The organism is Elusimicrobiota bacterium (assembly GCA_041660185.1).
Taxonomy (GTDB): domain Bacteria; phylum Elusimicrobiota; class Elusimicrobia; order 2-01-FULL-59-12; family 2-01-FULL-59-12; genus JBAZWU01.
Genome location: JBAZWU010000004.1, coordinates 1 through 57,671, shown reverse-complemented (window position 1 = coordinate 57,671; position 57,671 = coordinate 1). Strand labels below are relative to the sequence as shown.

At 56.3% G+C, this 57,671-nt stretch carries 53 protein-coding genes and 1 tRNA gene (1 of these 54 running past the window's edge); 25 read left to right on the top strand and 29 right to left on the bottom strand.

The features are described 5' to 3' along the window. A protein-coding gene (gene hemG / locus WC859_04680) for a protoporphyrinogen oxidase (protein ID MFA5975443.1) crosses the window boundary here: on the top strand, positions 1-814 show its 3' portion. The gene continues 623 nt to the left of window position 1, outside the view; the window shows 814 of its 1,437 coding nt (coding positions 624-1,437); the start codon falls outside the window, past its left edge; it ends in the stop codon at positions 812-814. Here hemG and WC859_04675 read toward each other — a convergent pair. The 5 genes from WC859_04675 to gltX all read right to left on the bottom strand — a co-directional run bounded on the left by WC859_04675 (position 811) and on the right by gltX (position 5,506). After that, positions 811-2,511 carry a thioredoxin family protein gene (locus WC859_04675; GenBank protein ID MFA5975442.1) on the bottom strand — a complete coding sequence of 567 codons (1,701 nt, stop codon included), beginning with the start codon at positions 2,509-2,511 and terminating at the stop codon, positions 811-813. The genes hemG and WC859_04675 overlap by 4 nt on opposite strands. 11 nt (positions 2,512-2,522) lie before the next feature. Beyond that, on the bottom strand, positions 2,523-3,422 hold the full coding sequence (locus tag WC859_04670; GenBank protein ID MFA5975441.1) for a cation diffusion facilitator family transporter: 900 nt from the start codon (positions 3,420-3,422) through the stop codon (positions 2,523-2,525). A gap of 20 nt (positions 3,423-3,442) precedes the next feature. After that, a tRNA-Gln gene (locus WC859_04665) sits at positions 3,443-3,513 on the bottom strand. Between the two features lie 9 nt (positions 3,514-3,522). Then, positions 3,523-3,882 carry a DUF1844 domain-containing protein gene (locus tag WC859_04660; protein MFA5975440.1) on the bottom strand — a complete coding sequence of 120 codons (360 nt, stop codon included), beginning with the start codon at positions 3,880-3,882 and terminating at the stop codon, positions 3,523-3,525. A 118-nt stretch (positions 3,883-4,000) separates the two neighbouring features. Further along, the gene (gene gltX / locus WC859_04655) at positions 4,001-5,506 is read right to left on the bottom strand and encodes a glutamate--tRNA ligase (GenBank protein ID MFA5975439.1); all 1,506 of its coding nucleotides are present in this window, start codon (positions 5,504-5,506) and stop codon (positions 4,001-4,003) included. A gap of 300 nt (positions 5,507-5,806) precedes the next feature. On the opposite strand from gltX, the gene WC859_04650 reads away from it, so the two are divergent. Continuing rightward, on the top strand, positions 5,807-6,307 hold the full coding sequence (locus WC859_04650; protein ID MFA5975438.1) for an ORF6N domain-containing protein: 501 nt from the start codon (positions 5,807-5,809) through the stop codon (positions 6,305-6,307). A 758-nt stretch (positions 6,308-7,065) separates the two neighbouring features. Here the strand turns inward: WC859_04650 and WC859_04645 are convergent. Further along, on the bottom strand, positions 7,066-7,782 hold the full coding sequence (locus WC859_04645; protein ID MFA5975437.1) for a DUF1571 domain-containing protein: 717 nt from the start codon (positions 7,780-7,782) through the stop codon (positions 7,066-7,068). 308 nt (positions 7,783-8,090) lie between these two features. Between WC859_04645 and WC859_04640 the strand changes: the two genes are divergently transcribed. Next, positions 8,091-8,594 carry a hypothetical protein gene (locus tag WC859_04640; GenBank protein MFA5975436.1) on the top strand — a complete coding sequence of 168 codons (504 nt, stop codon included), beginning with the start codon at positions 8,091-8,093 and terminating at the stop codon, positions 8,592-8,594. A gap of 373 nt (positions 8,595-8,967) precedes the next feature. Here the strand turns inward: WC859_04640 and WC859_04635 are convergent, their stop codons facing one another. Beyond that, positions 8,968-10,305: a phosphoribosylglycinamide synthetase C domain-containing protein gene (locus tag WC859_04635; protein ID MFA5975435.1), complete on the bottom strand. Its 1,338-nt coding sequence runs from the start codon at positions 10,303-10,305 to the stop codon at positions 8,968-8,970. A 231-nt stretch (positions 10,306-10,536) separates the two neighbouring features. On the opposite strand from WC859_04635, the gene WC859_04630 reads away from it, so the two are divergent. From WC859_04630 to WC859_04620, 3 genes are read left to right on the top strand one after another with little or no spacing between them, the layout of a single operon-like run. Continuing rightward, entirely contained in the window at positions 10,537-11,205 is a 669-nt protein-coding gene (locus WC859_04630) for a protein-L-isoaspartate(D-aspartate) O-methyltransferase (protein MFA5975434.1), read from the top strand. A 42-nt stretch (positions 11,206-11,247) separates the two neighbouring features. Beyond that, positions 11,248-14,778 (top strand): methionine synthase, encoded by a 3,531-nt coding sequence (metH, locus tag WC859_04625; protein MFA5975433.1) that lies wholly within the window; start codon positions 11,248-11,250, stop codon positions 14,776-14,778. Positions 14,779-14,786: 8 nt separating this feature from the next. Next, positions 14,787-16,193, top strand: coding sequence for an FAD-binding oxidoreductase (locus WC859_04620; GenBank protein MFA5975432.1), 1,407 nt, complete (start codon positions 14,787-14,789; stop codon positions 16,191-16,193). Positions 16,194-16,492: 299 nt separating this feature from the next. Here the strand turns inward: WC859_04620 and WC859_04615 are convergent, their stop codons facing one another. The 8 genes from WC859_04615 to hemL all read right to left on the bottom strand — a co-directional run bounded on the left by WC859_04615 (position 16,493) and on the right by hemL (position 26,934). After that, the gene (locus WC859_04615; protein ID MFA5975431.1) at positions 16,493-17,623 is read right to left on the bottom strand and encodes a hypothetical protein; all 1,131 of its coding nucleotides are present in this window, start codon (positions 17,621-17,623) and stop codon (positions 16,493-16,495) included. Between the two features lie 293 nt (positions 17,624-17,916). Next, positions 17,917-19,449 carry an AsmA-like C-terminal region-containing protein gene (locus WC859_04610; GenBank protein ID MFA5975430.1) on the bottom strand — a complete coding sequence of 511 codons (1,533 nt, stop codon included), beginning with the start codon at positions 19,447-19,449 and terminating at the stop codon, positions 17,917-17,919. Positions 19,450-19,557: 108 nt separating this feature from the next. Next, positions 19,558-20,439 carry an ATP phosphoribosyltransferase gene (gene hisG, locus WC859_04605; protein MFA5975429.1) on the bottom strand — a complete coding sequence of 294 codons (882 nt, stop codon included), beginning with the start codon at positions 20,437-20,439 and terminating at the stop codon, positions 19,558-19,560. Positions 20,440-20,579: 140 nt separating this feature from the next. Further along, positions 20,580-21,533, bottom strand: coding sequence for an aminotransferase class IV (locus tag WC859_04600; GenBank protein ID MFA5975428.1), 954 nt, complete (start codon positions 21,531-21,533; stop codon positions 20,580-20,582). A gap of 20 nt (positions 21,534-21,553) precedes the next feature. Next, positions 21,554-22,846: a hypothetical protein gene (locus WC859_04595; GenBank protein ID MFA5975427.1), complete on the bottom strand. Its 1,293-nt coding sequence runs from the start codon at positions 22,844-22,846 to the stop codon at positions 21,554-21,556. Beyond that, positions 22,843-24,387 (bottom strand): anthranilate synthase component I family protein, encoded by a 1,545-nt coding sequence (locus WC859_04590; protein ID MFA5975426.1) that lies wholly within the window; start codon positions 24,385-24,387, stop codon positions 22,843-22,845. Before WC859_04590 ends, WC859_04595 begins: the two co-directional genes overlap by 4 nt. Next, positions 24,387-25,610, bottom strand: coding sequence for a DUF1015 domain-containing protein (locus WC859_04585; GenBank protein MFA5975425.1), 1,224 nt, complete (start codon positions 25,608-25,610; stop codon positions 24,387-24,389). Before WC859_04585 ends, WC859_04590 begins: the two co-directional genes overlap by 1 nt. 31 nt (positions 25,611-25,641) lie before the next feature. Further along, a complete protein-coding gene (gene hemL, locus WC859_04580; GenBank protein MFA5975424.1) occupies positions 25,642-26,934 on the bottom strand; it encodes a glutamate-1-semialdehyde 2,1-aminomutase in 1,293 nt (430 codons plus the stop codon). A gap of 198 nt (positions 26,935-27,132) precedes the next feature. On the opposite strand from hemL, the gene WC859_04575 reads away from it, so the two are divergent. The 5 genes from WC859_04575 to WC859_04555 all read left to right on the top strand — a co-directional run bounded on the left by WC859_04575 (position 27,133) and on the right by WC859_04555 (position 31,914). Further along, positions 27,133-27,834, top strand: a complete 702-nt coding sequence (locus tag WC859_04575; protein MFA5975423.1) for an HAD family hydrolase — start codon at positions 27,133-27,135, stop codon at positions 27,832-27,834. Beyond that, positions 27,780-28,544, top strand: coding sequence for an NDP-sugar synthase (locus tag WC859_04570; GenBank protein MFA5975422.1), 765 nt, complete (start codon positions 27,780-27,782; stop codon positions 28,542-28,544). Before WC859_04575 ends, WC859_04570 begins: the two co-directional genes overlap by 55 nt. Continuing rightward, positions 28,541-29,386, top strand: coding sequence for a hypothetical protein (locus tag WC859_04565; protein MFA5975421.1), 846 nt, complete (start codon positions 28,541-28,543; stop codon positions 29,384-29,386). The genes WC859_04570 and WC859_04565 overlap by 4 nt, the downstream gene beginning before the upstream one ends. Continuing rightward, entirely contained in the window at positions 29,346-30,707 is a 1,362-nt protein-coding gene (locus WC859_04560; GenBank protein ID MFA5975420.1) for an aspartate aminotransferase family protein, read from the top strand. Before WC859_04565 ends, WC859_04560 begins: the two co-directional genes overlap by 41 nt. Positions 30,708-30,834: 127 nt before the next feature. Then, positions 30,835-31,914, top strand: coding sequence for a Gfo/Idh/MocA family oxidoreductase (locus tag WC859_04555; GenBank protein MFA5975419.1), 1,080 nt, complete (start codon positions 30,835-30,837; stop codon positions 31,912-31,914). Positions 31,915-32,045: 131 nt separating this feature from the next. Here the strand turns inward: WC859_04555 and WC859_04550 are convergent, their stop codons facing one another. The 4 genes from WC859_04550 to WC859_04535 all read right to left on the bottom strand — a co-directional run bounded on the left by WC859_04550 (position 32,046) and on the right by WC859_04535 (position 34,686). Beyond that, entirely contained in the window at positions 32,046-32,999 is a 954-nt protein-coding gene (locus WC859_04550; GenBank protein ID MFA5975418.1) for a lysylphosphatidylglycerol synthase domain-containing protein, read from the bottom strand. Beyond that, positions 32,996-33,715 (bottom strand): CDP-alcohol phosphatidyltransferase family protein, encoded by a 720-nt coding sequence (locus WC859_04545; GenBank protein ID MFA5975417.1) that lies wholly within the window; start codon positions 33,713-33,715, stop codon positions 32,996-32,998. Before WC859_04545 ends, WC859_04550 begins: the two co-directional genes overlap by 4 nt. Before the next feature lie 210 nt (positions 33,716-33,925). Then, positions 33,926-34,147 carry a hypothetical protein gene (locus tag WC859_04540; GenBank protein ID MFA5975416.1) on the bottom strand — a complete coding sequence of 74 codons (222 nt, stop codon included), beginning with the start codon at positions 34,145-34,147 and terminating at the stop codon, positions 33,926-33,928. 158 nt (positions 34,148-34,305) lie between these two features. After that, positions 34,306-34,686 carry a hypothetical protein gene (locus WC859_04535; protein ID MFA5975415.1) on the bottom strand — a complete coding sequence of 127 codons (381 nt, stop codon included), beginning with the start codon at positions 34,684-34,686 and terminating at the stop codon, positions 34,306-34,308. A gap of 53 nt (positions 34,687-34,739) precedes the next feature. On the opposite strand from WC859_04535, the gene WC859_04530 reads away from it, so the two are divergent. Further along, on the top strand, positions 34,740-35,426 hold the full coding sequence (locus WC859_04530) for a methyltransferase domain-containing protein (GenBank protein ID MFA5975414.1): 687 nt from the start codon (positions 34,740-34,742) through the stop codon (positions 35,424-35,426). Positions 35,427-35,546: 120 nt separating this feature from the next. Here WC859_04530 and WC859_04525 read toward each other — a convergent pair whose 3' ends face one another. The 3 genes from WC859_04525 to WC859_04515 form a co-directional block, all read right to left on the bottom strand. Next, positions 35,547-35,708 (bottom strand): hypothetical protein, encoded by a 162-nt coding sequence (locus WC859_04525; GenBank protein ID MFA5975413.1) that lies wholly within the window; start codon positions 35,706-35,708, stop codon positions 35,547-35,549. A gap of 80 nt (positions 35,709-35,788) precedes the next feature. Then, positions 35,789-37,399 carry a peptide chain release factor 3 gene (locus tag WC859_04520; GenBank protein MFA5975412.1) on the bottom strand — a complete coding sequence of 537 codons (1,611 nt, stop codon included), beginning with the start codon at positions 37,397-37,399 and terminating at the stop codon, positions 35,789-35,791. A gap of 160 nt (positions 37,400-37,559) precedes the next feature. Continuing rightward, positions 37,560-37,859 carry a hypothetical protein gene (locus WC859_04515; GenBank protein MFA5975411.1) on the bottom strand — a complete coding sequence of 100 codons (300 nt, stop codon included), beginning with the start codon at positions 37,857-37,859 and terminating at the stop codon, positions 37,560-37,562. Positions 37,860-37,927: 68 nt separating this feature from the next. Here WC859_04515 and WC859_04510 point away from each other — a divergent pair, with 68 nt between their 5' ends. The 5 genes from WC859_04510 (at position 37,928) to WC859_04490 (ending at position 41,465) form a co-directional block, all read left to right on the top strand. Continuing rightward, positions 37,928-38,578: a SprT family zinc-dependent metalloprotease gene (locus tag WC859_04510; GenBank protein MFA5975410.1), complete on the top strand. Its 651-nt coding sequence runs from the start codon at positions 37,928-37,930 to the stop codon at positions 38,576-38,578. 63 nt (positions 38,579-38,641) lie between these two features. Then, positions 38,642-39,481 carry a DUF3108 domain-containing protein gene (locus WC859_04505; protein ID MFA5975409.1) on the top strand — a complete coding sequence of 280 codons (840 nt, stop codon included), beginning with the start codon at positions 38,642-38,644 and terminating at the stop codon, positions 39,479-39,481. After that, on the top strand, positions 39,471-40,319 hold the full coding sequence (locus WC859_04500; GenBank protein ID MFA5975408.1) for a DUF1207 domain-containing protein: 849 nt from the start codon (positions 39,471-39,473) through the stop codon (positions 40,317-40,319). The genes WC859_04505 and WC859_04500 overlap by 11 nt, the downstream gene beginning before the upstream one ends. Beyond that, positions 40,319-41,224 (top strand): HEAT repeat domain-containing protein, encoded by a 906-nt coding sequence (locus WC859_04495; protein ID MFA5975407.1) that lies wholly within the window; start codon positions 40,319-40,321, stop codon positions 41,222-41,224. The genes WC859_04500 and WC859_04495 overlap by 1 nt, the downstream gene beginning before the upstream one ends. Positions 41,225-41,339: 115 nt before the next feature. Then, positions 41,340-41,465, top strand: coding sequence for a hypothetical protein (locus WC859_04490; protein MFA5975406.1), 126 nt, complete (start codon positions 41,340-41,342; stop codon positions 41,463-41,465). 56 nt (positions 41,466-41,521) lie between these two features. Here WC859_04490 and WC859_04485 read toward each other — a convergent pair whose 3' ends face one another. Together WC859_04485 and WC859_04480 are read right to left on the bottom strand one after the other, a co-directional pair. Next, entirely contained in the window at positions 41,522-41,683 is a 162-nt protein-coding gene (locus WC859_04485; GenBank protein MFA5975405.1) for a hypothetical protein, read from the bottom strand. A 21-nt stretch (positions 41,684-41,704) separates the two neighbouring features. After that, entirely contained in the window at positions 41,705-42,382 is a 678-nt protein-coding gene (locus WC859_04480) for an RNA-binding protein (GenBank protein ID MFA5975404.1), read from the bottom strand. 93 nt (positions 42,383-42,475) lie between these two features. Between WC859_04480 and rimO the strand changes: the two genes are divergently transcribed. Beyond that, positions 42,476-43,795, top strand: a complete 1,320-nt coding sequence (gene rimO, locus WC859_04475; GenBank protein MFA5975403.1) for a 30S ribosomal protein S12 methylthiotransferase RimO — start codon at positions 42,476-42,478, stop codon at positions 43,793-43,795. Here the strand turns inward: rimO and WC859_04470 are convergent. From WC859_04470 to WC859_04460, 3 genes are all read right to left on the bottom strand, one after another. Further along, positions 43,792-45,984: an ATP-binding protein gene (locus WC859_04470; GenBank protein MFA5975402.1), complete on the bottom strand. Its 2,193-nt coding sequence runs from the start codon at positions 45,982-45,984 to the stop codon at positions 43,792-43,794. The genes rimO and WC859_04470 overlap by 4 nt on opposite strands. A 114-nt stretch (positions 45,985-46,098) precedes the next feature. Next, a complete protein-coding gene (locus tag WC859_04465; GenBank protein MFA5975401.1) occupies positions 46,099-47,391 on the bottom strand; it encodes a PAS domain-containing protein in 1,293 nt (430 codons plus the stop codon). 30 nt (positions 47,392-47,421) lie between these two features. Further along, entirely contained in the window at positions 47,422-48,081 is a 660-nt protein-coding gene (locus tag WC859_04460) for a hypothetical protein (GenBank protein ID MFA5975400.1), read from the bottom strand. A 206-nt stretch (positions 48,082-48,287) separates the two neighbouring features. On the opposite strand from WC859_04460, the gene WC859_04455 reads away from it, so the two are divergent. The 7 genes from WC859_04455 (at position 48,288) to WC859_04425 (ending at position 54,819) form a co-directional block, all read left to right on the top strand. Next, a complete protein-coding gene (locus WC859_04455) occupies positions 48,288-48,551 on the top strand; it encodes a hypothetical protein (GenBank protein MFA5975399.1) in 264 nt (87 codons plus the stop codon). A 91-nt stretch (positions 48,552-48,642) separates the two neighbouring features. Continuing rightward, entirely contained in the window at positions 48,643-48,939 is a 297-nt protein-coding gene (locus WC859_04450; protein MFA5975398.1) for a PilZ domain-containing protein, read from the top strand. Next, positions 48,936-50,969 carry a ribonuclease R gene (gene rnr / locus WC859_04445; GenBank protein ID MFA5975397.1) on the top strand — a complete coding sequence of 678 codons (2,034 nt, stop codon included), beginning with the start codon at positions 48,936-48,938 and terminating at the stop codon, positions 50,967-50,969. Before WC859_04450 ends, rnr begins: the two co-directional genes overlap by 4 nt. Before the next feature lie 120 nt (positions 50,970-51,089). Continuing rightward, positions 51,090-51,848 carry a DUF3108 domain-containing protein gene (locus WC859_04440; GenBank protein ID MFA5975396.1) on the top strand — a complete coding sequence of 253 codons (759 nt, stop codon included), beginning with the start codon at positions 51,090-51,092 and terminating at the stop codon, positions 51,846-51,848. A gap of 9 nt (positions 51,849-51,857) precedes the next feature. After that, on the top strand, positions 51,858-52,961 hold the full coding sequence (locus tag WC859_04435; GenBank protein MFA5975395.1) for a PorV/PorQ family protein: 1,104 nt from the start codon (positions 51,858-51,860) through the stop codon (positions 52,959-52,961). Continuing rightward, entirely contained in the window at positions 52,958-54,469 is a 1,512-nt protein-coding gene (locus tag WC859_04430) for a S8 family serine peptidase (GenBank protein ID MFA5975394.1), read from the top strand. Before WC859_04435 ends, WC859_04430 begins: the two co-directional genes overlap by 4 nt. A 176-nt stretch (positions 54,470-54,645) precedes the next feature. Further along, a complete protein-coding gene (locus WC859_04425; GenBank protein ID MFA5975393.1) occupies positions 54,646-54,819 on the top strand; it encodes a hypothetical protein in 174 nt (57 codons plus the stop codon). Positions 54,820-55,075: 256 nt separating this feature from the next. On the opposite strand, the gene fumC is transcribed toward WC859_04425, so the two are convergent. Beyond that, positions 55,076-56,473 carry a class II fumarate hydratase gene (gene fumC / locus WC859_04420; protein MFA5975392.1) on the bottom strand — a complete coding sequence of 466 codons (1,398 nt, stop codon included), beginning with the start codon at positions 56,471-56,473 and terminating at the stop codon, positions 55,076-55,078. Between the two features lie 7 nt (positions 56,474-56,480). Further along, a complete protein-coding gene (locus WC859_04415) occupies positions 56,481-57,191 on the bottom strand; it encodes a cytidylate kinase-like family protein (protein ID MFA5975391.1) in 711 nt (236 codons plus the stop codon). Positions 57,192-57,671 lie beyond the last annotated feature (480 nt).

Genomic DNA, 57,671 nt, shown 5'->3' with positions numbered 1-57,671 from the left:
GCAGCAGCCCTCCACCGCCACCCGTCAGGCCAGCGGCGCGCGCTACAGTCTTTTTGTCACGCTGCGGGACGGGCTTCAAACGCTGACCGACGCACTGGAAAACGCGCTGCCCCCCGAGAGTCTTCACCGCGGCACCACGCTTCGACGGCTGGTTTTTTCACCCGACACCCAGGAAAACATTTGGCACGCGGAAACCGACCAGGGCTTTTTAATGGTGGATGCGGTGGTGTTAGCGCTTCCGGCCTACGCATCCGCCCAGGTCCTGTCTGAGCTGGGTCCGGCTCTCGCGGAGTCGCTCGCCTCGATTCCTTACGGCAGCGTAGCGACCTTGAACCTGGCGTACCGGTCGGCAGACGTCGGGCACGCGCTGGATGGATTCGGCTACGTAGCCCCGGCACGGGAAGGACGGCCGGTGATGGCCTGCACGTTTGTCCACCGGAAATTCGCCGGGCGCGTTCCGGAGGGATACGTCCTGCTGCGCGCGTTCCTGGGTGGAGCTTCGCAAGAATCCCTGCTCGCGAACTCCGATGCTGAACTGACTCGATTGGCGTTATCGGATCTGTCTTCTCTCCTGAACATTAAATGGAAACCGTTATGGACGTCGCTTCAGCGCTGGCCTCGCTCCATGCCGCAGTACACGGTAGGGCATCTGGATCGTCTGGAGGCGATTGAGCGGGGACAAACACAATGGCCCGGACTGGCGCTGGCCGGCAACTGGCGGCACGGTGTCGGTGTTCCCGACTGCCTTGAATCCGGAGGACAAGCCGCTGAAAAGGTATGGGAGTGGCGCGAAACTCTTGGCAAGAACGTCTAGGACCGGAGGGCGTTCAGAACTTTTTGCGGAGTAAGAAATTCGGAAAGGATCACCGGCGGCCGGTCCGGGCGATAGAGAACGTAAAAAGGAATACCCGCGCGGCCAAATTTCGCCATATAGCGGCTGATCTCCGGGTCCTGACGGGTCCAGTCCGCGCGCATCATGACGACCCCTTCCATGGCGCGCAACACTTGAGGATTTTCCAGCGCCACCTTTTCATTAACCTTGCAGGTCAGGCACCACTCCGCGGTGACATCGACAAATACCCACTGCCCAGCAGCTACCAAACGATCAATCTTCTGCTCATTAAACGGAATCCAATTATAAAGGGGTCTGACCCAACGGAGCAACGAGGTGCTTCTTTGGGTCAGACCCCTTGTAAAGGAGGGAGCGATCTGCCATGACAAAATAAAGGCAAGCCATAAGACGGTGGCGGCCAGAAAAAACCCCAGTACTTTTCGCAGCTGCAGCATCCACGAACCGGGCCTCGGTAAAAAATGGAGAGCCGCCGGAAAAGCGGCCAGGACAAAATAGGGCAGCGCCAAACCGGCGCCGGCCAAAAGGAAAATGAGAAAAATAAACCCCGCGCTCTGCGTCAACGCGAATCCTATCGCGGTCCCCAGGAAAGGGGCGGAACAAGGCGTAGCCATTAGTGTTGTAAAAAGCCCCCCGGAAAAATGCTCTAAAAGGCTCTGTCCCAATGGAGCAACCTGGTGCTCCTTAGTGTCAGACCCCAATTGCAATTGCAATCGAGAAAATAACAGCGGCAGCCGGATTTCAAAAAATCCCCAGAGATTAAGGGCGAACAACGTCAGAATGACGATGAGGAAAACAATAAAGAGCGGCTCCTGGAATTGAATTCCCCACCCGACGGCTTTCCCGGCCGCCTTGGCGATAACCGCGGCCCCAGCCAGGGCCAGAAACGAAACTAGAATTCCGGCGGCAGACGCCAGCGCATCACGCGCGATTCGGAAGCGCGACTGGCCACCCTGCTGCAGCAATCCCAGCAGTTTGATCGAAAGCACCGGCAGCACGCACGGCATGACGTTCAGCAGAATCCCTCCAACGAAGGCCAGAAGCAGAATGCCCCACAACCCCACATGACGGTCATCCCCGAGTGCCCCTGTCGGGGATCCATCATGCCGTCCGACGGTCTGTCTGGATTCCCCGCCAGCAACCGCGGGGAATGACGACATGAGCGCAATTATCTCAGGGTCCTTCTGTGCGGTTGGGCCTGACGGCACATCCAACATAAACGTGTACGTATATGGAACGCACGTCTCTCCGCACGTCAGGTAAGACACCTTCGCGACCGCGTGCACAGGCCCGGATGTCCGTTCCGCCCGAATCGGATAAACCACTTCCTTTTCGTAGCCGATCATCAGGACGTTTCCCGGCAACCGGGTTCGGATAGGCTCCGGGAAAAGAAGCTCGGGGTTTTTGAATCCGCGCGAGCCTTCCCAGATGATCTTCGGCGGATAGCCGGCATCCCCTGGGTCTTTGTAGTAGGTGTGCCACCCTGGTTTCATCTTGAAATGAAGCCCGAAAAGCAACGGCCCGCTGGAAGGCGCTACGTCATAAGAGGAGATCAGCCGGAGTTGCCCCTGCGGATTGATTTGCCACGACGTGGTGACAGCTGAAGCCAGTGGCGGGAGAGGTACGGCGAAAACAAGGAAGAGGAAGAGAATTCTTTTCATCTCAGGCGTTGTTATCTGTCGAGACCCACGTCCTGCCACGACAGCGGGTCATCGTTCGGTTCCAGATGGGTCATGACCGTACTATCGGTGAAGAGACCCCGCAAATTCTGCTCGATCTCTTCGACGATGTCATGACCCTGCTGAACCGATAGCTTTCCCGAAACCAGAACATGGACGGAAATAAACCGGCGCGCCCCGGCCTGATGGGTGCGAAGCGCATGAAACTGGACTCCCTGAGCCTTGTATTTTTCAAGGACCGTATTGATCCGGTCTCTTTCGCATTTGGGGAGTGCGGAATCCATAAGTCCATAAACAGACCGTTTTACCAATTGATAGCCCGACCACAAAATATTGGCGGCGGCAAACAGCGCCACGAGAGAGTCCAGGGGTTGCCAGCTTGTCAGAGCCACCGCGCCCACGCCCGCAATAACGGCTGCCGACGTCCACACGTCTGTCAGCAGATGTTTGGCGTCGGCCTCCAACGTGATGGAATTATATTCCCGCCCCTTTTTGAGCAGAATCCACGCCACAACCCCATTGACCACAGAAGCCAGCGCGCAGATCATCAACCCAAGGCCCATCTGCTCAAGGGCTTGAGGAACCATCAACCGCCGGACGGCGGCATACGTAATGCTGAGGGCCGCCGCGAAGATCAGTGTTCCTTCGACACCTCCTGCAAAATACTCCGCCTTCCCATGACCGTAAGGATGGTCATCGTCGGGGGGACGGGCCGCGATCGTTAAAATGACGAGAGCAAATATCGCCGCCGCCAGGTTGACAAGGGATTCGACCGCATCGGAAAGGAGCCCGACCGATCCCGTGATCCAATAGGCAAAGCTTTTCAGAGCGATGGTCACAAGGGCCGCCGCGACAGAAAGCCAAGCGTAATTTTTGAGTTTGGCTCGATTCATGATGAGCTAAAAGAGCAGCGCTCCCGGACTAGGATTCGAACCTAGACTAGCAGATTCAGAGTCTGCCGTGCTACCGTTACACAATCCGGGAGCGCTGCTCTCAGGGTTTGATGATCTCCGGCCCTTTGGACCCGGCGCCCGAAGGCAAAATGATATCAGGTCCTTGAGCGGTTTTCTCGTCCTTCTTGTTCACTTCATCGGCAAAATTAAGTTCCAGGTCCGAGACCACGTTCGTCAGCATTTCGTTTTCTTTGGGCTGGAGGTTCCCCTCGGTCTTTTCCACCAGCATCCGCAGGAAATCAATGGTCACCTGCGCCTGCTGCAGGTCCTTCTCGATTTTCTGCGAGACCGGATGCGCGATCTTCCCCAGCTGGGACCACGCCGCGGTGGCCAGGGACATCACCAGGGCTAAAAATCGATAATCGGCTTCTCCGGGCTTTATTTGTTCTTCGTCAACCATAACATCCTCCGATCAATTGCATGTCCGGGCGGACAGCCCCGTCTTCCCATCGATTTTCTAAATAGTCGGGGCCGTCCCGACTATTGACTTACACGGGGGACGGGACAGCGGTCCGCCCCTACGATGCTGATATCTTTTGTGCACGGCCGATCCGCTCGAGCGTGCGCGTTTTTCCTAAATACTCCGCCATGTGAAACAAACTTGGGCCTTCGGTCCGGCCGGAAATGGCCACGCGCAGCGGGTGGAAGGTGGCGCCGTTCTTCACGCCGCGTTCTTTGGCCAGGGCTTTGCACATCTCTTCGATCTTGGCGGCGGAGAACGGCTCAAGCCCCGCCAACCGCATTTTTTCTTCCACGAGGATTTCCGCTGCCCCGGCCGCGCGCAGAACTTTGTCGACGGCTTCCGTTCGGTACTCGTAATCATCCCACAACAGAAAATCCGTCAGGCGCGGCACGTCCGTCAACAGTTTGATCTTTTCGTGCTCCAGGGCCACGGCCGCCGCGACTTGTTCCGCGGGAAGCTTCGCCAGATCCCGATTGGCAAAAAACGGTTTGGCCGCTTCGACCAGTTCGGGAACGGTTTTCTTGCGAATGTACTCTCCGTTCATCCAGATCAGCTTGGCCGGATCGAACGTGGATGGACTCTTGCCGCAGCGCTCCAGTAAAAACTTCTCCTTCATTTCCTGCGGGGTAAAGAGCTGCTGGCTGTCCTCGGTGCCCCACCCGAGCAAGGCGAGATAATTCAGCATCACTTCCGGCAGATAACCGGCTTCCCGGTACTCCGTCACGGAGGTGGCGCCATGCCGCTTGGACAGGCGGGAACCGTCAGACCCCAGGATCATGGCCAGGTGCGCAAACTCCGGCGGGGTCCAACCCAATCCCTGATAAACCAAGAGTTGCCGGGGCGTATTCGATAAATGGTCATCTCCCCGGATCACATGGCTGATCTTCATCCAATGATCATCCACGACGCAGGCAAAATTGTAGGTCGGCACACCGGACGTCTTCAGAATAACGAAATCTTCCAAAAATTCGTGCTCAAACTCTTTCGGCCCGTGGATGATGTCGGTAAATTGGACCTTCCCCTCGTGCGGGGTCTTAAAACGAATGGATTTCTTCCGTCCTTCGGCTTCTTTCGCCTGACGCTGCTGAGCGGTCAGCTCACGGCAGGCGCCGTTGTACTTCGGCGGGCGCTTGGCCAGGAGCGCGATCTCGCGCATCTTCTCGACTTCCTCATGCGTGCAGTAACATGGATAGGCTTTGCCTTCCTTCACGAGCTGGTCGCAGGCCGTCTGATACTTCTCCAGGCGCTGCATCTGGAAGTAGGGACCGTAGTCGCCTCGCACTGGGGTCTGACCCCCTGTTGCCGTGGCTGTTGGGTCTGACCCCAGGGCAGGGCCTTCATCCCAATCCAGTCCCAGCCAGGCCATGGAATCCAGGATTCCGCGCACCGAATCGTCCGTCGAGCGGAGTTCATCGGTATCTTCAATCCGGAGGATAAAGGTTCCCCCGCTGTGGCGGGCAAAGAGCCAGTTAAACAAAGCGGTGCGCGCTCCCCCGATATGGAGGAAGCCGGTCGGCGACGGCGCAAACCGAACCCGGATCGATGGATTCTTCGCGGTCATGTCTCGTATTCTAACAAACTCGGGCGGACAGCGGTCCGCCCCTACATATCTGATGGATATGTATTGTGCCAGGCCGTAGAGATATCAATGGAACTGTAGGGGCGCACCGCTGTGCGCCCGCCATCAATTTTATGCCAGGAATCCCCAGGTATGCAGAAGGTCGCCGTCCTGGACCCAGCGCTCTCCGATGTCTAACACCCTGGTGACAGTCACCAAGGTGTTTTCTCCCCTGTATGGCGTGAATAAAAATCCGTTTTCAGGCTCTAAGTAGAGAAGGGTCATTTCTAAGAGGAGCTCTACATGGATAACGTAACGATTCAAACCCATATATTTCGTCTTCGTGGTAAACCGGTCATGCTGGATAAAGATTTGGCAAGCCTGTATCAGGTGAAACCCATTGCTTTACGTCAGCAGGTCAAAAGGAATCTCGAAAGATTCCCGCCGGATTTCATGTTTACACTTTCCAACTATGAAACCGACCTCCTGGTATCACAAAATGTGATACCTACACGAAAGCATCTGGGCGGTTATCTCCCGTATGCATTTACTCAGGAAGGGATTGCCATGCTTTCGGGTGTATTAAAGAGCCCGCGAGCCGTCCTAGTGAACATCGCGATTATGCGAGCTTTTGTTAAACTACGTTACGCCGTGTTGTCCAGCCGCGACGTCGCTCGGCGGGTGGAGAAACTGGAAGGGAAAGTGGACGTCCATGAAACGGACATCCGCCTGATTCTTGAAGATGTCCGGCAATTGAAGAAAAAGTCCATCCCTACAGATCCGATTAATCCTGAGATTGTCTAATCTCATCCAGGCCTGACCGCATCCTTACCGAACCGGCCGCAATTTGCGACCACCTATCTCTTGGTATCACAGAATGTGATACCTTTACTAAAATAGAATCCCATCGCAATATGCGATAGCATCTAAAACCTTGGTGACAGTCACCGCAAGTGATGATTAAATTCAGCGGGCTGGGCGTGTCGTTTTTATCGTGCTGCACATTTCTGCCCCGATTTGCGACACCGCCCATTCTTAATCGGGTCCACTTCGAGAAACTCAACTGAAACCTCTCTGCAGACAAGCAGAAATCATTGCCTCTTCTCGGTGACTGTCACCAAGGTGTTCTATGGCCAATTCAGAGCAGTATTCGATGCCATCCGGAAACTGATGGAGAAACCAGCCCCTAAACCAAGACTGCCAGCCATCCCCCGCGTTAAGGGATTCATCCCAGCAACCTTTCGGTCAATACGCACCCGTTAGAAAACAGAATCCCATCGCAATATGCGATGGCATCTAACACCCTGGTGACAGTCACCGCAAGTGACGATCTAATTCAGTGAGCTGGGCGTGTCGTTTTTATCGTGCTGCACATTTCTGCCCCGATTTGCGACACTGCCCATTCTTAATCGGGTCCACTTCGAAAAACTTGATCAAAACGCCTTGAAAGATAAGCTGAAATCATTGCCCCTTCTCAGTGACTGTCACCAAGGTGTTCTGTGCCAGGTCGTAGAGATATCAATGGAACTGTAGGGGCGCACCGCTGTGCGCCCGCCATCTCATTAGAATCGGTAAGCTGGATTTTTCACATCAAAGTCTTTCTCGGTAAGCCCCGGATTGATTTTCAACTGGGCAAAGTGATACATCTCCAGCAACTCCCCGTTCCAATCGTAGACCTCGATCTTTACAGGTAAGATCAGTTCGGCGTCCATATAGATATGAATGACGCCCCCGTAATACCCTTTCCCTTCGGGAAAGTCCGCTTGGTAAACGAAGGTTTTTCGCCCGTCCAAAACGCCTTCCCCCTGTAAAGTGACCGTCCCTTCTTTTCGTTCTCTGGACCTCTGATAGTTTTCGACTATCAAATCGATGATGTGGCCCACCCCCGATTCATCGATGGAATGCCGATTATTTCGCATGGCCAGATGCCCTTTCGGGTTCAAAGACAATTTAATGAATCGGCCCAGGCCCGCCTTATGAAATTTCAGTTTATCGCCATAACGACCTTTGACGAAAATAGATTCACATCCGGCGAACTCCCCTTCCGTCCATTTAAAATAAACGCACAGGGGCTTCATAAAACGCATCTGAATGTTGTTTTGCTCCTTCAGACGTTTTCCAATCCGTTCTTTCCGGTGCATCAGGCAGGTATAATCCTGAACCTTCGCATAATTCTCGACAGATCGCGTGATGGCCTCATCGACTGTCAAGGAATAGGCCGGCGACCACGCCCCGATAAGACTCAACCCAATCAGAATCAGACTCAATTGTCGTTTCAAGGAATCCTCCTGTGGGTAAGATTAAAGTAATTCGGATGGATGGTTTTCCAGATGTTGCAGAATAACACCATGGTGACAGGCACCGCAAGTGATGATTAAATTCAGCGGGCTGGGTGTGTCGTTTTTGTTGTGCTTAACATTTCTGCCCCGATTTGTGACACCCAATCATTCTTAACCGGGTCTACTTCGAAAAACTCAATTGAAACCCCTCTTCTGACAAGCAGAAATCATAATTCCTTATCGGTGACTGTCACCAAGGTGTTCTAAGGCTGGCCTCATTCCTTTTTATAATTTAGTATCATAAATTCATGAATCATATCGGCTCTTTGCGATGGGCCATTATCATCGGCGGAATCGCTGGAGGCATTCTCCCTCTAGCAAGGGCATATTCTGATTACCCTTTGACAATACCAGTAGCCTTTGTCGTGATGGCTGCGTGTAATTATTTTTCTGTCAAATACCTGTGCCGTCGTCTTGATCAATCCGATGGACATATGCGAACGAAGGACAAAATGTTCTCCGGCGTTGTTCTGGCATTGCTTTCTGTCAGCATTGGAATCACTGCAATTGGTTTGGTTTCTGGATTAGAATTCTGGGAATGGGCATTTGTTATCTATCTGTTTGCATGGATCGGCTGTATTCCGATTGGAATATTCTGGGGGCTTGCCTATGGGTCGTATCTTCAAAGCTCAAGACTGGAAGTTGGTTTCAATAGAGTAGCTTATGCTTGCGCAAGCATCTTAGCTGTACTCTTCTTTTTTGTCTTTCCGATAATTCAGTGGTGGACCTCGAAAAGTTTCCATTACTATTAACAAATACTCCGTGTCGCATACTTTTCGCTTCAAAATCTGACCCTATTCCCAGCATCTCCACATTTATTGTCCAGACGCCACCGCTTACGACCACATACATTCATTCAACATCAGGGCGGCCAGCCGGCCGCCCCTACGTTTTTGCCGCGAGGGGTGCCGGCCTGCGCAGGAGCGCGACGTGAGGCCTGCGGCTTGTGAGCGAGAGCGGGTTAGCCGAGGACTGTTTGAGGCGCCAGACTTCTGGCGCCGAGTTCCGCAGGCTTCTCGAGCGGACAAGGCGAAGGTGTCAGGCCGGATGGAGCGCGATGCGCAGGGCGGTACCCCGAGCACAACTTGATGGATCCCCGACTACGACCGCGGGGATGACGGCCGGTTAGGCGAGAAAGCCCCAGGTATGCAGGAGGTCGCCGTCCTGGACCCAGCGGTCGCCGATGTCGGTGCGATAGAACATGTTCGGGATGATGATGGTTTTGACGCGGGTGTAAACCTGCTTGCGGGCTTCTTCCATGGTCGGGCCGGAGCCGGTGATCACGAGCGCGTAGCCGTCCCGCCCGGTGATTTTCCAATCTCCTTCTTCCAGCTTCACGTCCCCCATATGAATGCCGTCCATGTTGGGTTTGGTAAAGATGATCACGGCGTCTTCCGAAAACGCCCGGAACGTATCCAAGTCATGAAACGGCCACGGCGGCAGCGCAATGACAACACCTACCTGAAACCCTTTCTGCGTCTTGAGCGGGTATGGTTTTTTCTGGGCGATCGCGTAGAAAAATTCTCCCCAAGGGCTCGTCACCCCTTCCATCTGAATACTGATCGTCGGATACCCGAAGCGCGGGGTCATCTCCAGTGGATAAACGCCGCGCGCGGTGGCGATGCAGTTGATATCGAAGTAGCCCACATAGCCGGCGTCTCGCAGCTTGGGGACCATCTTCTCGATCGTTTCACGGTAAAGCCGGTTGGGCCCGGCAAAAAACATGGACGTTCCCATTTCTCCCGTGGACGGCCCGATTTCACCGGGGAACAGCCGCTTGTGCTCAAAGTTGATGCAGACCGGGAGAATAAAATCCTGACCATTAAAGAAACCGCCGACCGCCACCTCAATGCCGGAAAGAAATTTTTGGATCTGCAGGGAGCGGACTTTGCTGGCCCAGCCTTTTTTGTAGCGCTCCAGAATCGCGACCACATCCTTGCCGTCTTCTTCGCGGCCCACAAAAGACAGCACCTTGTCGTGCTGCGCTTTGCCGGAGGGCTTTACCACGTAGCGGGCGGGATTTTTCTGGACAAAGACGATCGCCTCATCAAATGAAGAGAATTCCCAGGAGTCGGGAATGGTGAGGCCGGCGGCTTTCATTTCCTGCGCGCCGAAGTCCCGGTCCAGCTCCAGCCGGTCGGTATACGTGGAACCGCCCACGACGGCTTTCCCATCTTTGCGCAGACGGTCCGCCAGCGCGCCAAACCCCACATCGTCGATGACGATCAGGTCCGCCCAGTCTTTATGCGGTTCCCACTCATCGACCTTGTCCAGGAAACCGTCGTACAGAACACGATCGGCCTTGGACTGCACATACCATTTGACGGAGTAACCTTCTTGTTTGAGCCGGTAGGCGAGGTCACCGGCGCACGCCTCGAGCGAGAGGATTAGAATATTTTTCGGGAGCTTGCCGTTGCCGTTGCCATTCCCGTTGCCGTTGCCATTTCCGTTGCCGTTGCCCATGTCAGTATGTTCAGTGTAGAGTGAAAATCGATTTTCGTCTATAGAAAAATGAAGAAATCAAAAAATAATTTCCCATTGCAATGACGGTTCAACTCCGTTATAGAGCGTACGGCGAATCGAGTCCAGGGTTGGCGAGGTTCGCGAAAACCCGTCCTCTAGCGAGGACGGGTTTTTTCTGGTGCGCCGGCGTTTATGCGCACCTGACACCGCCACCGCTAACAATAGGACGCGGTGAAGACATACAATTCCTTTATGGAACCGGATTGGCCAGCGCTGCGCGAACGGATGGTTCAGGACCAATTCGCGGCCCGCGGAATTCAGAATCCGCGTGTTTTAGAAGCGCTGGCCAAAATCCCCCGCCACTTGTTTGTGCCTGAACCGGCCCGCTCCCACGCCTACGAAGACCGGGCGCTGGCCATCGGTTTTGATCAGACCATTTCCCAACCCTGTATGGTCGGTATCATGCTGCAGGCGCTGCAGCTCATCGGGGATGAAACCGTTCTGGAAATCGGGACCGGAAGCGGTTACCAGGCGGCGCTGCTCGGGGAACTCGCCCGTAACGTGGACACGGTGGAAATCATCCCGGAGCTGGCGGCGCAGGCGAAACAGCTTTTGAAAAGGCTGGAGTACGCGAACGTTCGCGTTCATGCCCAGGACGGCTCCGGAGGGTTGCCGGCCCTGGGGCCGTATGACGCAATTGTCGTGGCCGCGAGCGCGCCCGACGTTCCTCCGCCGCTTTTGGATCAACTGACGGATCACGGGAAACTGCTTCTGCCGATTCGCCGCGGCGCGTATGACGTGCTGACCCTCATCCAAAAACAGGGGATCGCCTTCGTCAGGCAGGATCTGAACGAATGCACGTTTGTCCCCCTGCTGGGGCAATACGGCCAGAGCCTCTGAACGCAAGACGTCACGGCGAGCGAATGATAAAATGACCCTTCGATGAAACGCGCTGAACTGGATCGGCTGCTGCGGGAACGGGTCCTGATCTTTGATGGAGCTACCGGGACCAATCTTCAGCTTTACAATCCGACGATCGACGATTACGCGGGGCTGGAAGGCTGCACCGAGATCCTGCTCGACACCCATCCCGAATGGATCGAGGAACTGCACGCTTCTTTCTTCAAGGCCGGCTGCCAGGTGGTGGAGACGGACTCCTTCGGCGCCAACCGCATCGTCCTGGCAGACTACGGGATTGCGGATCGCGCGTATGAACTGAACGTCAAAGCGGCGAAGCTGGCGAAAAAGGTCGCGCGCGATTTTAGTTCTCCGGACAACCCCCGCTTTGTGGCCGGCTCCATGGGCCCCGGAACCAAGCTGCCGTCACTGGGTCACACCACCTTCGATGTTCTCCGCCAGAACTACGCAGAGCAAGCCTCCGGGCTCATCGCCGGCGGCGTGGACCTGCTGCTGATCGAGACCTGCCAGGATATTCTCCAAGTTAAAGCCGCCATCGCAGGTTCCTTCGACGCCCTCGCCAAAGCCAAAGCGGACCTGCCGGTGATGGTGCAGGTGACGGTCGAGGCGACCGGCACGCTGCTTCTGGGCACGGAAATCCCCGCGGTGATCACCGCGCTGGAACCCTATCCGATCGCTTCGCTGGGGATGAACTGCGCCACCGGCCCGCAGGAGATGTCCGAGCACGTGCATACGCTGTCCCAGCAGTGGCCGCGCTATATCTCCGTGCTGCCAAACGCCGGTCTTCCGGAAAACGTCGGAGGACGCGCGGTTTATAAGCTGACGCCGGACGACTTCGCCGCGCATCTCAAGGATTTCGTCACCCGCTACGGTGTCAACATCGTCGGCGGCTGCTGCGGCACGACACCGGCGCATCTGGCGAAAGCCGTTGAAGCGGTGAAAAATCTCACGCCGGGCCCGCGCAAGCCTGAGACGGTCGCGGGCTGTTCCAGTCTTTATATCCAGGTCCCTTTCCGTCAGGAACCGAAGCCGCTGATCATCGGGGAACGCACGAACGCCAACGGCTCCAAGAAATTCCGCGAGCTCCTGGCCCAGAACGATTATGACGCCCTGGCGGAGATGGGCAAAGAAGAAGCGGCCGAAGGAGCGCACCTGATCGATCTTTGCACCGCCTACGTGGGCCGCGACGAGGCGCACGACATGATCGAATGCGTGTCCCGCATGACCCAGCAGGTGCGCGTTCCCCTGATGATCGACTCCACCGAACCCCGCGTGATCGAAGAGGCTCTGAAGCGGGCCGGCGGGCGATGCATCATCAACTCCATCAATCTGGAAGACGGGGAAGAACGGATGAAAGCCGTCTGCCCCCTGGCCAAAACCTACGGCGCGGCGCTCGTCGCTCTCACCATCGACGAGCAGGGCATGGCCAAGGACCGTGACCGCAAAGTGGCGATCGCCAAACGCATCCACGATCTGGCGGTGGGCCGGTTCGGCCTGCGGCCGGAAGATCTCCTGTTCGATACGCTCACCTTCACGCTGGGCTCCGGAGATGACGCCTTCCGCAAAGCCGGCCTTGAAACGATTGAAGCGATCCGCCGGATCAAAATAGAGCTGCCGGGCGTTCACACCGTCCTTGGGGTTTCCAATATTTCCTTCGGCCTGGCGCCCCGGGTTCGCCAGGTCCTGAACTCGGTCTTTCTGCACTACGCGATCGAGGCCGGACTGGACGGTGCGATTGTGAACGCGAAGAAGATCCTCCCCCTTTACAAAATTGACGCCACAGGCCGGGAGTTGGCGCGCCGGTTGATATTTGATGAGCGCAAATTTACGTCATCCCCCGCGGGTTCTGGCGGGGGATCTATGCCTGGATCCCCGACTACGACCTCGGGGATGACAGCTGGGGATAACCGCGTAATGGTCTTTGATCCACTCACCGCGCTGATGACGCATTACGCTCAAGCGGAGGAAGTTTCCGCGGACACCAAATCCAAAACACCCAGAACCCTCGAAGAACAACTCAAAGCGCGCATCATCGACGGCAACAAGCAGGGGATTGAGAAACTGCTCGAGGAGGCGCTGAAGAAATACAGCCCGCTCGACATTATCAACTCGATCCTTCTGGACGGGATGCGGGTGGTGGGCGAACTCTTTGGCAAGGGCCAGATGCAGCTTCCCTTCGTGCTCCAGTCGGCTGAAACGATGAAAGCGGCGGTGCGCACGCTCGAACCCTTTATGCCTAAATCCGATGCCGGGCGGCATAAAGGCAAGATGGTCCTGGCCACCGTCAAAGGCGACGTCCATGACATCGGCAAGAACCTAGTGGACATCATTTTGACCAACAACGGCTACAAGGTGGTGAACCTCGGCATCAAGATGCCGATCGACGACATTTTAAAGGCCGCGGAAAAGGAAAAAGCGGACGCGATCGGCATGTCCGGGCTTCTGGTCAAATCGACCGCCGTCATGAAGGAAAACCTGGAGGAAATGAATCGCCGGGGCGTCAAAACGCCGGTGATTCTGGGCGGCGCTGCGCTGACCCGGCGGTTTGTGGAAGAAGATCTGCGCCAGCTCTATGAAGGGTATGTTTTTTACGGTGAAGACGCTTTTGCCGGCTTGCGCGTCATGGACGAGCTGACGAATTCAGCCGTTGAAAAGAAACTCACGATTTATGAGACACGGGGCGGCTCCGGCCAGACCACGAAACCCGGCACGGATCCCGTACCGGCGCCGGCGGTTTTTGTCCCCCTGAAAAAACCCGCTGCCATTCCCAAACCACCTTTCTGGGGCAGTCGGGTAGCGCGCGGCATTTCTTTGAAAGATGTTTTTCCTTATATCAATGAAACCGCGCTGCTGAAGGTCCGCTGGGGTTTTTCCCGCGGCAAAACCGAACAAGCGGATTACACGAAGCTCATGGAAGAAACGGTTCAGCCGCTTTTCCAGAAATGGAAGGATGTCTGTCTCAAACAGCAGCTTCTAATTCCTCAGGTGGTTTATGGCTATTTCCCCTGCCAATCCGAAGAGGACAACCTGATTCTCTACCGCGAAGACCAGAAGACCGAATGGCTGCGCTTCAACTTTCCGCGCCAGAGAACCTCGCCGCAGCGAAGTATCAGCGATTTCTTTTTGCCAAAGGAATCAGGCCGGATGGATGTTTTGGGCTGCTTTATCGTGACCGTCGGCACCAAAGCCAGCGAAGAAGCGCATGCCCTCTTCAAGAAAAACTCCTACAGCGATTACCTGTATCTTCATGGCCTGAGCGTGGAGACCGCCGAGGCGCTGGCGGAGTACTGGCACCGCCGCATGCGTGAGGAGCTGCGGATCCAGAAGGAAGACGCGCCGGAGATCCGCGAATGGTTCCACCAGAAATACCAGGGGAGCCGCTATTCCTTCGGCTACCCCGCCTGCCCCAACCTGGCGGATCAGAAGAAGCTATTCGATCTGCTGCAGCCCGAACGCATTCAGGTCTCACTCAGCGAAGAAGATCAGCTCGTTCCCGAACAATCGACGTCCGCCATCGTTGTCCACCACCCCGAAGCCAAGTATTTCAGCGTTTAGGATTAATTGTGTCTTCCTCCGTATGGATTGATGAGCTGAAGAAAATTGTTGGGGCGGCGGATCTGATTGAGGATCCGGACCGGCTGGCGAGTTTCGCCGGGGATGAGTTTTCCCTTCCAACCTTCCGCCAGAATCCCCTCGCTGCGGTCCGGCCGCACAACGCCGAGGAAATTTCCCGAATTCTGAAACTGGCCAACCAACACAAGATCCCGGTCACCCCACGCGGAGGCGGTACGGGACTTTGCGGCGCGTGCGTGCCTTCGCCCGAAGGGATCGTTCTCTTGTTCGATCACCTGAACCGCGTCCTCGAGGTCGACAAAGAAAACCTCATGGTCTCTGTTGAAGCCGGCGTCCCATTACACGATCTCTACGCGGTGATTGAAAAAGATGGTCTCTTCTTCCCCCCGCATCCCGGCGCAGACACCGCGCAGATCGGCGGAGTGATCGCCACCAATGCCGGAGGATCACGTGCCGTTAAATACGGGACGTTGCGGAATTTCCTGCGCGGGGCTGAGGTGGTACTGCCGCAGGGCGAAATTCTTCAGCTCGGCGGCAAGCTGGTCAAAAACAGCACCGGTTTCAACCTGCTTCACTTATTGGTCGGATCCGAAGGCTTGCTGGGAGTCTTCACGAAGGCCGTTATCGCGCTTCTGCCAAAACCCCGGCATACCGCCACGCTGATCGTTCCCTACCCCACCATCGCGCAGGCGATTGGAACTGTTCCGGAGATTATCCGGCGAAACCTGGAACCGCTGGCCGTCGAGTTTATGGAAGCGGACAGCATCGCCCTGACGGAAGAACGCCTGCACCGGAAGTGGCCGGCCAAAGGCGCTCAGGCGTATCTCATGATTATCGTGGAGGCATCAGGACTGGCGGAACTGGAAGCGCTCTGGGTGACCCTGCAGGAACTTTGCGAGAAGCATGGCGCAGGTGAGATTTTTGTGGCGGAGTCGGAGTCTCAACAGAAAGACGTGCTCGACTTCCGCAGCCAGATGTATGAAGCGATGAAACCGCTGTGCCTGGAGATTCTGGATATCGTGGTGCCGCGCTCAGCGATTGCCGCGCATGTGGAAGCGGTTCACGCCATTGAGCGGAAATTCGGGGTCTGGCTGCCGACGTACGGCCACGCGGGCGACGGGAACGTTCACTCCCACATCATGCGGGTGGCTTTCAAAGACGGAAAACCGGATTTCAGGAAACAGTTGGACTGGGACGCGCTGTATCACCCGATCCGCGACGCTCTGCACGCTGACGCGCGCCAGCGCGGAGGCATGGTCTCAGGGGAGCACGGCATCGGGCTGGCGAAGAAAGAATACCTCTCAGAGTTTGTCGGCCCCGGCGCGGTCACCCTCATGCGCGGCATCAAGTACCTCCTCGACCCCAACCACATCCTCAACCCCGGCAAAGTCTTTTAGAACCGGTGCTGGGCTCTTCCACGCCCACTCGCTCCAGTGCGGTTTCTTAACGCTCAAAGTTCGGCATCGCCACCCTCCAAAACTACCGTCGGGATGGCGAACAACTTGCCGAACTTTTCACTAAAACCGCAGTCGCTCGATTGGTCGCGGAAGAGCCCAGCACCGAATCCCTGGGTGAACTATTAGAACTGGAAGCAGTCGCTTCGGCTCAGATAGCCTTCGGGGACCCATCACCGCCCGTACATGAGAAATCTGAATCTCTAAGGACGCAATTTGCGACCTTAGAAAAGAAGGACTTTTTACGGGTTCGTTACCGGGAACCATTTCTGGATGTACTTTTTTCCATTGGCTTCGATCACGAATTGCCATTTTCCCGGTTTATCCCGATCTGGATTGAAACTGTGATAGAACCAAATATACCACCGCTTTTTTTGAGGAGTGGCGATCACTGGATAGTTTAAAACTTCTCTCCCGGCTCCATCATAAATTCTGCCAACAAAAGAATATTTCCGGCCAGCTTCCAGATCCCATGCTGAATAAATAATGATTTCTCCTTTTTTGATGGTCGCTTTATCGAGATGATCGACAGGGTTGTTATTGTGGTCTAACGCTGACGTAAAGAAGCAGTCAATCGCTTGAGGCTCAATCCCGGGAAGGTTTATGTTCTCCTCTCCCGGCTTGATGTTGGCGTTGGTTGGCTCGATAGAATCCAGAATAGATATCCATCGGTTATTGAATTTCCAGTACAAGAAATAGTGACCTTTTTTATCGAGATTAACAGAGGCAGGAAAAAACATGAACCGACATTTTCCCCTTCCTCGCGGACCTTGGACGAGAAAAAACATTGAAGTCGGGCCTACTGAGCTCATGTCATCACGCCTGGGTATTGGTGTCACCTCCATAGGGGTTCCGACATTTGCAGCAATAGTACGTGAGCTTGTAATTCTAGAGTTTGCTGCCTGGAGAAACTGATTCAGGTTAGTGTCATTGGGACCGTCCTCCGAAGGTAACGATGTACCGTGAGGTTCCTTTCGGGCGACCCGCTGATAGGCCCCAATGGCCCCAAGGAGAATGCATCCGACCAGGACTAAGAATCCAGTCGAGGCTACGGGGGGTTTTTTCGATTGGATGGGAGGTTCCGACTGATAGATGGCCGCACATAATTTGCCGAGACCCCAGAGCACGCACCCTGTCAGCACGAGTTGGGATATCAGAAAGGGGACGCTGCTTCCACTAGTTTCATCTGCTATAGAAACGGGGAAATATTTCAAGAGCCATGAAACAAGAAAAGGATGCATCAATAGGGTATAAGCGAGAACGGTCGCCCCAAAAACCCGAGCGGCAATTCCCCTCAATTGAATTGAAGGAGATAGCGTCATTCGGCCCGTGATGAGTGCCCAAAGTCCGGCTATCCACAAAATGAGAGTCATAATCGTCCGCCTCTTTTTCTTGAAAACGGAAAACTGTAATCGATATGAAAGTTTAATAAATTGAGAAGAAAATACCTACGCACTGAATTGAGAGTTTCTAAACCCTTCGGAGCCGGGGGACCCGGGGTCCCGACGGACGACTTGCGGATTGAGCGACACGAGCGAACCGTTTTGGCGATGCCGGCGGGGTGTGATGGAGGCTCGCCTGGTTCGGGAGTGGAGCGACGGTCGCCAGAAAGGTGGCGACCGGCAATCTGCGCTGGAGTCCGGAGGGGCGCCGGGTCCCCCGGCGATTATTTAAGGGCGGTGCGGAGTTTTAGTTGAGTAGCGGCGGGAATCTTTTTGGACGGGGTGGCGCGGAGCATCCATTCGCTCCAGGAGCCCTGCACGCGGCCGAAAATCGGCTGAATGCGTTCATGCCTGGGCGCGCCATAAACATACTTTTTAGGAAGCTGCTTCAGAAGCGCCGGGGAGGTTTCCTGCAGCTGGAGCCGGAGGAAGGCGTCAATCCCGTGACGCGCCGCGTCGATTTTGCCGGCCAGAGCCGCTTGAATCCCGGCCCCTTTCAAAACCCCGTTATCCAGGACGACCATCCCGTCGCTGGCCTTCCAGTCCGCGCTCGCGAACGTAAACGGAAGTCCCTTCTCATCAAAATCCCGGACCTTCTTCCTGAAATAGGCCAGGGTATGGGCTTTGGCGAGGCTCTTCAGCGTAGCCGGAGGAAACCGGAGCGTCCCGTTTTTGATCTCCGCCACGCCGTTGCCGCTCAAACTGGACCAGGAGCGCGACGATAAGCTGATTTTAAAATCGTTGATGAAACCGGTCAGCTTCCCGTCCAGATCCAGCCCTCCGGCCATGGGAAATAACGTTTGCAGCGGCAAGTCCTGCGCACCGGCCCGCAGAGACAGGACCGAGTCTCCGACCTCCGCGGACACCTGCCCTTTCACTTCCATCAGCCCATCGCCCAGAGACGCCGTGTGATAGAACGTCATGCTGCTGGCCATCCAGACGAAGTGGGTTTTCCAGTCGTGGAGAACCGCCCGTTTATCGGATTCCACCGCCCACCCGGGCCAATGAATATAAAACTTAGCGAAGGCATACGCGTTATCCAGCCGCCATTCGGACGATTGTCCGTTGACATCGATCGCGCCGGGGCTTCCCGTCATCTTCAAAATCCATTGGCGCCCGGCTTCGGCCAGACGAAGCTCCCCCGACCATTTGAGTTGAGAAAAAAACTGCCCTTTCCCTTCGAACATGAACGTGACCGGGGTCGCCATGGTCAGGCTCCCGCTGGCTCGAGCCGTCTGTCGATTCCGGTCGAAGCTCACGTCCATATCCTTCAACAGCAGTTCCTGCGGCCCGGACTCATCGGAAGCGCTCCATTGCCATTCGCCTTTTTGAAAGGCGAGGGTCCGCAGCGGCCAGGCGTCCGATCCGTCCCCCTGGAAGCCGGCTCCCAGCCATTCGTCATAATCCCATGTGCCATTGGCCCGGCGATGCGTAAAGAGAGTCCACTGATTAAACGTCAACCCGGAAGGAACAAACCGGGCCTGGAAGAGACTGGGCCAATCCAGCAGGGCATCAATTTGCTTCACATGGAATAACGGAGTCCCCGTGGCCTGAAGAACCGTCACATCCTGCAGCCGGAGGCAGGGCGGAAAAAAGAGGGCTTCGAGCTTCCCAATCTGGACCGGATGCCCCAGATGGCGGGATAAATACCGGGACACGTCCGCGCGATGGCTTTCAGGATGGAACAGGAGGGAAAGACCAACAAGACCGCCGATCAGCAGGACAAGGGCAATGACGAAAGGGAGAAGTCGTTTCATAGCCTCACGGGGTCCAACAACCTGTCATCCCCCGCGGTCTCTGGCGGGGGATCCATCATGCTGTACGGCAGGATAGATTCCCGGCCAGTGGCTGCCGGGAATGACGTATTACGGGATCACCTTGTTCAGCGGGTACTCAATGATTCCCTGCGCCCCGGCCCGCTTGAGCTGCGGGATCAGGCGCTTCACCATCTTTTCTTCAATGATCACTTCAATCGCGGACCAGCCGGTTTCGCTGAGCGCTGAAATCGTCGGGCGCTTGAGCGCCGGCAGAAGCTTCATCAGGTTCTCAAGGTTTTTCTGTTCCACATTCATTTTGAGCCCGACCATGCCTTCCGAGGCCAGCGCTCCCTGCAGCAGCATCGCGATATTTTCCATTTTCTCGCGCTTCCAGGGGTCCTTCCAGGCAGTCCCATTGGCGATAAACCGGGTACTGGACGTCAGGAGATCATCGACGATCCGCAGTTTGTTCGCCCGTAGAGAACTCCCGGTTTCCGTCAGTTCGACGATGGCATCCACCAGAAACCCGGCTTTGGCCTCCGTCGCGCCCCAGGAAAACTCCACGTCCGCTTTCACGCCGTGTTTCTCAAGATATTTTTTCGTGACACCGACCAGCTCGGTGGCGATGCGCTTTCCTTCCAGGTCTTTGACGGACTTGATCGGAGAGTCATTCGGAACCGCCAGCACCCACCGGACCGGGCGGAAACCGCTTTTCGCATAAAGCAATTCGCAGATCTCATGCACCTGGGCACCGGATTCCATGACCCAGTCATGACCGGTCAGGCCGGCGTCAAAAGCGCCGTCCGCCACGTAGCGCGCCATTTCCTGCGAACGCACCAGCATGATCTCCAATTCGTCGTCATCGGAGGTCGGGAAATAGGATCGATCCGAGGCATAGACCCGGATGCCGGCCCGCTTGAAAATTTCGAGGGTGGCTTCCTGCAGGCTTCCCTTGGGAAGGCCTAATTTAAGCTTCGACGTATTAACCATAGATTCGAATTATAGCAAACCCTTCATTTCTGATTGTCATCCCCCGCGGACTCTGGCGGCCCCGACCTCCCGGTGACGTTCTCTTTGACGGGGCCGCACCGACTGTTCGATTCGACAGGAGGACGGTGCGGGGGATCCACTCATACCAATGACGGCAGGATGGATTCCCCCCCAACTACCGGGGGGAATGACGTTGGGCGTGGCAGCTTCAGCTCCCGCGCGATCTGCAAACGCAGACGCCGGTGGAGCTCCCGCGCCACAGGACCGGGACACCCGGCGCCGACACGGAACCGGCGAATCGCGGTTCCGCGGGACTCCTTGTACTGCGCCACGGAAATCACCGGCATCACTTCCAGGGTTGTGCTGGAGATAAAGATCTCCTGCGCTTTCTGTAGATCCGGCGGCCGACAGCGACCTTCCCGGACCGGGAGCTTCATCTGGCGGGCCAGTTGGAGAATGATCCGGCGCGTGATCCCCTCCAGCAGGCCGCCGGAAAGCGCCGGTGTATAAAGACATCCCTTCCGGACGTAAAAAAGATTGGAAATGGTTCCTTCCGCCAGATCCCCATCGAGATTGGTCAAAATCCCCTCGAAGACCTTCATTCGCTGCGCTTCGATCTTTGCCAGGATGGTATTGAGCGAATTATTGGATTTGATCTGCGGATCCAGGCAGTCCGGATGATTCCGCCGGACGCGGACAATCCCGATGGAGATCCCGGTTTTCCAAAGCGCTTCGAGCGCGCGATAGGGATGGAGGAGAATGGCCAACGTCGGCCGGGGGCATTGTTCCGGATCAAGACCAAGCGGTCCGGGCCCGCGGGACAGGGTGATCCGTACCGACGCATCCGGCTGATGGTTCGCGCGTAGGACCTTTCTAACGGCTTGTAGCAATTCAGCGGAAGACCAGGGGCAGCGGAGCGCAATCCGGCGGGCGGATTGGCGGAGGCGGCGGGAGTGTTCTTCCCAGCGGAAAACCCGTCCGTCGTAGGCGCGGACGGTTTCGTAAACACCATCACCATAAAGAAACCCGTGATCAAAAACAGAGACACGGGCTTTTGATTCATCCAGGAGCCGATGATTCAGGAATACTTTCACCAGCGAAGAAAAGGCGGCCGCTACCGGGAGGATTCCTGGGGCAGAACAAAATACCGACGGCGCCTGTCGAAGGTGAGTTTATCCCAGTTTTTGTCGAGCCATTGTTTGGCTTTTTTAATGGCTTTTTTCTTCTCGCGCCGCGTATCCACATCCCGGAAGTCACACACATGATGAGCCAGAAGTTCAAAAGACTGCTCCGCGGAAATCACGCCGACGGTATGCAGGGTTTTCGCGTAAGAACGCGCGTTATCGTCCATCATGTAGAAGGAAAGAGGGGCTCCTTTTTTCTCGATGAGACCCAGAAGATCCCTCAGGGCCATTTTGTCCCCCAGTGACCCTCTTCCCAGCGCCCGCCCAACCGTAGGGAAACGCTGATAGGCCGCCTGGATAGCCGGAAGGGAGGCCTCCCCGCCACGCCAAGCCAGCACGATGGCTGCATAATCGCCCATCCCGGGGTCTTCCAACAACTGTTCGAAAAACTTATTCACGCGCGGATCCGGCTGATGGATCAGGCGGTCCAGAATGGGTTTTACAAGAGACCATTCGTCGACGTACTGCTTGACATCGGCCTCGACCCATTCGCTCCAACGCGTCACCAGCGTCTGTTCGGCCAGGGGCCGGCTCGAATAACCCTGATTCGCTTTCTTGACATCGTCCGGTAGATACCAGAATCGTTCCTGATCAAATCCGGCGATATGTTGCTGCAGAATCTGCATCCGGGTGTCCTTTAACACATGGCCGACCAGATCGGCCTTACGACTTGCTTTGGCCCACCAGCTCTGCCATTTTTTCGGAGTGGGCTCGATGGATTGCCCCGTCACTTCCCTTAAGATTTCATAGGCCGGCTGGTTCGCCCCCGGCTTCCGGAGCAGGTCAATCAACACCGGGATGTGCGGCTTCTGAATGAAGGCCACGAGGTGCTGGCGAGCCTTGTCGCGAAGCTCGGCGTTGGGGCTTTGCAGAGCGCTCAGCCACAGATTGCCTGAAAGGGTAAAGGTGTCCCATCGCTGGGAGATGATCTCCGCCAGGACGGCTTTCGCACTGGGCGTTAACGACGCTCGAACACGGGCTTTCCCCAGAACCTTCCGCAAGGTCAGGAAATCCGGAGCATCCTCGTCGTAAATCGTTTTGATGATGGAAAACCCGGGATCGTTCCTATCGCTCAGCTGGTCTTCGGGAATCTGATTGAGGAGCCGAACCTGGTGAAGGATGGCGTCCTCCCGGACGCTCGAAGCAGGAACCTGCGCCGGCTTGGCGAATACGCATGGGGCGATCAGACAACAAGCGATGGCGTAAGCAGTTAGTTTTTTCATAGGAGTTTAGTGGGAGGTGGTTTTATTGCTCCTTGTTCCTGGAGCGCCTGGAGAAGAGCCTGGGCCTTGTACAGCGTTTCATGATACTCGCGAAGCGGATCGGAATCCGCCACAATCCCCGCGCCAACCGCAAAACTCATCCGTCCTTTATCCATAAAGAAGGTTCGAATGAGAATATTAAACGTTATATCTCCGTTAAATCCAATCCAGCCCAGCGAGCCGGTGTAGGGGCCGCGCCGGTGCGGCTCCAGCTTATGCAGGACCTCGATCGCCCGGAGCTTGGGGCAGCCGGTAATGGTCCCGCCGGGGAAACAAGCCCGCAGCGTATCGAGCCAGGTCTTGTTGGGAGCCAGCCTCCCGCGGACATCCGAGACCAGATGCACCACATGGGAATAGATTTCCTGGGTGAGCGCCTCCGACACCTGCACGGATGGCGACTGGCACACTCGCCCCAGATCGTTGCGCTCCAGATCCACCAGCATGATGTGTTCGGCCCGCTCTTTGGTATCCCGGAGCAGCGTCTGGGCGACCTGGCGATCATCGGAAGGGAACTCGCGCGGGTACGTGCCGGCGATCGGCCGGGTTTCCACGTGATCAGCCTCCTGGCGCAGCAGCAGCTCCGGAGAAGCGCTGAGCATCCACCGGCTGCCGGACCGCCACAGCGCGGCATAGGGCGACGGGTTAATGGCCGACAGCTGGCGGTACAACGACCAGGGATCCCCTTCCCAGGTTGAGGAAAAAACATGGCTTAAATTGCCCTGATAAATGTCGCCGGCCGCAATAAGGCCTTTGGCTCTTCGCACCATAAGCCGGTAAGCCGCTTCCGAACAGTTGGAGCAGATGTCGCCGGTGTGGAACGTTCCCCACGCGCGGGGCTGATGAACGGCCCGCTGGAGCTTGATGGCATATCGCCGCAAACGGTCCTGCGCCTGACGATAGATCCGTTCCAGCTGGTTCGGCGATAGCGTCCGGGCTTCCGGCAAGAGCAGCGTATGCACGATCCAGAGGCGGCCGCGAGCATGATCCACAATGGCCACCGCGTCAAAAACCCCGAACTCCAGGTCGCCGAAATGCTCCAGCGCCAGGGATTGGGCTTTGGGGCGCGCTGAAAACAGGGACTTTAATTTCGGATCCACATACTGGGCGCTTTCGTATCCCAGATAACCTACGGCACCGCCCCAGAAGGGAGGCAGGCCATCCACCCGCGGCCCGGTAAACAGCCGGAACCAATCATGGAAACGCTGATACGGATTGCCGATTTTGAGCGCGTCCTGGCGCGCGCCGTTGTCGGCGTGGTACCGGAGGACGAGCGCTTGATCATCCAGCTCCACGCTGTAGCGCGGAGAATCCAGGGCGATGTAGGAATAACGGGCTTGTGTGCCGGCGGAGGCGCTATGAAGAAAGAAAAACCGCTGCTGAGCGCCGGCGAGACTATGCACCCAGTCCAGGAGATCGGTGCCGGGCAGCTCCGGCTCGATCCAGATCGGGACCGCGCGGTATTGAGAGGCCCAACGGGCGAATTGATTGAAAGACGGGTACATCAGGCCTCGCCGTCGAGGGAACGCATGACGAAGCCGGTCGCGAGCTTGGGATAGAAGTAGGTGGATTTCTGCGGCAGGCGCTGCCCGGCCTTGCACAGGCGGGCAAAGGCGTCTTTATCCGGCGGCGGCAGAAGGAAGGCGGCGTTGGCCTGGCCGTTCCGGACGCTTTGCGCCACTTCTTTCGGGTCCTGGAGGTAGCTAATCTTTTCCAGCGGCACATCTTTCAGAATTTCTTCATGAAGCGGGACCACCGGCAGGGCGACCGCGCGAGACCTGGCTTTCAGCCAGAAGAGTTTCCCCCCTTCAAAGACCAGGCCGAGGGATGTTTTCTCCCGGGGAGACTGAAGCCTTGAGATCATCTTCTGGAGACCGGCGATCGGCTGGATAACAAACGATTGTTCGATCTGCTTTTTCCATTCGTCCCACGGCGCCTGCCAGCGAACCAGCCGGTGCGTCGGCTGAATCACCAGGCCGTGATCCTCCAGCGGGCAGAGAAACGTCATGACATACCGGTAAGCGTCCTGTCCGGAGTAAGCCCCCGGCAATCCGCCTCTTTCCTGGGCATAATTCCAGGCGGTTTCGTAGCGGTGATGGCCGTCCGCGATGAGAACATCTTCCGCGCGAAGCGCGCCCGTCAAAATCTTGATCGCTTCCGCATCGCTCCAGCGCCAGAGGCGATGCTTAACCCCTTTGTCACCCTTTGCCGACACGGTTGGCTTCTGCCGCATCCGCCGGGCCAGAAGCGCCTGGGCTTTGCGCTTCCGGTCCATGAAAATCCCGAAAATGGGGCTGATGTTCGCGTGCGTGGCCCGCATGAGATGCAGGCGGTCTTCTTTGTGTTTCGGGAAAGTCCGTTCGTGCGGCCGCACGTGGCCGACCCCCGGCGTTTCCAGAAAAAGGGCGGCGAAGAACCCGCGGCGCACATACTTCTTCCCGCCGGCGGAAAAACGCTGCTCATATCCGTAGAAAGCCGGTTCGCTGTCCGGAGTCAGAACCCCCTTCTCCTGCCAGCGCTTCCAGATCTCAGCGGCAACGGCATAGCGGTCCTGTGTCTCGGCGGCGGCCGGCAATTCCACGCGCACGATATTGTTTGGATGCCGCTTCAGGAGGCGTTTGTGTTCCGGCTCACGAATGACATCGTAAGGCGGCGCAATAACATCGGAAGATTTTGAAATTTGATCAGCGTTATAGCGGACCGCTTTGAAGGGAGCGATTTGAACCATGCCCAGATTCTAACATAGCCCTCGCCTACTGTTATTGAATTGGAAGTTTCTTGAAGATTTTTTCGATCGATGTCAGGGCTTTTTTGAGGACCGCGCGGGAATGGGCGGTGGTCAGGAAGGCCGCCTCGTACGGCGAAGGCGGGAAATAAACACCTTTTTCGAGCAGCTGCTGGAAAAACGTTGAGTAAATCGAGTTATTGGATCGCTGCGCGCTGAGCAAATCCACCACCGGCGCGTTATTGAAGAACAGCGTCCACATCGAACCGATCCGGTTGATGCGGATGCTCAAGCCCGCGTCATGCGCCAGGGCTTCGATCTCTTCCACAAACCAGGCGGTCAGATGATCCAGCGCTTTATAGGGATTCCTTTGTTTCAGCTGCGTCAGCGCGGCGATGCCCGCGGCGACCGCGACCGGATTGCCTGAAAGCGTTCCAGCCTGATAAACAGGTCCCAGGGGGGACACCCACTCCATCAAGTCCCGCCGGCCGCCGTATACCGCCAACGGCAGGCCGCCGCCGACGATCTTCCCGAGACAGGTGAGATCCGGGGTAATCTTATACAGCGTTTGAGCTCCTCCGAACGCCACCCGGAACCCGGTAATCACTTCATCAAAAATAAGCAGAGCGCCGTGGGAGGTTGTTACCGCCCGTAATTCCTCAAGAAACCCGGGTTTCGGCAAAACCACTCCCATATTGGCCGCCACAGGCTCCACAATCACCGCAGCGATGGATTGCCCTTCGCGGCGAAATAACTCTTTGACGCCTTCAATGTCGTTGTAAGCCAGAACCCGTGTCCGCTGGGCCAGCGTGGGCGGGACCCCGGCGGAATCCGGGGAGGAAAGCGTCAACGCTCCGCTGCCGGTCTTCACCAGCAGGGAATCGACGTGGCCATGATAACAACCGGAAAATTTGACCAGCACTTCCCGCTGGGTCGCGGCGCGCGCCAGCCGAACAGCCGACAGAACGGCTTCCGTGCCGGAGCTCACCAAACGCATCCGCGCCATGGAAGGCAATGCTTTTTGAATGAGCTGCCCGAGGATGGACTCCGCTTCAGTCGGGGTCCCAAAGCTCAACCCGCGACGAGCTACGCGGGCTACCGCGGAGGTGACCGCAGAGGGAGCGTGTCCCAGAATCGAAGCTCCCCAGGAATTACAAAAATCGATATAACGCTGCCCATCCGCGTCCCAGATATAGGGTCCCTGCGCGCGAGCCATGAAACGGGGCGTCCCGCCGACCGCTCTAAATGAACGGACTGGGGAATTCACACCGCCAGGGAAAATAGCTTGGGATTTACGGAATAAGATTTCGGATTTTCGTGGCTTCATTGCCGGTCGCCCCCGATGGTCGACGCAGACATTGTCAGAGAATACCGATCTGCGAGGCGAAATTTTAGCAATTTACCATTCAGATGCCAACTTAATAAGGTAGTTTCGTTGACAGACAGGGGCTGAAATCCTTATAATTCGGTCTATTCCCGTCCTTTCTCCAAAATACATGAAATTAGCTTTTGGATTGATTTTACGATGATTTCTGCAATTCTTTTTGATTGGGGAGGTACCCTCGACTCGGATGGCCTCCACTGGCTGGACCGTTTCTATGAGATTTACTCTAAGACCGATTTTAAAGACATCTCAAAACCGAAGATAAAAGAAGCCTTTTATTGGGCTGATGCCCAGGCGGAGAAGGACCCCTCCATTCGAACAGCTGGCCTCCGCGAAATGATGGATCGCCATGTGCGGTGGCAGTTTGAAAAACTGGGGCTCAAAGATCCCAAACAAGCGATAGCGGTAGCTGCTGCTTTCTGGAAACCGTCGGAACGAATTTTGCGGAGAAATAGACGCATTCTTGAAAATCTCAGCTATCACGGTATACGTCTTGGTATCATCTCGAATTTCTATGGAAATATTGAAACGCTATGCCGGGAATTCAGGTTTTTCTCCCACTTGAAGGTGATTCTGGACTCGGCGGTGGTTGGGATGTACAAGCCTGATCCGAAAATTTTCTCTTTTGCGCTGGAGAAGCTTGGATTGCCCGCTGAACAAGTCGCTTTTGTCGGTGATTCGTTTGAGCGGGACATTGTTCCGGCCAAATCAATCGGCATGAGAACCTATTGGCTGATTGGCGATCAAAACAAGACTCCCCCCAGCCCCCATCAAACGGATGGGGTCCTGTGCAGCCTGGAAGACTTACCGCGAGAACTCTTAAAGACCGGGCAGGCCGTCTGATGCGGACCGGCGGTATTATCGCGGCCGGCTGGGGTGAACGGCTCGGGCAGAAAATTCCCAAAGCGCTAACTCCCGTGGGCGGGCGAAAATTGATTGATTACACGCTGGATGGCCTCGAAGCCGCCGGCCTTTCGCAGATCACCTGCATCGTCAATGAAGCGGCCACCGAGGTTCCGGCTTATGTGCGTGCCTCGCGGCCTCATCTTCAAATGGAATGGATCATCCGCACAACGCCTTCGTCCATGCACAGTTTTTTGATCGTCCTGGAGCGCCTGGCGAAGAACGGGCCGGGACCTTTTTTTATGACGACCGTGGATTCGGTTTGTTCTCCGGAAACGTATCGGCGCTTCGCGGAGGCCGGGCGATCCTTCCAAAAAGCAGACGTTCTCCTGGGCCTGACGGATGTGATTGAGGATGAGAAACCCCTGCGGGTCACGCTGCGGGACGAAGAACAACCCGGGATTTATCAAATCGCGGAAATCGGCGGAGCGAGCGACAGCGCTTATGTCACGTCCGGATTCTATTGGGTTCAACCAACGATTCTGAAGGAGAAGAACCCGGCCCTGGAACAGGGTTATTCAGCGCTGCGCCAATACCTCGGCCATCTACTAAAATATGGCTACCGTTTTTATGGCATCCCGCTACCCCCTGTTATTGATGTGGACCGGCCGGAGGATATCCGGTCCGCGGAGCGCTTTTTAACGCGATGAAATTTCTCGGCATTTATCGTGAACCGGCCTATTCGCCGGGGCGGCACTTGAGCAACGATGCGGTTATTCTGCGCCTGGTCGGTCAGGCGCTGGAGCGCTATGGGGCTCCCATGCAGCTCGCCACGCTGGAAGAAGCCCGTTCGCTCTGGAAAACAGCGGATTTGATTTTTTCCATGTGCCAGGGGCCTGACGCGCTGGCGGAACTGGCGGAATGGAAAAAACAGGGGGCGCTGATCCTGAATGATCCGGAGGCGTCCCGGCGCACGTACCGTGACAGTCTTTGCTCGACCCTGCGCGAAAAAGACCTGGGGTTCCCTCACAGCGAATTCCTGTCGACGGAGCATCCGGGCGATCTGTCGCGTTACCAGACCCTGATGACGCCAGGGGCCTGGCTGAAGCGCGCCGATGTCCATGCGACGCAGGCCGGGGATGTCGTCAAAGTTCAATCGCTCGACGAACTGGCGAAGTCCGTCAAAACATTCGTATCCCGCGGGTTGAAGCAGGCGGTCCTGCAACAGCATCGGCCCGGCGATGAAGTGAAGTTTTACGCGGTGCGCGGAGGACGGCTCTTCTGGCCTTACTATCCGAAAGAGTCGAAAGGCCATCCGTTCGATGAACACACGCTCGAATCCCTGGCCGAGCATGCCGCCAAGGCCTTGGACATCGGGATTTACGGCGGGGATGCGATCATCTCGCCGGAAGGCGACATTACGCTGATTGATTTAAACGACTGGCCTTCGTTCGCTCCCTGCCGGGGCGCGGCCGCCAGTGCGATCGCCAAATACTTAAAGGAAACTTATCATGCCCTACAAAACAGCCGCACAACCGCCGGCCTCCGCTGACGCCGCTTCGACGCGCTGGCCAGGCCCCAAATCCGTCGCGCTCTTCGAAGAGGAGCAGCGCTACATCGCTCCCGGAATTCAGTCCATTGCCCTGCTTTCAAAGCTGACGATCGAGCGGGGGCAGGGCTGCTGGCTGACGGACATCGACGGGAACCGTTATCTGGATTTCAACGTGGGCGTCTCGGTGGCCAGCCTCGGCTATTCACATCCGAAATACGTGGCCGCGGTGCGTGATCAGCTGGAGAAGGTCACGGTGGGCAGTTTCACCAGTGAGGTCCGGCTGAAACTGATGAAGCTGATCGCATCTCTGGCGTCCGGAGCGCTGAAGCGGACCCAGCTTTTCAGCGGCGGAGCGGAAGCGGTTGAGGCGGCGATCCGTCTGGCGCGCTCCCATACGAAGAAGACGGATATCATCGGTTTTGGCGGCGGGTTTCACGGCAAGACCGGCGGCGTGCTTCCGCTCTCGGATGTAGACTGGAAGATTCATGTCGGGCCCCTCGCGCCCGGCATGCATGTCACCCCTTATCCGGATGTCTACCGGTTTAATGGCACCGCAGAAGAATGCTTTCAGGACGCGATCCGCCAGCTCAAGGAATTAATCCAGTCAAAGGTAAAGGGCAAGTTGGCCGCGATCATCGCGGAACCGATTCAGGGCACCGCCGGCAACATCGTGCCGCCGGCCGGGTTCATCCGGCAGATTCGCGACATCGCTCACGAAAATGGCGCGGTTTATATTTCCGATGAAATGATCTGTGGTTTCGGCCGCACGGGACTGCTTTTCGGCTGCAATCACGACTCGGTCGAACCGGACATCCTGACGATCGGCAAAGGCATGGGATCCGGCTTCCCGGTCAGCGGTGTGGTGACAACCGATGAACTGGCTCAGGCCAAACCCTGGTCCCTGCCCAGCGCATCGTCTTCCAGCTACGGCGGCAACCCTCTGGCAAGCGCCGCCGCTCTGGTAACCATTCAAACGATCGAGGAAGACCACCTGACCGACAACAGCGCCCGCGTGGGTGAAATACTGCAGAACGCGCTGAAAAAACTCCAGGACAAGTACGACTTTATCGGAGACGTACGCGGCAAAGGTCTTTTGATCGGGATGGACCTCGTCACCAGCCGGAAAACCAAGGAAAAGATGCCGAAGGCCGTTTGCGTGAAATTCTTTGAAGAATGTTTAAAGCGCGGGGTCATCCTGATGGGATACGCCCCCCGCGTCCGGATTCATCCGCCGTTGATTCTGACGGAGCAAGAGGCGCTGGACGGCGTGGCCCGCATCGACGGGGCGCTCGCCGCGATCGCCCGGGAGATCCCCAGTTAAACGTCATCCCCCGCGGGCGCTTAAGTCGTCATTCCCGGCGGCCACTGGCCGGGAATCCATCATGCCACACGTCGATTATGGATCCCCTGCCACCACCCGCAGGGGATGACGAAAGAAGGAGTACTTTATGACCCGACTACAAGGCGCTCTGATCGGTTTTGGAAATATCGCGGAATTTGGGCACTGGCCGACGTACGTCAAGGCCGGCAACTGCGACATCGTCGCCGTTGTGGAACCCTCCTCCACTCGGCAGGCCGCGGCCAAAGCATGCCAGCCCGCGATTCACGTTTACAGCACCGTCGAGGAGTTGTTCCGGACGGAGAAACTGGATTTCGTAGACATCTGTACACCGCCGGCCTCCCATGCGGCGCTCGCGCAGCGCGCGCTCGAAAACGGCTGCCACGTCTTGTGCGAGAAACCGCTTTCGCTCAAGGTCTCGGAATACGAAGCTCTGGCGCGGGAGAGCGTGGCGCGGGACAAGACCGTATTTACCGTTCATAACTGGAAATACGCGCCCATCTTTCAGAAAGCGTTCTCCCTGATCCGGGAAGGCCGCATCGGCCCGGTCTGGCATGTTGAGATTTTCACGCTGAGGAATACACACTGCAAAGGAACCGCCCAGGGCGCCGCTGACACCGCCGGGCCATCCGAGGATTGGCGCACGGATCCGGCCATCGCGGGAGGCGGTATCCTGGTCGACCACGGCTGGCACGCGTTTTATCTGCTCCAGAACCTGGTTCAAGCGGCGCCGGAGAGTATCCTGGCCAAAATGCTGCGGGACCGGGAAAACCCGAACAGCCTGGAAGAAGCGGTGCAGGCGCTTGTCCAGTTCCCGGAAGCGGACGGATACGTTCACCTGACCTGGCGATCCAAGATGCGGCGCAACAATGTGATCGTGCAGGGCCAGAACGGAACGCTCCTGCTCGATGATGACCGGATTCTATTGACCACGCACGACGGGGAGAAACAGGAGATCGCCTTTGAATCGGCTTTATCCGCAGGGTCTCATCATGCGGAGTGGTTTGAAGCGCTCTGGCCTGATTTCGTGGAGGAAGTGCACAATCCCGCCAAGCGTGGGGCGAACTTAAAAGAGGCGGGATGGTGCCTGGCGCTCCTGCAGGCGGCCTACCAATCCAACCTGCACGGATTTAAAGAGATGCCGGTTCCTTTTCCCGGGACGGTGAAGCCAGCGGAGGCACTGGCGTAACCGCAGATAAGGGATAGGGGGGGATAGGGGACGCTGTTTAGTTTTGTAGTTTCCCGGGATCGAAGACGTACGCGACAAACACGGGAACGGGAAACTACAAAACTAAACAGCGTCCCCTATCCCTATCCCTCCTACGATAATTTCCAGAAGAACAAAAGCCCCAGCACATCCCAGAAAATTTCACGCACCCGGCGGACGAGACTGACGCTTAACCCCAGCGCCGGGTTGATCCCCAGAAGAGAAGCAGCCATGTAGTGCCCCCCTTCGTAAAGCCCCACACCGGCCGGGACAAGCAGTCCAATGACGGAAGCCAGCTGCGCCATGGCCCCGATAAACCACGCCTGACGCCAGCCGATCGGGTGATCGATTAGCCAAAAAATGACCGCCACCTCCAGCGCGCCGGCCAACCATCCCATGAGATGAAAAACGATGCTCATGAAAAACCGGCCCTTCCCCTCACGATAAAAATTCCCAAGCGATTCATCCAGCGACACCAGATATTTCTCCCGACGCTGAATCCAGCCCAGGCGCGTGATCCGGTAAAGCCCGCGTCCCAGACGGCTGAAGCTCCGGCGCGCCAGAAGCACCGAAAAAATCGCGATTCCTCCCGCCAGAATCGCCAGCGCGGTCCAAGTTCCCCTCTGAGGGATGGACGAAGACGACTGATTCTGTCCAAGGGTCAACCCTAACCCCACAAAAACGACTAATCCAATGCTTTGTGCCGATTTGGCGATTAAGACAGAAGAAGTCGCTTCCCGAAGCGGGATGATCCCCCCAAGTAGTTTGGCTTTGAGGGGTTCGCCCCCTACGTAGCCGGAGGGAAGCAGCGAATTAAACGTCTCACCGGCCAGGCGAATCGGGAGGAGACGAAGCAGGGAGAGTCGGGAGGCATACTGGACGTGCAGCGCCCAGAACCACCCGGTGGTATTGAACACCATCCAGCTCAGGGGATAACACAAAACGATCACGTATCCCCACTCCAGAAGCCCCAGCGTATGCCGGATGACGCCCCATCCCACCTGGTGAACGAGATAGCCGACGATCGTTAGCCCGATGAGTATGCCGATGATACGAAGGAGTTTCATGAAACGATGATCAAGAGCAAAAGGACGGCGGCGTACACATTGACCCCTACCGCACACGGCCATAAAAACCATTCCAGATGCGCGATCAAAGCCAGAAAGAGGACCCCGTACACAAAATCGCGCCGGGCCAGCGCATCGCTGACCGCCACCAAACGTTTTTCCCATGCCGGCACCGAGCGGACCGCCGCTTCATCTCCTGCCACTGAAGTAAAAAATCCTTTCTCAGGCTGAATAGTCCGATTCCGGGTCTTCCGATACGTTTGATAGCTCGCCAGAGACGCTGAAAGAATGGTCCCGATCACCGCGGCCTTGCCAAGCAGCAAATAGATGGGATGGTTGCTGTCGCGGAACAAGCCAAGCCCCACCCCGTAAAACACCGCCACGTGCACAACGTTATCCCCCCACAAATCGAGCCAGCCACCCAGTTTCGAAGTCATTTTTTTTGCACGCGCGACTTCTCCATCGCAGCCGTCCAGGATCGAAGTCAAAAGGAAAAGCGCTGAACCGATCACCTTGGCCGTATAGCCAATCTGAGCCATGAAATATCCGGCGACAACTCCCAAGAGTGTGACGCCGACCGTAATCTGATTCGGCGTGACAGGTGTTTTCAGTAAATAACGGCTGATCGCCCCCGAGAGACGGCGATCGAAGTGACGCGCAAAGAAACCGTCTGTTTCCTTGGCAAAGGGGTTCGGCGAAGGCGGGATGTTGTTCATTTCCCTCCGTCATCCCCCGCGGATTCTGGCGGGGGATCTAGCTGCTGATGATGGATCCGCCAGACGTCTGGCGAATGACGACTGTGGAATTTTACAAGATTGGGGTGTACTGCAGTTTAAACAGAAACCCCTTTCCGCAGCCCTGGAACCGACTGGGGAAAGGGGCTCTGTAAACCGAAAACCCGCCGACAGCGGGCGGGGGAACTGAAATTACCGGCGTTTCATCTTGGCGCGGGACACATCCCCCGCTTTGTCCAAGAAGTAAAGGAAGCCTGCTGCTTTTTTCACTCCGACTTTCGCCACCTTCTCCGGCTTGCCGCCCTTCTTGCCGCCGCGTGCCATCTTGGCGCGAGAGACATCTCCTTGCTTGTCGATAAAATAGAGATAGCCTTCTGCCCGTTTAACTCCTGCTTTTGCCACTTTTTCTGCCATGTGAATCACCCCCCGTTTCCTAATCTTTTTCGACGGGACCTGCGGCGATCAACGCATCCGCCGCAGCTCCCTCGTCGATTGATCTCAAGCGCGTTCATTCTATATCCGTCGGAAATCTTCTGTCAACATATTTTTCCGTCGATAAATGAGACGGTCCGTCAGTCGGTCCATTCCGGCGGGCAAACTGATTTGCAGAGCGGCTTGCCTTTCTTGCAATTTCTGGCCCGCTCTTCCACTCTCAGCAGGGATTCTTGCTCCTCGCTGTGCTCAAAATCGCAGCGCGGGTCGGATCCCGACAAGGTGTATTCGCAACCGCAGCGCACCCGCAGCTGCTTCCCCGGGGGAACGCTGTCCACTCCCGGAAGTTGGTCGACGGTGCGCTCCTCTTGCGCAACCTCGGAGGCGGTCACCTCTCGGCATTCGAGAAAATGAAATGAAACCAGGACATAACGGCATCCCGCCTGGGCCAGACCAACAAGCCCAACAGGGATACAGACCGCGACAACGGCCACCCACAAGATGCGTCGAATAGAAGACATGGCTCCGTCCGGATATATACTATTATCTTTGGGAATTGCTTTCACTTAAAACCATGTCCGATTCAGACGAACTCCGTCACTATTTCGACCGCGTGGCCCCGGACCACGAAAATCTCATCAGCCGGCTGGTTCCCTATTACCAGAAACAGAATTCGCTGATGATGGATTTGATCCCGTTCAAACGGCTCGACGCCTTCAAGACTCTGGATATCGGATCAGGGGCAGGGATCCTGTCACGGCTTCTCCTGGACACGTTTCCGAACGCCACGGTGACGGCCTTTGACCTGAGTCCGGTCATGCTGGACCTCTGCAAGAAAAAACTCTGGGCCTATCCGAAACGCGCGACCTTCCAGCAGGGAGACTTGACCCGGGACAGCTGGGGGACCGGTTACGACGTGGTCTTTGCGGGGCTTGTCCTGCATCACACCGATGACCAGGGCAAACGCAACTTTTTCCGGCGCTTGATCGCCACCATGAACCCCGGCGGCATCTTGTTGTGCCGCGATATTGTCCGCGGCAGGACGGAGCGCCTGACCCAGCAGTACGAACAACTTTGGAAACTTTACATGCGCGCTCAGGGAGAAGACGGCGCTTCCTGGTATGAAAAGTTCCGGGCCAAAGACGTCCCCGCCACCGCCGAAGATCAGGTCAAGTGGATCCGCGAAGCCGGTTTTCAGGATGTCGGCTGTCACTGGCGATACTTGAATTTTGCCGTGACCGGCGGAACCAAACCGACGTAATACGACGGTCATCCCCTGCGGCCACTGGCAGGGGATCCAATCATACCGGCAATGATGGACCCCCCCCCAGTGGCCGGGGGGAATGACGATGAAGTATCCATCGGGAAAACCCCTGATATTTTATTGTTCGTGTTTTGTAATAAACTTCCGAATATCCTCGATGTGATCCAGAACCAGCCTGGCTTTGCGAAGCCCGAACTGAAATGGGAACTTGTCCGCCGACGAGTTCCGGATGACCAACATGGCATTTCCTTTGAATTCCGCTTCTAACACTTCCGACATGGTATTCCCTCCTTGAGATAATAGTCTTACCTCCCTTAGAGGGAATTCACGCCGGAAAATTCATTCGGTTGGAGAAAAAATCAGGCTGGCACAGCTCGGGCGTCGGGCGGTAATTTCAGGAGTTCAAGTTCCGGGTTATTTTTGGAAAGATACTGAAGATGCCACTCGGTCGGGAAAAGAATGACCGGTTGGCCGGTTTTATCCGCGGCCAGGCGCGCGCCATCCACCGTGAGCGCCCGCTCCAGGGCCAGAGGATTCACCGGCGGCTTGATCCACCGGGCCAACTGCCAGACGGCCGGTTTCAGCAGAGCCGGAGCCCCATACTCGCTTTCGAGCCGGTATTGGAGGACTTCAAACTGCAAAGGTCCCACCGCCGCCAACAACGGAACATCCTGGGAACCGTTTTTCAGATACAACGCCTGGGCTACCCCTTCATGCAGCAGCTGCTCGAGTCCCCGGCGGAAAGGCTTGTATTTCGAAGGGTTCGGGTTTTCGATGAATGAAAAGCACTCCGGCGGGAAATGCGGGATTTCATGGTACACCAGCCCCGGTTCCTGCGAAAGCGTGTCCCCGATGCCGAAGCCGTCGTAACTGACCAACCCCAGGATATCGCCGGGATAAGCCTCTTCAATAATTTCACGTTCCTGGCCGAAGAGGCTGTGCGCGTTATTAATTTTCACCTGCCGGCCGCTTCCGGAATGCCACAGCGGCATGCCACGGGTAAATTTCCCGGAAACCACCCGCAAAAACGCCACGCGGTCCCGGTGGCGCGGATCCATATTCCCCTGAATCTTGAAGATGAAACCCGAGAAAGACTCCCTCTCTGGCGGCACGACACCGGCCGAGGAGACCCGCGCCTGCGGCGGCGGCGCGTAGTGAATAAAGTTATCCAACAGCAGCTGAACCCCGAAGTTGTTCGTGGCACTGCCAAAGAAAACCGGTGTCAGCTTCCCCGCCAGGATCGCCTTCTGGTCAAAACCTACGCTATAGTTCAGCACCTCCAGTTCTTCCCGCGCGCGAGTCAGCGCCACCGGATCTACCCGGCTTTCGAGGGACGGGTCCGAGAGCGTCGTTTCATGCACGGGAGCGCGGGAGGCGCCACCTGCCGTTCGTTCAAACCAATGGACCTGATTTTCCTGACGATTGAATAAACCTTTGAAACCGATTCCCTGGTCCAATGGCCAGTTCATGGCATAGGCTTCGATCCCCAGAATCTTCTCCAGCTCATCCATTAACTCGAGAGGCTCCTTGGTGGGCCGGTCCAATTTATTCATGAAGGTAAAAATGGGGATCCCCCGGCGGGCGCAAACTTCAAAGAGCTTGCGAGTCTGGCTTTCAATGCCTTTACCGGAATCGATCACCATAATGACGGAGTCCACGGCGGTCAAAACCCGGTAGGTATCTTCGGAAAAATCTTTGTGGCCGGGCGTATCGAGCAGGTTGATGTGGGTGCCGCGATAGTCGAATTGAAGAACGGTTGAGCTGACGGAAATCCCGCGTTTGCGCTCGAGTTCCATCCAATCGGAGGCCGACGCGCGTTCATTCTTGCGCATGCGGACGGATCCGGCGAGTTGAAGCGCTCCTCCATAGAGGAGCAGTTTTTCCGTCAGAGTTGTTTTCCCGGCGTCCGGATGCGAAATAATCGCAAAGGTCCGCCGGCGCAAGATTTCGTCTGAGGAATTAAAAACCACCTCCGCCTCCTTTTTTCTATTGTAGCGGTGGCCATCGGTAAAACGGTCGCCCTTCAGGCGACCGTACCGAAGGTGCCGTATTATATCAGCCGAGGAGGGATAGCGTGGAGCGTGCCGGTTAACCCGATCGGGTTATTCGGGAGAGATGATAAAATTCCGGTCAGCGCGGCAGGTAGCGCGTGATCCAGTGACCGTTGGCGATTAACACATACACCGCAACAACCAAAGCGACGGCAAGACTTCCCCAAAGCATCGCCATTAAAAACTGACTGATCTTTCGATGGTCTTCCCGCGATAAAAACTCATCTTCTTCCCGGGAAACCAGATCCAGAAGACTCTGTTGATAGACCGATTTCAATGAATCAGCAGGGGGCGGGGGAGGCAGGGTTTCTATTGGCTGCACGGTGGTCGTCGACGGATGATGTTCCAGTGTGGCGGGTTGCACTTGATCAACAGCCATGATACCCTCCTTTTCAATTGGCGGGTGTTTCTAGCTATATTAAAGCGCTATTGCGGGAGGTAAAACAAGTGTTATTTACGGCCTTGTCCGTCAATAAATCCGACGAATTGACCTATCGGCTCAGGCGAAGCCGCCGGCGCACGCTGGGGCTTCAGATTGATCCGGATGGCTCGGTCGTGGCGCGCGTCCCCTTCCGGGCGCCCTTGCCGCTTGTGGACACGTTCATTCGGCAGCATCTCCCCTGGATCCATCGTACGCAACAGCGAGTACGGGCGCGCCTCCGACTGCTGCCGGTCTGGCGATTCGAGGCGGGCGAGATCTTCCCTGTATGGGGAGAATTGCGCGCGCTCAATCTGTCAGTTGATGCCCCCCTTTGCCGGAAGACAGCCCTTACGTTTTACCGGTTGGAAGTGGAGAAATACGCCAAAACGCTCCTGCCGGTTCTAACGACGCGTGTGGGAACCTGGCCTCAGCGCCTGAGTGTGGGGCTGGCCCGCCACCGGTGGGGCAGTTGCTCAAGCCGCGGGCATATCCGATTGAACGCACGGCTGGCCATGATGCCTCCCGAGCTTCTCGAATACGTCCTGGTGCATGAGCTGGCCCACCTTCGGCAACCGAATCACTCCCCCCGCTTCTGGGAAGTGGTTGAATCAGGCCTGCCGGATTACCGGGAACGCCGCAAACGCCTCCGCGATTACAGCGCCTATCTGACGCTTTAAAAGTAACCGCTATTTCGACGACCAGAAACCGCAGGAGATTGTGAAGTTGCTAGAATACTTTCCATGATTCAGCGGATTTTTATTGTTATTCTTCTGGGAGCAACCGCTTCGTTCGCGATGGCGGAGATTTCTTCGTCAACAGTGACAATTATTTCCTCATCCACCCAGGTGACTGTTTCCAGCACGTGCCTGCCGTATCCGTGGCCAACCGCCGATAATAAAGCGTTCCCTGAGCACGAACGGTTTTCTTATGTTATCCGGTGGGGCGTTGTGACCGCGGGTCGGGCCGAACTGGCCGTGGAAGGCCTCGAAACCATTCAGGGTCGTCCGACTTACCATCTGACGTCGAATGCGCGCTCATCCGGCTTTGTGAGCACTTTTTATCGCGTGGAAGACCATAACGACGCCTGGCTTGATCAGCAATCCCTGACAACAGTACGTTACAGCAAGCGTATCAAAGAGGGCCGTTACCAGATTGAAGAGTCCGCTGATATTGACCAGACGTGCGGACGCTTTATGCAACACAGTTACCGGTTTGACAAACAACGAGGAGAGCATAAGGAAGGACCGGTGCCTCCGGGCATCCGGGATGTGTTCGGCAGCTTATACTTCGCGAGAACGCTTCCGCTGGCTCCCGGAGAAACCTTTGCGATCGATGTCTTCAACGGAAGCAAAATGTGGCCCCTGCTTATCTCGGTCAAAAAGCGTGAGCGGATCAAAGTGTCGGGCGGGACATTTAACTGCGTCGTCATCGAACCCTTGCTGCGTGAACCTGGTATTTTTGTTGCCAAAGGGAACAAGATGGAAATCTGGCTAACGGATGACGATCGGCATGTCCCCGTCAGAATGCGTTCGGAAGTTTTCATCGGCCATGTCGCCGCGGAGATCACTCATGTTCCGTAAGCGCTTTTCTATTTTTATAGCCTCCATGCTTTTCAGCTTTTCTGTTGTCCATGCGTTCATGAACTCTGATTCATCCCTGGGTCTTTTCGCCAATGCGAAAGAGGTTTTCCGGCCGCTTGTGGCAGACCCGCGGGAAATTCAGCTGGCGATGCGGCTGGTCATGCCGGTGTCCCGGGAATGTCTTGGAGAAATCGCTGCAGGTGACTATTTAGGACTCTATCGCTGGAAACTGCCTTGGGAACAGGAGACTTATCTGCAGTGGAGCATCGCCGGAGGCATATTTTCCCGCTTTGATCTGGCGGCCGACACCAAAGATCTTCAGGTGGTTGATTATTACGCCACCATGCCGGTCGACGTTCGCATGGGACGCTGGTCCATGCGCCTTCTCCCTTATCATGTCAGCTCGCACCTGGGAGACGACTATATTAAACGAACAGGGGTTCTCGCGGAAAAGAACGCGATCGATGCCTGGAAATGGCTTCTGGCTTATGAGCCGTGCGAGCACTGGCGGTTCTACGGCGGCCCTGACTACATTATCCGCCTGGTTCATGCCTCTCAGGAACACGTCGCGGTACAGGCCGGCCTCGAATGGCGGTCGAATTGGTGGGCGGCCGGTCACGCGCAAACCTTCTGGGCAAATGATCTTCAGTCCTGGGAGCGGGTGGGATGGAATCCGACTTTTAATTCCCAGTTTGGCGTAAAAATTGTGCATGATTCATTAGATCAGTACGGTCTTTCGATCTTCAGCGAGTTTGGCACCGGCCACCGGCCCCATGGACAATTTTATAGACAACAGGAAACACACTGGAACCTCGGAATGCGGCTCGAAATCCCCTAATGTATTTCTCTCTGGTCGTCATGATGTTCCTTTTTTTGGCCGGTTCGCTACCGGCTGTCACACCGTCCGAATATGACCAATTGACTTCAACCATTACGGCTCAACGCCGCGAAGCCGCCGTAGCACTCTCGAGGACACAGGATCCGTCAGCGACAGGGGCCTTGCGAAAGGCGGTCCAAGATAAAGACGCTTTTGTCCGGGCGCGAGCCTTGGATGGGCTGGGACAGCTGCGCGACACCGCCTCTGAACCTCTCATCCGCGAACGTTTATCGGTAGACCCTTCTTCGGAAGTCCGGGGAAGCGCGGCCTGTGCGCTTCGCCGCGTCTATCGAGCCGAAAGCGTTTCCGCTCTCCTGAAAGCGCTGGCGGATTCTCAAGAAACTGTTCGGATCGAAGCGGTTCACACCTTGGCGGAGATCCCAAGTGAAAACGCGACGAACGCCCTTTTGCAGGCAGGAAAAAACCAGATGGCTTCTGTGCGGCGAACCGCGGTTGTGGCGTTGGGCCAACGGACCGGACCGACTGTGGCGGCAGGACTGAAACAAAGCCTTCGGGATACCGATCCAGCAGTTCGCGCCAACGCTATTGATGGAACCCGGGCTCTTTTAGGCGCTCAAATCCTGGGCGATATCAAACCGATGCTGAAGGATCCGGATCATTCGGTTCAAGCCGCTGCCGCGCGAGCGCTCGCGGTGTTGGGAGATTCCAGCGGGATGGAAACCGCTCAATCCTTGGTGAAAGATCCTGATCTCCCCATTCAACTATTGGCCATTGATGCTTTGGGCTATCTGCAAGACTCCACCCTGCTTCCAATTTTAGAAGGACTAGCCCAAGATTTAAACCCAGCTATCCAGCAAACAGCCCAGACAAGCCTGGCCCGCTTCAAAATGAAGCAGTCTCATTAATTCTAAAACAGATCGTTATTTAGATACGAATTTGACTAAGAATACACAATGAGCCTTTTGCCCCATTTACAAGTTGATGAGATAGTGCGGTATAATGTTGGCGGAGGATGAAAGTATGAAAGCTCGATGGTTGATGTTAGCCCTTTTGGCCGTTACCCTTGCCAAAACCCACTATGCCGTACAAAGTATTTACTTCGACACGGCCGCAGGACGTTACTATTTTCTATCCTTCCTGGCCTGACGTAACACTTTTCGAATAAACAAGCCGGTCGCCAGACACCTGGCGGCCGGTCTTTTTTATCCGCCGTGTTTCTCAACAAACTTCTTAATGTCCTCAACGTGAGCCAAAACCAACTTGGCTTTTTTGAGGCCAAACTGGAACGGGAATTTGTCTTCCGGAGTGGCTTTGATCACGATCATGGGATTACCTTTGTATTCAGACTCGGACACCTCGGACATATTAATCTCCTTTTACTTCTATTATTTCTGCGAAAACTTTGGGCTACTCGGCCGTCGATTCCCGGAACGACCGCCAAACTTGCCGAAACCTGGGCGACGATCGGAGGATCCCGCGGGTCGAGTGCCAAACTTGCCGAAGCCTGGGCGACGATCGGAGGATCCCGCAGATCGAGCGCCAAACTTGCCGAAGGCTGGACGACGATCGGAGGATCCCGCGGGTCGAGCGCCAAACTTGCCGAAGGCTGGACGACGATCTGAGGAACCTCCGGGACGGGATGGTGGTCCACCACCCCCAAATCGGCGGGGAGGACGATCGGCGCCAGGCCCTCTGGATCGTGGCCCCATAAAATGGCCCTCCCGTCCGGCAGAAAAGGGCCTCCGATCCGTTGAAGAAAATGGACGTCGGTCTTCTCGTGGGGGATGACGAGGAGCCGCCGCCTGAGGCTGCCGGGGCTTCTCCCGCGCCTCCGTCACCCAAATATCTTTTTCTCCTAAATGAGTTCCATTCAACTTGGCAATGGCCGCCAGGGATGCTTCTTCCGTGCTCATGGCCACGAATCCGAACCCGCGCGACCGTCCCTGTTTCGGGTCCTGGACCATCACCGCCGAGAGCACCGTGCCGACGCCGGTAAAAAGCTCCCTCAGTTTTTCATCGGTAAAATCATAAGGCAACCGGCCCACAAAAAGCTTTTTGCTCATGGTTATCTCCTCTTCTTCCAACATTCTACCTGCATTGCGCATTTTCTTGGGATATTTTTTGTTGGAAAACATTAAACTGTAGGGGTTCCTATTATGCCTGCGAAACAAAAAGTATCCATCGTAACGCTCGGTTGCCCCAAAAACCAGGTCGACACCCAGAACCTCACCCGGTTACTGCGGGCGCGCGGGTATGACGTGGTGACCAATCCGGCGGAAGCGGATGCCATTGTCATCCACACGTGTTCCTTTATCGAAGCCGCAAAAAAGGAATCCGTTGAAACGATCCTTCAGGCCGCTCAATTAAAGACAAAGGGGAAGAAACTCCTCGTGACCGGCTGCCTGGTTCAGCAGCACGGCCCGTCACTTCTCGATGAACTGCCGGAAGTGGATGCTTTTCTCGGGACCGGGCAGCTGTCGCAAGTCCCGGATTTTCTCGATAAACCGCGTGACCGTTTTCTCGATCGGGCCAACCCCGGCGGGTTTATGGACCCGGATGTTCCTCGGACCCGCCAAACCACCGGCCCCACCGCCTACCTGAGGTTGTCGGAAGGGTGCAGTCATCCCTGTTCCTTCTGTGTTATCCCCAGGATCCGTGGTCCCGTACAAAGCCGGCGGGAGGAGGCCATCCTTCAAGAAGCCCGTGAGCTGGCGGCGCAGGGAGTGGAAGAATTTCTCGTTATTGCCCAGGATACCGGCGACTGGGGCCGCGATTTCAAGGCGACGGGTCGCCTTCCGGCACTCTTGCGTTCGGTCAGCCGGATCCCAAGCATTCGCTGGATCCGGTTGATGTACATGCATCCCATTTCCTTTTCCGATGCTTTGCTCGAAACACTCGTTGAACAACCTAAGAAATTCCCTTACCTGGACATCCCCCTTCAACACATCGATTCCCGTGTTTTATCGGAGATGCAGCGCAAAACAGATGAATCCGATATCCGGCATCTGCTCGATCGCCTGCATTCCAAAGCGCCCCATTTATCACTACGAACCACGTTCATCGTTGGATTTCCCGGTGAAACTGACGCTCAGTTTGATCGCCTCCTCCATTTTGTGCAGGAAGGCCATTTTGATTATCTGGGGGCTTTCGCCTACTCCCCGGAGGAAGAAACACCGGCTGCCCGGCGGACGGACCAGATCCCCGAAGACGTTAAACAGGAACGGCTGGCGGCGCTGACTGAGGCGTACTACGACGTGGCTCTTGCCAAAGCGCAACAGCGAATTGGACAAGTGGAAACTGTTCTCCTGGAAGATTCTGAGGCCGGAGACGTGTTCGGACGCACGTGCCGGGAAGCGCCGGAAATCGATGCGGTGGTGCGCCTGCTGCAAAAGACCGTTGAGCCGCGGGGCGGCCGTTTTATTCAGGCGAAATTGACGGGATTTGATGCCTACGAATTTTCCGCTGAGCCTGTTTAGGCCGCTCGTGGATGATCCTGCCGAACGGGCTCAATGAGGAGAGACAGATGCTCGAACAGCGCTTCCGGCTGGGGCGGCTTGAAAATCCATCCAGAAAAACCAAGGGACGAACCCGTCGCTGGATCGAGCGGTGAATCAGAAGTGGTCATGACCAACAACTGCGTCTGAGCTACATGGGGGTCTTGTTTCACGGCCCGAGCGAAATCAACGCTTTCCATATCCGGCAGATGCATATCCAAAAGCACGATCGCGAAAGGCCGGCCGGCTTTCTGTTCGCGCCGGAGCAGCGTCAAGGCCGCTTCCCCGCTGGATACTCCTTCACTGGCAAGCGCCCAGGTCCCCAGTTGTTGACGAAGCAACTGACGAACGGTTTCATTTTCGTCAACCACCAGCACCCGCGCCCGCGTCCACGGCAACGAGGGTTGATCAATAGGCGAGAAAGATGATCCTCGTTTCTGAAAGGGAAGTGTAAACCAGAAAGAAGATCCTTCTTTGGGAGCACTTTCAAAACCGATTTCCCCTCCCATTAACTCCACGATCCGTCTGGACATGGCCAACCCTAGCCCCGTCCCGCCGAACTGGCGGGTCCGCGAACCGTCTCCCTGGCGGAATACTTCAAACAAATGTTTTTGGACATCCGGATCAATCCCGATGCCGGTGTCTGTAATCCGGCAGGTCAACCACAGACGCGTCTCGTCCTCTTTCGCCTTGGTGATTCGAAGAATCACTTCACCGCGCGATGTAAACTTCACGGCATTTCCCACCAGCTGCGTCAGAACCTGCCGCAAACGAATCCCGTCACCGAGGAGCGTGGCCGGAATTTCATTGGGGATCAGGCTGACCAGGCCCACTCCCTTGGCCCGCGCCTGCTCGGAAAACATGGCCACCACACTGTCCACGGCCGGACGGATCGAGATCTCCTGCGTCTCGAGGGTAAAGGTTCCGGATTCCATTTTTGAGAAATCGAGAATATCCTTGGTCAAATGGGTCAACCCGCCGGCCGCCCGCTGCACCGTCGAGGCAAAGCGGCGTTGTTCGTCCGAGAGTTCGGAATCCAGAAGCAGCGACGTCATTCCAATAATGATGCTCAGCGGCGTACGGAACTCGTGGCTCATGTTGCGGAGAAATTCCGCTTTGACGCGCGCCGATTCCTCGGCCGCATCCCGCGAGAGTTCCAACATCCGCTGCGCCTGTTTGCGCTCGGTAATGTCTTCCGAAATCGTGACGAGATAGGCCGGGGCCCCATTTTGATCCGGGATAGAGACTTTCTGTGTATGAAGAGTACGCGCTTCCCCGCTGGGCAAGACTAAAGATTCTTCCGGGATATTGACTGCTTTCCCATCCCGCAAAACCTGGCGGTCCTGCTGAACTTCGTGTTGAGCCTCTTCGTGCGGACGCAAATCATAGGCATTGCTGCCCAACAACTCTGTTTCCGATCGGCCCAGCCATTCTGACGCCGCTTTGTTGACGAGGGTCAAGCGCAGGTTCGTCGCTTCTTTCACCAGAATGCGATAGGGTATCCGCTCAATAATCGAATGCAAAAACGTTTCCATGCGTTCCGTCTCGCTTTCGGCCAGAACACGCCCGTCGGACTCCCGGCGCAGCAGACCAAAGGCCCCCGCCAAAAATCCAAGGCTGACGCAGGCGAATAAGACCAGCCCAGCGGTGACTTTTGACGAATGACGGGAGGTGGTCGTTGAGCGCCGGCGAACCTGAGCGCTTTCCTTTTCCTGTAGGTCGGAGAGCCCGCGCGCCAGCGCCTGGCGAACGGAAACATTATCTTCGGATAACACCCACTGTTCCGCCGCCGCATACCCTCCGGCTTTCCGCGCCGCGACGATATTCGAGAGATACTGCAGATGAACCAGGACCAGCCGATTCAGCGGCTTTGGGCTTCGTGATTTGATCTGGCGCAACCGCTGCGGGATGACCCGTTGGGCCTCCTGATACGGCGACAGGCTGGCGGGGTCGCCCGTAATGACGTAACGGCTGACCGACGCCTCCGCGGATTCCATCAGCACCTGGATCGTTTGCAATTTCTCCAAGGCCCGGTGGGATTCTGAGACGGAATCAAACGAACGGACCAGCCCGTGAGTCCCCCAATACGCAGCGAATCCCGCCCATGAAATGACGGCGCACGCCAGGACAAACCAGAACGCGGTGGATCGACGATGTAGAAGTATCCCCATATCGGTGAGTTGAGTCTAGACCGAGGATGGCCTTACAGCAAGGGTATTTTGAATGGAAACCGGGAGCTTGACAGAAGGGGCCCGGGGCCGCTATTGGGTCAAAAGGCCTTCCGGTTAACGCGGGGTACAGATGATGCCGATGGTCGTAGGGTGGCCGGCAATCGGCCGGAATTCGATGCGGACCTGGAGGGAGGCTCCGGGTTTGGTCTTATGCGTTGTCTCAAAAAAGATCTGACGGGCGGCCTGAAGCTCCGCATAAAGGCGGTTAATCTCAGACTCGGATTCAAAGAGCTTGACGATCGACTGCCCCAGCATCTCGGACGGCCGGTAGCCATAGAGTTCTTCCGCGATGACACTCCAGCTCGTCACAACCCCCTTCAAATCCATCTGAAAGGTCAGCCCCGAAGGCGCGGGGCCCGCAGAAAACAGATAACGGCGTCCCTGGCGGTACAGGACAAGCGCAAAACCAACGAGCGAAACAAGCCCTAGAAAAGCCAGGAGACACACCGCGGCCGTATGAAGCCGGATCCTCCAGAAAAACTCCTGTTTACGGATCTCCAGCTGCGCGGGCGGCATCACCGGCAGGAAATGGTTCAGCGTCTCGGTCAGATGGGAACGCTGAGCATCCATGGTGCTCACCGTCTGGCTCACGTTCGTTTCAATGGCAACACTTTCCCGGGCCAGATGGCTGTTGGCTTTCCAAAGCGTAAGGATTTCGCGCTGTGTTTTTCGCTCAACCGGCAGCAACTGCATCCGCCCGTAAAGATCCAGATAGGATTCGCCCCGGTTATCATTCTCAAAGGTCAGTTCTTTGGCGGCGTCCGAGGGCTGCGCCCAGACCAGAACGAGATTCTGCTGCCAGGCGCGCAGTTGATTCTCAATATTCAGAATCGCCTCGCTTCGTTCTTCCCCGTCGGGCTGGTCCTTCCGGATGAGCGGCCGCACCTTGTGTTCGATCAGGAAAAGAATCCGCGTGAAGTTCTGTTCCAGCACTCCCCACTGTGACAAACGGCGGGTATTGGCCTCGAGCGTCCGATCGACCGCTTCCTTGAACAGATCGAAAGCGTTCCGGATTTCCCGGGCGGCCTCCGGCGGGAACAGGCTGGGGTTCTGGTGGGCGAACTCGGGGAGTGAGGCTTCAAAGTCCTGCCGGCTGTCGGCAACTTGTTTCAATAAGGATGCGTCCTGGCTGCACAGATAACCCTGCAGGCCGATGCGGATTTTCCCGAGGTGTCCCATCAGCGCCGCACGGAAAGGGGAAGGGTCTTTGAGATCCGAAATCTCGCTGACCGCCTGATTCACCGCCGCAGTCTCCCGTCCCATGCCCCACCACAGCCCCCACAGGAGCAAGGCTTCTCCTGCCAACAATATCGCCGCGCGCGGGAACAATGACGGTTGAGTCTTCATGAATTGTTCACCACATTGAAGCAAATCATTTTAACGTTTGGGGAAGGTGCCGAAAGCGTCATCGACCAGATCGAGCGCCGCCTCGGAGAGATCGGAGGCACGGATTTTTTCCATCACGTCGGGGGGGATCGCACTGTCCGTCAGAAAACTCGCGATGGAGGTGTGGCCGCCGCCGAAACTGCTTTGATCGGAATCTTTGGCGTTCTCCCAGAGGGTTTTCCCTTGCCGGTCGGTCAGCCAGAAGCGCGCCTTCACCTGGGAGCGCACCCAGACCGTGAGCTTGGCGCGATGATAGGCCTGGAGTTCTCCGTGCAATACCCCATCCACTCCGAGCCAATCCGCAAGAATCCCGGCGTTCTGCCGCGCGATCGCGACCTGGATAGGAATTTCAGGTCCCGTGAGCGTGCGTTCATGCAGGATTTGATCGGTCTCATCAGGCCGGGAAACGAAATATCCCAAATCACGATTCAGTTTCCTGACCGCGAGATAGCGTAAAATAACGGCCCCATCGGCGCTGCCGGCTTGATTGGAAAGAGGCAACACGGCGATGCGGGCGGGGAATGCCGCGCTGGCTTTGACGGAAGGAGGCGCTGACGATGGAGCAGCCGGGCCCTCTCGCGGAAGAGGGACACATCCCGCGATCAGGGTAGCCATCAGGGCATAAACAACCGCATTGTAACGAGAAATCATAATAGTTGCGCAACTCTTGTCATCCCCCGCGGCTGTTGGCGGCCCCGACCACCCGTCGATGTTCTCATCGACGGGGTCGCACCGACTGTTCGATTCAACAGAAGGACGGTGCGGGGGATCCAGGCCCGCCGACGACTTTATAGATTCCCCGCCAGTGACCGCGGGGAATGACATCGAGGGGACTTGCTATGATGTGGGTTCATGATATGAAAACTCTTGGCCTTCTATCTGCCATTTTGATGCCTTTCTTCAATATTCCGCTCATCGTGCGGATCATCCGGCGGCGATGCTCGGACGATATCAGCCTCACGTGGGTGATCGGCGTGTGGATCTGCATCATCGGCATGCTGCCCGCCAGCCTTCAGTCCGAAGATATCGTGCTCAAAGCCTTTGGAATGGTCAATATCGTGTTTTTTTCAGGTGTGGTCGCGGTCGTCCTTTTTTACAGTTCCGTAATCCGCAAACGTTAATGGGGTTCTTCCGGTTATCCCTTGGCATTCGATCTGAAAAACGGTTTAATAAGAGAGACTCGTGAAGCCATCCCCGCCCGAAGGAGCCTCTATGAAGCCGGAACGCCGTCAATCGCCCCGCATCCATTCGACTGTTCCTCTGGATCTTTATGATCCCAGGGGCCGCATGGTGATCGGAGAAGGCTATTTTGTCAACATCTCGGAACAGGGAGCGATGGTCCGAAGCCGGAACACGCTCGCCTCGAAAAAGAAAATCCGCCTGCATCTGGCCGCTGATAAAGAGTCCCCCCTCCAGCTTTCGGGACGGGTCGTCTGGACTCAAAAGAAACGGCCCGGGTTTACGTACGGGATCCGGTTTGACCCGATTCCCGCGCCCCTCGCTCCGTGAAACATCCTTTCTCCAAGCCCCATCGCCACCGGCGGCCGAACCACGCCGGACGCACGCCAGCCCGTCCTCCCGCTGCTCCGCTCCTCCCGGCCCGGAAACAGGCCGGCAATCGTTTTGTCGAAGGAACCTTGCAACTCAAAGGACGGGTCGGATTTGTGCTCTCCGATCAACCGGATCTGAGCGATGTTCTGATCGACGGGCCAAGCCTCGCGCTGGCCATGGACGGCGACCGGGTTAGCGCGGAGGTGACCTCGTCGCCTCAAGCGCCTCGCCGGAGCGGACGTCTTTTGAAAGTCCTGGAGCATGCGCGCGACACGGTCGTGGGCTCGTTCGGACGCGTGAATGGATCGCCTGTCGTCCTGCTGGAAAATTCTCTCCAACCCATCCGGCTTCTTCAGCTCCATCATTTTCATCCGGGTGACGGGGAGCTGGTCGTCGCCCGGATCACCCAGTGGCCGGGCGCTAAAACCACCGCCACCGCGGAACTGACGGACGTTCTAGGGCCGCGGTCCAAACCCGGTGTTGAGCTTCAGGCCGTGATCCATAAATACAATTTGTCGGACGTGTTCCCTCTGGAGGTTGAGCGGGAAGCGGGCGTCTTCGGCGAGACCGTATTGCCCGACGCGTATGCCGGGCGGGAAACCCTTTTTCATCAACGCATTTTCACGATCGATGGAGCGGATGCGAAAGATTTTGATGATGCCGTCTCCATTGAATCGCTTCCCCACGGAGGCTGGCGCCTGGGCGTCCATATTGCCGACGTCTCCCATTATGTCCGTGAGAACTCGGTTCTGGATGAGGAAGCCTATCGGCGGGGAACCAGTGTTTATCTCTCCGGTACTGTTCTGCCCATGCTGCCGTTTTCTCTTTCCGACGGTCTCTGCAGCCTGCGGCCGGAGCAGATCCGTTTGACGCTGTCTTGTGAGATGGATCTGACGACGGAAGGGACGGTGAGTTCGCATCGAATTTTTGAAAGCGCCATCCGCAGTGTCCGCCGCTTCACCTATGAACAAGTCGAGCAAATCCTCAAAGGCGAGACGTTGCCGGGGCTACCCTCGGCCATCCATGGCGATATCCGGGAAATGAGCCATCTGGCTCGACTGATCCGGCGGCAGCGCACCACACGCGGATCGCTGGATTTTGATTTTCCGGAACCGGATGTTAAAACAGATCCGCACGGACGCCCCCTGGATATCCGGCGGCGGGAGCGCCTGGAGAGCCACCGCCTGATTGAAGATTTCATGATCCTGGCCAACGAAGCCGTGGCCCGTCACATGAGCCGGGGGCCTTTCCTGTATCGCATTCACGAAGCACCGGATCCCCAAAAACTGGTGAAGCTTCGCCAATCCCTGGAATTGATCGGCCTCCGGTTTCCCAGGGGCTTCGGGACGGACGACCCGCGCACCCTGCAACATCTTCTGCAGGCGGCCGAAGGGAAACCGACTCAACCGATGGTCCACATGATGGTGTTGCGTAGTTTGAAACAGGCGGTTTACTCAACGACCCATGCGGGGCACTTCGGGTTGGCGTCTTCCTGCTACACTCATTTCACCTCGCCCATTCGCCGCTACCCTGACCTGATCGTCCACCGGTTGATCAAAGAACGGCTTCATCATTTCACCACCGATCGCCAGACGCGCTGGAAACCGCTGCTCGCGAAGATCGCGCCCCACGCCTCGCAGCGGGAACGCGTCGCCGTGGATGCCGAACGGGAATACCTGGATGTTCAAAAAGTCCGGCTGATGGAGCCTCACGTCGGAGAGAGTTTTTCGGGGGTCATTTCCAGCGTCACCGCTTTTGGTATTTTTGTCCAGCTCAAGGAATTTTTCGTTGAAGGCCTTGTCCATATTTCCAACCTTCAGGGGGATTACTACCTTTTCGATGAGGTCCGCTTGCAGCTGCGCGGCAAACGCACCGGGCGGATCTTTCAGATGGGCCAATCCGTCCGTATCCAACTCGCGGCGGCCAACCCCGTCAAACGCCAGCTGGATTTTGATCTTCTTCCGTCTGATCCCCCCCGCAAAAAGTAGTTGCAAACCGGTTAAAAACCCCGCATAAGAAAGTCTGTGATCCCCCGAAAAATAACTCTGGTTTTTTGTCTTCTCTTTCAGGGACTGGCTTTTGGGGAAATCCCATTAAATCCGGCTCCCGTGACACCTTATTCAACTCCTTTTCAGGCTGGGGAATCCCTGCTCTTTGCGATCCGATGGGGAGCCATCACAGGGGGGTATTCAACGCTGTCGGTGAATCCCCTGGACCTAACGTCCAGTACCGTGGCTTACCACATTATTTCTGAAGCGCGCTCCACCGGGATCGTGGATACTTTTTATCATGTCGAAGACCGCAACGAAGCCTGGCTGGACGCCATTCGACCCCGTTCCCTGCGGTACGAAAAAAACCTGCATGAAGGGAAATACCGGGCGCATCAGATCGTCGAGCTGGATCAAGTCCAGCATTCCTTTATCGAGCAGGAAGAACGTTTTGATAAACAATCGTTTGAACACAAGCAAGGAGCCATTCCTCCCGATGTCCTGGACATCTTGAGCAGTCTTTACTATGTTCGCACGCAGCCGCTCGCGGTGGGTCTTTCCTATACGATCGACGTTCATAGCGGGGCTAAAACCTGGCCGCTGCTTGTTCGAGTGACGAAACGCGAACGGGTAAAGGTTAAAGCAGGCCGATTCGACTGCTTCCGGTTGGAACCGCTTCTGCGGGAGCCGGGAATTTTTATCCCCAAAGGGAAGAAACTAATGGTATGGGTCACGGCAGATGACCGGCATCTGCCGGTCTTAATGCGGTCGGAGGTTTTCATCGGGCATGTCTCGGCGGAACTGGTTCGGGAACAACCCGTTTTACCCCCTAACACGGACCGGGTGTCGCAGCCCCTGCTGTCTTCCGGACTGAATTAGAGACCTTCCATGAATTATCGACAGGAATACCGAGTCATCGTTTTTTTGATCGCCAGCGCCCTCTCCCGGACTCTTTATGCGGCGGCTGGGACAGAAGCCGCCAGTTTTTTGGACATCCCGGTCGGCGCCGGTCCGGCCTCCCTGGGAGCTGCCTACTCCGCCCGTGCCGAGGACGCTTATGCCACCGTTTGGAATCCGGCGGGACTTGGTTTTCTGGAATGTCCTCAGCTGGCCGGAACGCATCAACCCTACCTCGAATCTGTTCACTACGAATACCTGAGTTACGTCCATCCTCTGGGGACGAAAGAGCCCGTCACGGGTCGCACCCGCCGAGGGTTTGGATCATCGATCCAATATTTAGGCTCGGGGGACCTGGACCGGCGCGATGAAATCGGTACCCCGATGGGGACTTTCTCTTCGTATTATGCCGCCTATTCCCTGGCTTATGGCCAGCGCTGGCGCGACCATTGGTCATTCGGCGCAGCCGCCAAGGCGATCACCGCCAAAATCTCCGACGCCTCCGCGATGACCGGCGCCGCAGACCTCGGCGTTCTCTATAAACCCATGGACCGATTCTCGCTGGGAGCGGTCGCTGCCAATCTGGGACCCAATTTAAAATTTGTGAACGAGGGAGACCCGTTGCCGATGGCTTTTCGCCTGGGAGGACTCTATGCCCTGGATTCGGATTGGAATGTGTCAGCCGAAGGCGTTTATCGGCGAACCGGACTGCTCAGCGGGTCGATTGGAGCGGAATACATTTATGAAGACGTCTTTACCGTTCGTTGCGGATACAACACCAGCCATACGAAAGAACTCAGTCTGATGTCCGGCTTTTCCTCCGGATTCGGTCTTTTTCTATGGGGACAGGAATTGTCCTACGCATGGGTCCCCTTTGGTGAGTTGGGAACCAGTCACTACTTCTCGCTCGTTTTGCGCTTCGGCCAGACCCAATCCTCCCGCCCCTCCCGTCAAAAAACAGTCACGGAGGCCAATTTTGAACATCCCATTTTAGACGAATCCGGGTATCAGAACCTCTACGATGTCCTGAATCCCGACGAACGCAAAGCGCTCCAGCCGGCCCCCGCTCGAAAAGGAAAGGATTCACGGCCATGAGGACTCAGAAATCCATCGGCTTGCTCATCGGTCTGACCCTGTGGTTCGGCGGGGGGGCCGCCGCGAAAGCACCTGTCGCACGTTCAACCGTTCCCCGGCGAGCCTCCGACCATATCCTAGTGAAGTTCCGGTCACAAGCCACCGCTGCAAAGCGGACGGCCGCTCTGGCTCATCTTCGAGTGACTGAGAAGCACACCCTTTCACCGATCGGCGTAAAAGTTCTCTCTGTCCCGGCGGGCGTGACTCCCGAAGAAATGATTAACCGAATCCAAACTGAAATGGGAAACGAGGTGGAATTTGCGGAACTGGATACCGTCCAGTTCGCCCAAAAGATTCCCAATGACCCTCTTTTGAGTTCCCAGTATCATCTCAACAAAACCGCCTGTCCCGCCGCATGGGACACAACAAGCGGAGCAGGAATAACCATTGCCATCGCTGACACAGGGGTCATGCCAACGCACCCCGATCTCGCGGGACATCTGGTGCCGGGGGTCAACGTCGCTGAAGGGAATCTCGACACCTCCGATCAGGAAGGGCATGGAACAACGGTCGCCGGAGCCGCTGCCGCCATCGGTGATAACAACCTTGATGTGGCCGGGGTGGCTTATAACGCCAGTATCATGCCCATCAAGATCGTCGAGGGCGCCGATGATTTTTCTTACAGTGTGGTGATGGCCTCTGCCATTATCTACGCGGCTGACCATGGGATTAAAGTTTTGAATATGAGTTTCGGCTCGGATTTCTGCGATTCCGTGGTGATCCTGCAGGCGGCGGATTACATGCGCTCAAAAGGCGGCCTCGTGATCAAGTCAGCGGGCAACAGCAGCATCAACCGAGGGTGCGCTCAAATGCCCGGTCTTGTTTATGTCTCGGCCACGGATGCAGATGACCATCTGACCGATTTCTCAAATTTCGGGCAGGAGATCGGCGTGTCCGCTCCAGGGTCGGCTATTTTAACCACCAACTGCAATGGCTGTTTACAGGGACCCGGGCACGGCGAAGTGGACACGGTCGCTGGAACATCTTTCTCGTCTCCGATTACCGCCGGCGTCATGGCCCTGATTTTTTCCATTGACTCGACCTTTACTCCGGAACAGGCGCAGCAGATTCTGTTTGATTCAACGGACGATCTGGGTGATCCAGGTTACGATATTTATTATGGGTGGGGCCGGGTCAACGCCAGCCGGGCGGTGGAACTGGCCAAGCAGCGCTCCATTACCTTTCAACTGAACTCGCTGACCAACGTTTATGCCTATCCAAACCCGTGGGACGTTCGCCGCACCGGCAATCGGCTGATGACTTTTGCGAATATCCCGGATGGCGCTTCCGTCAAAATTTTCACGCTCTCCGGTTTTTGGGTCAAAAACCTTACCCCTTCCAATGGCCGAGCGACCTGGGACCTGACGAACAGTGCCGGCGAGCCGGTGGCCTCCGGGCTTTACTTCTACCTCATCAAATCCAGCGACGGCGAACACAAAGCCCGCGGGACCGTCGCCATCATCAAATAACAACGAGTTTCAAGTTCCAAGTCGCAAGTGACAAGCTCTAATCGGAACTTGTTAAGGAATTTTCTTGTAACTTGAAACTTGGTACTTGTAACTGTCTTTAATGCTGATTGATTAAGTCTTCAGGAAGTAACGGTTCCGAAGCGTCGGGCTGTAAGGGCGGCGCGGGAGGAAGCGGTTTGTACGCTGGCGTGTCCGCCTTGGGCGCCGGAGACGAGGGTGTCGAAGGAGAGGTGACCGTTTGTCCCCGGTGGCTTGGCAAAGGCGATGTGGTTTTGGAAGTCTCGGCCGGCGATTCGGGTTCAGCGGCCGGAGCGGATGCCGAAGAGTTGTCAAAACGAGGCGCGGTATAGGCTGGATTAGGATTGGCCGGGCTGGTGAATCGGCTACTTTCCGGCTGAGACTCATAAACAGGAACATCCTCGGGCCGCCGGCCCAAGGCATGCGCCGACGGCTGGCACCCCACAAATAACGACCCAAAGAACAGCAGGCTACCTAACCTCGCCCTCACCCTGTCCCTCTCCCTCAACAGGGAGAGGGGAGTAACACTTGCCTCGGAACCTTTGCCCCCTCCCCCTGCTGAGGGGGAGGGCTGGGGTGAGGGTGGCCTCATGGATGGGTCATCTCCTCTGGATTAATCAGTTGGTCAAACTCCTTCGCCGTTAGATAACCCAATTTCAAACAGGCTTCCTTAAGGGAAATATTTTCATGGTGAGCCGTATGTGCGATTTTGGCGGCTTTGTCATAGCCGATCTTCGGACTGAGCGCGGTCACGAGCATGAGCGAGTGGTCAACGTACCACTGGATTTTCTCGCGGTCCAATGAGAGCCCATTCACGCAGTGCTCAACAAACATCCGGCAGGCGTCCTTCAGGAGCCTGACGGAATGCAGAAAGTTATGAATGATCACCGGCTTAAACACGTTCAACTCAAAATTCCCCTGTGAACCGGCAAAACCGATGGCCGCGTCATTGCCCATCACTTGCACCGCCACCATGGTCATGGCTTCATTCTGCGTGGGATTGATTTTGCCCGGCATGATGGAAGACCCCGGCTCGTTTTCCGGCAGTTTCATTTCGCCGAGACCGCAGCGAGGTCCGGAGGCCAGCCAGCGGATGTCATTGGCGATCTTCATCAGGGAGGCGGCCAACGTTTTGAGCGCGCCGCTGGCATAGACGATCTCGTCATGCGCGGAGAGCGCTGCAAATTTGTTGGGATGGGAGACAAATGGGATTCCGGTCAGCTCAGCGATTTTCTTCGCCGCTCGTTCGGCAAATTCCGGATGCGTATTCAATCCGGTCCCCACCGCCGTGCCGCCAATGGCCAACTCGCGCAATCCGGGCAGCACCTGCCGCAACCGCGCCAGGTCCCGTTCTATCAAGGACCCCCAACCGGAGAACTCCTGCCCGACCGTCATTGGAACCGCATCCATCAGATGGGTCCGTCCGATTTTTACAACACGATCAAATTCTTTTTGCTTATGGAGAAGAGCCTTCCGTAATTCCTCGACAGCGGGAAGCAACGATTGCTCCAGCTCGACCGCGGCCGCCATATGCATGGCCGCCGGGAAGGTATCGTTGGACGATTGCGACAGGTTCACGTGGTCATTCGGATGGATGGGCTGTTTCGTTCCCATTTTCCCCCCCGCCAGCTCGATGGCGCGGTTGGAAAGGACTTCATTCACATTCATGTTGGTCTGCGTGCCGGAACCGGTCTGCCATATGCGCAACGGGAAATGATCCTGAAGTTTGCCGGCGATCACTTCGTCGGCGGCACGCACGATCAGATCCGCTTTGTCCGCGGGTAATTTACCCAGGTCTTTATTGACGAGTGCGCAGGCTTTCTTCAGGATCCCGAAAGCCCTGATCAGCTCAGGAGGCATCGTGTCGGAACCGATATCGAAATGGATCAGCGAGCGCTGGGTTTGCGCGCCCCAGTAACGATTGGCTGGCACCTCAAGGGCGCCCATGCTGTCGGATTCCTGACGGGTGGAGAGGGGGGTCGTCACGCACTCATTATACTTGCAGAACCGGCCGCGCGGCGCGACTACGGATCATCGCCATCAACTGCTGGGCCACATCCGGGATAGCGACCCGTTCCGTATTCCAGATCACATCGTAGAGAGTCGGGTCATCGATATCTCTCCCAAATCGATCGTGTACGTAGCGGCTTCTGGCCGCATCCCGTTCATGGACGATTTGCCGAGCTTTCGCTTCCGGACATTTTTGAAGCTCTTGCATGCGATGAACACGAGCGTCTAAAGACGCGACGAGCCGCACATGAATTCCATTCGGCAAGTCTCCGGTCAAACAGGATCCTCCGCGGCCGATAATGATGACTTTCCCTCGGATGGCGGCGGTCCGTATCTCGGTCGAAATGCGGTGAAATACATATTCCTGAGAACTGTGGCTGGCGAAAATCTGATACCCCAGGTCCTCCAACTGAGAGTGGTAATCTTCTTTACGAAGCGTTTCCTGCGATAAATGAAGGTGATGTTTCTCGAGCAGTTGGCGGCACATCGTGACTCCAAAAATACTCCACCCGCTGCAGAAAGGATCGTCCGCTTTTTGTTCAAGTTCGTGCATGAGCGCTTTCGCGAGCGTGTATCCCCCGGCGCCTGCTTGCCTGGAAATTGTGATGAATGGCCACGACTGATTTGAGGATTCCGATTCTACAGGTGGGACCGAATAAGCCAAGGCCTGAATAAGCGCTGATACTTTATCCATAAGTCACCTCTTAGCGCTTTCTAGGAGTTCGTGAGGATAGATATATTTTAATACAGTTAACAAAACAATTCAAATATTCAATTTATGAATTGAGCTTAAAAATCAGCCTGTTTTAATCATTCAAAAAATGGATAGACGTAATAAATGCCAATGTGCGATATCGCACTATATATCGAAAATTCGCCCTCTGTAACCTAGAAATAACCTTTCGAATGCCGAGATGTAACACTATTTTGACATCTTAGTAGCGAGAAGATTAATTGGGAGGAACATGTCCTATGTCAGGCAACAAAAGGAAAGGCCGATGAATAGGGAGAAGAAACAACATCGTTGCTTTTCCCCACTTTTGGGAGCTCTGCTCTTGGGGATCTCCTTACCGGTCCAAGCGGCCTTTCTTGATAATGGATGGGGGGCCCGTCCTCTGGGCATGGGCGGCGCTTTTACCGCTGTCGCCGACGACTCCAACGCCGCTCTCTACAA

What these genes read in the sequence shown, in the direction of transcription:
- rimO (MFA5975403.1), top strand. Translation starts at nt 42,476, where the DNA reads ATGCCTGCGAAACAAAAAGTATCCATCGTAACGCTCGGTTGCCCCAAA.
- WC859_04555 (MFA5975419.1), top strand. Translation starts at nt 30,835, where the DNA reads ATGACCCGACTACAAGGCGCTCTGATCGGTTTTGGAAATATCGCGGAA.
- gltX (MFA5975439.1), bottom strand. Translation starts at nt 5,506, where the DNA reads ATGACCGCGAAGAATCCATCGATCCGGGTTCGGTTTGCGCCGTCGCCG.
- WC859_04495 (MFA5975407.1), top strand. Translation starts at nt 40,319, where the DNA reads ATGTATTTCTCTCTGGTCGTCATGATGTTCCTTTTTTTGGCCGGTTCG.
- WC859_04540 (MFA5975416.1), bottom strand. Translation starts at nt 34,147, where the DNA reads ATGGCAGAAAAAGTGGCAAAAGCAGGAGTTAAACGGGCAGAAGGCTAT.
- WC859_04545 (MFA5975417.1), bottom strand. Translation starts at nt 33,715, where the DNA reads ATGAACAACATCCCGCCTTCGCCGAACCCCTTTGCCAAGGAAACAGAC.
- WC859_04670 (MFA5975441.1), bottom strand. Translation starts at nt 3,422, where the DNA reads ATGAATCGAGCCAAACTCAAAAATTACGCTTGGCTTTCTGTCGCGGCG.
- WC859_04435 (MFA5975395.1), top strand. Translation starts at nt 51,858, where the DNA reads ATGAATTATCGACAGGAATACCGAGTCATCGTTTTTTTGATCGCCAGC.
- WC859_04575 (MFA5975423.1), top strand. Translation starts at nt 27,133, where the DNA reads ATGATTTCTGCAATTCTTTTTGATTGGGGAGGTACCCTCGACTCGGAT.
- metH (MFA5975433.1), top strand. Translation starts at nt 11,248, where the DNA reads ATGAAACGCGCTGAACTGGATCGGCTGCTGCGGGAACGGGTCCTGATC.
- WC859_04660 (MFA5975440.1), bottom strand. Translation starts at nt 3,882, where the DNA reads ATGGTTGACGAAGAACAAATAAAGCCCGGAGAAGCCGATTATCGATTT.
- WC859_04490 (MFA5975406.1), top strand. Translation starts at nt 41,340, where the DNA reads ATGAAAGCTCGATGGTTGATGTTAGCCCTTTTGGCCGTTACCCTTGCC.
- WC859_04470 (MFA5975402.1), bottom strand. Translation starts at nt 45,984, where the DNA reads ATGGGGATACTTCTACATCGTCGATCCACCGCGTTCTGGTTTGTCCTG.
- WC859_04565 (MFA5975421.1), top strand. Translation starts at nt 28,541, where the DNA reads ATGAAATTTCTCGGCATTTATCGTGAACCGGCCTATTCGCCGGGGCGG.
- WC859_04615 (MFA5975431.1), bottom strand. Translation starts at nt 17,623, where the DNA reads ATGACTCTCATTTTGTGGATAGCCGGACTTTGGGCACTCATCACGGGC.
- hemL (MFA5975424.1), bottom strand. Translation starts at nt 26,934, where the DNA reads ATGAAGCCACGAAAATCCGAAATCTTATTCCGTAAATCCCAAGCTATT.
- WC859_04465 (MFA5975401.1), bottom strand. Translation starts at nt 47,391, where the DNA reads ATGAAGACTCAACCGTCATTGTTCCCGCGCGCGGCGATATTGTTGGCA.
- WC859_04515 (MFA5975411.1), bottom strand. Translation starts at nt 37,859, where the DNA reads ATGGCTGTTGATCAAGTGCAACCCGCCACACTGGAACATCATCCGTCG.
- WC859_04610 (MFA5975430.1), bottom strand. Translation starts at nt 19,449, where the DNA reads ATGAAACGACTTCTCCCTTTCGTCATTGCCCTTGTCCTGCTGATCGGC.
- WC859_04430 (MFA5975394.1), top strand. Translation starts at nt 52,958, where the DNA reads ATGAGGACTCAGAAATCCATCGGCTTGCTCATCGGTCTGACCCTGTGG.
- WC859_04595 (MFA5975427.1), bottom strand. Translation starts at nt 22,846, where the DNA reads ATGAAAAAACTAACTGCTTACGCCATCGCTTGTTGTCTGATCGCCCCA.
- WC859_04480 (MFA5975404.1), bottom strand. Translation starts at nt 42,382, where the DNA reads ATGAGCAAAAAGCTTTTTGTGGGCCGGTTGCCTTATGATTTTACCGAT.
- hisG (MFA5975429.1), bottom strand. Translation starts at nt 20,439, where the DNA reads ATGGTTAATACGTCGAAGCTTAAATTAGGCCTTCCCAAGGGAAGCCTG.
- WC859_04525 (MFA5975413.1), bottom strand. Translation starts at nt 35,708, where the DNA reads ATGTCGGAAGTGTTAGAAGCGGAATTCAAAGGAAATGCCATGTTGGTC.
- WC859_04460 (MFA5975400.1), bottom strand. Translation starts at nt 48,081, where the DNA reads ATGATTTCTCGTTACAATGCGGTTGTTTATGCCCTGATGGCTACCCTG.
- WC859_04675 (MFA5975442.1), bottom strand. Translation starts at nt 2,511, where the DNA reads ATGAAAAGAATTCTCTTCCTCTTCCTTGTTTTCGCCGTACCTCTCCCG.
- WC859_04505 (MFA5975409.1), top strand. Translation starts at nt 38,642, where the DNA reads ATGATTCAGCGGATTTTTATTGTTATTCTTCTGGGAGCAACCGCTTCG.
- WC859_04585 (MFA5975425.1), bottom strand. Translation starts at nt 25,610, where the DNA reads ATGGTTCAAATCGCTCCCTTCAAAGCGGTCCGCTATAACGCTGATCAA.
- WC859_04550 (MFA5975418.1), bottom strand. Translation starts at nt 32,999, where the DNA reads ATGAAACTCCTTCGTATCATCGGCATACTCATCGGGCTAACGATCGTC.
- WC859_04530 (MFA5975414.1), top strand. Translation starts at nt 34,740, where the DNA reads ATGTCCGATTCAGACGAACTCCGTCACTATTTCGACCGCGTGGCCCCG.
- WC859_04590 (MFA5975426.1), bottom strand. Translation starts at nt 24,387, where the DNA reads ATGTACCCGTCTTTCAATCAATTCGCCCGTTGGGCCTCTCAATACCGC.
- WC859_04485 (MFA5975405.1), bottom strand. Translation starts at nt 41,683, where the DNA reads ATGTCCGAGGTGTCCGAGTCTGAATACAAAGGTAATCCCATGATCGTG.
- WC859_04415 (MFA5975391.1), bottom strand. Translation starts at nt 57,191, where the DNA reads ATGGATAAAGTATCAGCGCTTATTCAGGCCTTGGCTTATTCGGTCCCA.
- WC859_04455 (MFA5975399.1), top strand. Translation starts at nt 48,288, where the DNA reads ATGAAAACTCTTGGCCTTCTATCTGCCATTTTGATGCCTTTCTTCAAT.
- WC859_04560 (MFA5975420.1), top strand. Translation starts at nt 29,346, where the DNA reads ATGCCCTACAAAACAGCCGCACAACCGCCGGCCTCCGCTGACGCCGCT.
- WC859_04535 (MFA5975415.1), bottom strand. Translation starts at nt 34,686, where the DNA reads ATGTCTTCTATTCGACGCATCTTGTGGGTGGCCGTTGTCGCGGTCTGT.
- WC859_04635 (MFA5975435.1), bottom strand. Translation starts at nt 10,305, where the DNA reads ATGGGCAACGGCAACGGAAATGGCAACGGCAACGGGAATGGCAACGGC.
- WC859_04500 (MFA5975408.1), top strand. Translation starts at nt 39,471, where the DNA reads ATGTTCCGTAAGCGCTTTTCTATTTTTATAGCCTCCATGCTTTTCAGC.
- WC859_04650 (MFA5975438.1), top strand. Translation starts at nt 5,807, where the DNA reads ATGGATAACGTAACGATTCAAACCCATATATTTCGTCTTCGTGGTAAA.
- WC859_04640 (MFA5975436.1), top strand. Translation starts at nt 8,091, where the DNA reads ATGAATCATATCGGCTCTTTGCGATGGGCCATTATCATCGGCGGAATC.
- WC859_04450 (MFA5975398.1), top strand. Translation starts at nt 48,643, where the DNA reads ATGAAGCCGGAACGCCGTCAATCGCCCCGCATCCATTCGACTGTTCCT.